We start from the raw sequence: 57,671 nt of genomic DNA on the forward strand, positions 1-57,671 counted from the left end.
GCCGTCGGCGACGCCACCGAAGTCGCCCTCTCGTAGGTTGAATTCCGCCTGCGCGAGCGATGCGACCAGGCGCTGGCGCTCGATGCCGTCCGTGCAGAGCCTGCGGCAGGTGTCCTCCACCAGGGTGCGGAACTCCTGCGCGACCTGCGGCCTCGCCCCCTTGAGGTCAAAGATCACGACCGGTTGCAGGGTGGCGTCCATGAGATAGGCGCTGAGGTCGTCACCCAGGCCGCTGTCCAGCACGGCGCGCTTGAGCGGAGCCTCGTTGGATCCCGTGAGGGCGTCCAGCAGCACGTCCACCGCGAGCACGCGCTCGCGCTCGGCGGCCGTGCCGAGCACATAGGCCAGGCCAATCGTGGCGTTGTCGGGCGAGGTGACCATCTCCACGCGTCGCAGCGCCGGTGTGACGGGTGCCTGCAGTGCCAGCGGGTTGGGTGCTCCTGCCGCCTGGGTGCGCGCACCGTCAAAGCGCGCGCCGATGAAGGCCAGCTCCCGCTCGATGTCCAGGTTGCCATAGAGGATGGTGTAGCTGTTCTCGAGGGTGTAGTGGCGCGCGTGGGTGTCCAGGAACTCCTCATAGCTCAGGCTCGGGATGACCTTGGGGTCGCCACCGGACTCGAAGCCATAGGCCGTCTGGGGGAAGAGCTGCTCGTTCAGGGCCTGCATGAGCACCTCGTCCGGATTGGAGAGGGCGCCCTGCATCTCGTTGTAGACCACGCCGTTGTAGGAGAGCACTCCCTCGTCCGTGGCCTCGAGATGCCAGCCCTCCTGCTCGAAGATGCGCAGGCGGCGATAGATGGCGGGGTGCAACACCGCGTCCAGGTAGACGTCCATGAGGTTCTCGAGGTCCCGGACGTTGGTGGAGGCCACGGGGTAGATGGTCTTGTCGGGAAAGGTCATGGCGTTCAGAAAGGTCTGCATGGACGTCTTGATGAGGTTGACGAAGGGCTCCTTGACGGGGAACCGCTCGCTCCCGCAGAGCACGGAGTGCTCCAGGATGTGGAAGACGCCGGTGCTGTTGGCGGGCGGCGTCTTGAAGGCGATGGCAAAGCTCCGGTTGTCATCATCCACATCGAGCCACATCACGCGGGCGCCGGAACGATGACGATAGATGTGCGCCGTGCCCGAGAGCTCGCTCAGGGGTTCCGTGGCGATATGGGTGAAGTCCTGGTTCATACGGATCCTCTCGTTGGGTCGCCCGATTGTAGCGGGTGCGTGGGACGTTCGTGTGATTGTGCCATACACATACGGCCGCGCGTGAGGCGTACTGCGGCATGCCGCGGGCCTTTGCGGCCCTGAGGCCGCGACAGGAACCAGGCCGCCGCGCATCCGCATGCCACGACGGCCTGGCCCCGCGTATGTCTGGCGTGGACTCCCCTACTTGATGACCAGCGTGTCGCATTTGGCGTTACGGGTGAGGTAGGTGGAGATGGAACCCAGGAGCGCATATTTGATGGACGAGAGGCCACGCGCGCCACAGATGATGAGATCCGGGTGGATGACGTCGATCATCTCCTCCTTGAGGGTCTCGCGGATGCGACCGGCCTTGACGATGACCTCCACCTTCTTGATGGCATCCTCCGACCGTGCCTTTGCCACGTCCACTGCGATGGACTCACGGAAGCTCTTCTCTAGGGCGGCGATGAGCTCGCCTGGATAGGTGCCTGCCGCCTCGAGTGCCGTGGAGTCGATCACATGGCCGATGTAGAGCTCGGCATTGTTGTTTGCCGCCACGATGGTGGCTCGGCCCAACACCTTCTGCTGCATCTCGGTGCCATCCAGCGTCACGAAGATCTTGTCGTACCCCAGGCTTTGATAGTCAGTCATGGTGAGCGCCTCCTGCCGTGATAGGGTCATGGTCCCTGTGGGTGAGTCTACCCGTCTCCCCGTCGTTCCTTCGCAGCCCGTGGGCCTGCGTGACCCGCATTCCGTGAGCGGCCCGTGGTGGGCACATGGTTGTCTTGTGGGAAGGGAGGGGCGGTGGTGCCGTTGCGTCATCATGGATGGGCATCTGAAGCTGGGGAAGGGAATGTGCTTGAACCTCATCGAGCTGTTGAAGGCCATACTGTACGGCATCGTCGAGGGCATCACGGAATGGCTGCCCATCTCGTCTACGGGCCACATGCTGCTGCTGCAGCGGGTCATGCCGCTTGCCGTGACGGCGGACTTCTGGGACATGTTCCTCGTGGTCATTCAGCTCGGCGCCATCCTGGCCGTGTGCGTGCTCTTCTTTGGGCGGCTCAATCCCTTCTCCCGCCATAAGGATGCGGCAGGGCGCCGTGGGACCTGGGCGCTCTGGGCCAAGATCGTGGTCGCCACCATCCCCGCCGCCATCATCGGCCTGCCCTTGAACGATTGGATCGATGAGCACCTGCAGTCCTCTCCCGTCATTGCCGCCGCGCTCATCGTCTATGGCGCTGCGTTCATCGTGATCGAGACGGTGCGGTCCCGGCCCCGGCATGCGGTGGGGGCGCATGCCGTCCAGACGGTCGCCGACGACGACCGTGCCCGCGTGCGGGACATGACCGAGCTGGGCTTTCCGACGGCCATCGGCATTGGCATCTTCCAGGTGCTCTCCCTGGTGCCGGGCACCTCGCGCTCCGGATCGACCATCATCGGTGGCCTGATCCTGGGCTGCTCTCGCCCCGTTGCCGCAGAGTTCACGTTCTTCCTGGCCATCCCCACCATGTTTGGTGCCAGCGCCCTCAAGCTGGTCAAATTCTGTGCTGGTGGCAATGGCTTCTCGTCCTATGAGGGGTCCATCCTCACCGCGGGATGCATCGTGGCGTTCCTCGTGTCGCTTCTGGCCATCCGCTTCCTCATGGGCTTTGTCAAGAGGCACGACTTCAGGCCCTTTGGCGTGTACCGCATCATCCTGGGCGTCGCCGTGATCGCTGCCATGCAGCTGACGTAGGCATGGAAGACCCGGTGGTTCGAGAGGGCCGTGGTCGGGGCATTCGTCCCTGTCTCCCACTGGCTATAGGCAATTCAGGGCCCTGCGTCCCACACCGATGGACTAGACTGGGCCAATGCGGGGTAAACATGAATTCGTTTGAAGGGCGAGTTTGGGCACGTGGCTGCTCGACTCCAGGTAAATGGTCCAGGGGGCTTTCCCAACCTTTGGCCGCGAAGGGACACATATGCTGAATCATGCCACTGACATCTCACGTCGCACGTTCGTTGGCACGGGCCTCGCCGCCTCTGCGGCCCTGGTTCTGACCGCCTGCTCGGGTGATGGTGCGCCATCTCCCACGGCGTCGTCGGGTGACGTCTCGACCTCCTCGGCAACCAAGATCGATACGGACGCCTTCAACGGCCTGGTCGCCTCCGGGATCGTCGCGGACGATACGACCATCGCCGCCAGCTCCTGGGCGCAGGCCATCAAGGATCGCGGTACGCTCCTGCTGGGCGGGGTGGAGACATCCACGCTGTTCTCCCAGTTGGATGACACCGACGGCAAGGACTACGGCTTCGATGCCGGTCTGGCGCAGCTCCTCACGCGCTACGTCCTAGGGGATGCGGACAGGTACACGCTCACCCAGGTGACCTCCGACACGCGCGAGTCCGTCCTGCAGAATGGGCAGGTGGACTGCGTGTTCGCAACCTATTCCATCACGGATGACCGCAAGAGGGTCATCTCCTTCGCCGGCCCCTACTACGAGTCGCGCCAGGGCATCCTGGTCGCGCAGGACAACACCGACATCAACGGCATCGAGGACCTTGCCGGCAAGAACGTCGCCGTGCAGTCGGGCTCCACCGGTCCCGACCTGCTGAGCGAGGCCGCCCCCGACGCCAAGCAGCAGCTGTTCCAGACCTCCTCGGAGGCGGAGGAGGCACTCTCGCAGGGCCGGGTCGATGCCTATGCCTTTGATCTCACGCTGCTGGAGAGCGTGGTTGCCCAGCAGCCCGAGAGCTTCAAGATCGTGGGCGAGCCCTTTGGGACCGTCGACCCCTACGGCATCGGCCTGCCCCTCGGCTCCGATGGCGTCTCCTTCGTGAACGACTTCCTCCAGAAGGTGGAGGACGATGGCACCTGGGCGAAGCTGTGGCAGATCGCCATCGGTGACCGCACCAACCAGTCCACGGCTCCCGAGCCGCCGCAGGTGGGCAAGGCATAGGCTTGGGCCCAGCACAGGGGACCGACGTGCGGGAGACCCCCATACTGGGGTCCTCCCTTTGAGAGGAGGCGGGCATGGGGCTTAGCGAGCTTGTCGCCCAGTACGGCGACAGGTATCTTGCGGCGCTGCTCACGACCTGGGGCATGACCGCCGTGTCATTCGTGTTCGTGATGGTGCTGGCCCTGGCCGTCACCATCATGCGCACCTGTCCCATTGCGCCGCTCCGCCGCTTCGGTGACCTCTATGTGCAGGTGTTCCGCAACATCCCCGGCATCTCGCTGCTGGTGATTGTCGTGTACTCGCTGCCTCGTTTGGGTATCGTGCTCGACTACCTCCCCAGCGTGATCGTGGTCGTCTCGCTGGTGGCGTCATCGTTTGGCAGCGAGAACTTCATGAGCGGCATCAACACCATTCCCGTGGGCCAGATCGAGGCGGCGCGCTCCCTCGGCCTCACCTTTGGGCAGATCATGCGCCAGGTGGTGGTTCCCCAGGCCCTGCGGGCCACCATCCTGCCCATGACCAACCTGCTCATCGCCGTCATGCTCACCACGTCCCTCGGCTCGCAGGTGCCGCTTGATCCCAATGAGCTCACAGGTGTGGTCTCGTATGTCAACACGCATACGACGGGAGGTATCGTCGCGTTCGTGCTGTCGGCCCTAGGCTATGTCCTCACCGCGGTGGCAATTGGCTGGGCGGGCAACCATGTCGACAAGAGGGCGAGGGTCCTGCGATGAGCTCTCACACCCCCTCCATGCGCGACATGCTGTACGAGGCCCCAGGTCCTCGGGCGCGTCGCCGCATCCGTGTCTGGACGGCGGTGGGCAGCGTCCTGCTGCTGGCCCTCGTCGTCTTGGTGCTGAGGCAGTTCGCGCTGAAGGGACAGTTCGCGCCCCGCTACTGGGCGTTCTTCCTGCAACCCACCACCTGGGCGTTTCTGGGCACCGGCTTTCTGGGTACGCTGTGGGCCTCGTTGGCGGCGGGCGCCCTCGCCCTGATGCTGGGTCTCGTGCTCATGCTGGGGCGTATCAACGGGCCGATGGTGGTGCGTGGCGTCTGCCGCGTGGTCACCGACTTCTTCCGTGGTGTCCCCAGCCTGCTGCTCATCTACTTCTTCTTCCTGGTGCTTCCGCAGTATGGCATCAGCATGCAGCCCTTCTGGATGATCGTGCTCCCGGCGGGCCTCGCGGCATCGGGCGTGCTGGCAGAGGTGTTCCGGGCCGGCGTGAATGCGGTCCCCACGGGGCAGGTGGAGGCGGCCCTCTCCCTGGGTATGAGCCAGCGTGCTATCACCTTCAAGATCGTGCTGCCGCAGGCGGTGCGCTTCGTGATCCCCACGCTCATCTCGCAGCTCGTGGTGGTGGTCAAGGACACGACGCTGGCCTACGTGGTGAGCTATCCCGACATGATGCAGAACGCGCGCGTGCTGGTGAACAACTACAACGCGCTCGTCTCCACCTACCTCGTGGCGGCGGTCATCTACATCCTGCTCAACTACCTCATCAACAAGGCGGCCGCGCTGGTTGCCAGCCGCACGGGCGTGACCATCATGACACGCTCGAGCGCGCGTCCAATCTAGATCGGAAGGCACCATGGCACAGGACAGGAACGACAGCCTGGACAGGGACGCGCAGCCCGTTATCGAGCTGCGCCACGTGGAGAAGCACTTTGGCGACCTCCACGTGCTGAGGGACGTGAGCCTCAAGGTGGGCAAGGGAGAGGTGCTCGTGGTCATCGGACCCTCTGGTTCGGGCAAGTCAACGCTCATCCGCACCATCAACCGCCTGGAGACCATCGATGCGGGGGACATCCTCATCGAGGGTACGCCCCTCCCCCAGGAGGGGCGGCAGCTCGCCGCCATGCGGGCGAGGATCGGCATGGTGTTCCAGAGTTTCAACCTGTTTGCCCACAAGTCGATCCTGGACAACGTGACCATGGGTCCCGTCGAGGTGCTGGGCACCCCGCGCAAGCAGGCGGAGGACGAGGCACTGGAGCTGCTCAGGCGCGTGGGCGTGGCGGAGCAGGCGCACAAGGTCCCAGCTCAGCTCTCCGGCGGCCAACAGCAGCGCGTGGCCATCGCCCGCTCGCTGGCCATGCATCCCATGGCCATGCTCTTCGACGAGCCTACGAGCGCCCTCGATCCCGAGATGATCAACGAGGTGCTCGAGGTGATGGTCGAGCTCGCGCACGAGGGCATGACCATGATGGTCGTCACGCACGAGATGAACTTCGCTCGGCGCGTGGCCCACCGTGTGGTCTTCATGGCCGATGGACAGATCCTGGAGCAGGCTGCCCCGGACCGGTTCTTCGAGCATCCGGTGGCGCAGCGTGCCCGCGACTTCCTCGACTCCATCAAGGGACACTAGGTCACGGGTCTGCATGTCCCACTAGTGGGGGTGACGGGTGACAGGGGTGTGCCGTCGCCCATAGTTGGGAAGAAAACCCAAGCGGGACACGGCGGAGTCTCTCGTGCGCCAGGCATGTCTCCGAGGGGAGCTCGGATTCGAGCGCCCGTGACGATGCCGTAGTCACGTAATGGTGGCGTGGAAGCGAAGTGGCCCCAAGTGCGTGCTCGGTCGTATGCTCATGACGCGCAGGCGGCACCCACGGATGGCAAAAGCCCAGGATCGAGACTTTTTGAGATTCGCGCAGGCGTCAGATGGCTCCCAATTTCCCAATGGATTCGCCTTGCGCCCCAATCTCAGCACGCACTTGGGGCCACTTCGTTCCCCTGGGAACATAAGAGGGTGCCCGGTCTCAGCCGGAGCACCCATAACACCCTCCTACGAAAGCAGAAGCTAGCTGTTGACGGTCAGGACGTTGTTCGCGTACGACATGGGGGAGGCTCCTGCAGGCTCTATCACTCCAGGAACGCTGGGAAGGGTCTCCACCCCTCAGTGTTCGACCCGTAGGGCCTGGCATAGGCCCACTCGCGGGCGAGCGTCCAGACAGGCGGAAACCCCCAGCCGAAGCGTTGAAGTGCGATCCCGACCCATGAATATCATGGTTGCAACGTGCGTCGGCCCAGACACGCTTGAGGTTCTCGGCCGCACGGGATGATCACAGAATGGCGGCCCCATCCTCGAACGATGTCCTGGACTGGAACCGTTTATCAGATCTGCTGCATGTTGGCTGCGACGGACGAGTACCAGAAGTTGGCGTTGGGCGGGCAGTACTTCTTGGCCATCGACATCGTGAGGGCGCTGCCATAGCCCTTGGCAAGGCCACTCACATGCGCCGTGATGGCGGTGTCCCAGTCGCCCCAGCTGGAGCTTCCCCAGCCCCAGGCATTGTGCGGCTTGAAGCACACGGCACCCTTGCTGCTCTCCACGGCCGAGATGGCCGGGGAGAGGCGTGGGTCGACCCCGGAGTCCCAGGCGGCGCTGGCGAACGTGGCGCCGTGGCCGGCGAGGGGGGAGCCTGCGAGGTACCTGTCGATGCGCCCGGACCACTGCGCCACGAAGGTGGTCTTGTCGCTGCTCCAGCTGACCTGGTCGGCGTTGCCGGGGTTGCCTTTGGTGGAGGGCGAGTCACTCGGAGTGGTGGTGTCGGTGGTGGTGTTGGAGGAGTCATTCGAGGGGGTGTCCACCGTGGCGGTGTTGCCGCTCTCGGTGGAGAAGCTGCTGTCGCTGTTGGACGCGGCGTCTGCGAGGGCTGCGGCTTCGTCGGCCTCCTCCTGCCGCTGCTGCTCCTCCATCTGCCTCTGCATGTTCTCGCGGGCGTTGACGGCGTCATCCAGGGCGGCCTTTGCCTCCTGTTGCCTCTGCTCGGCCTCGGCCTTCTGGCCGTCGAGATCGCTCTTGGTGTCCTGGAGGTCCTTGGCCATGCTGACGAGGCCCTTGATCTGCTCGGAGTTATAGTCCGAGATGGCGTTCATGTACTCGATGTTCTCGATGAGGTCGCCCAGGCTCTCGGACGAGAGCAGGAGCTCGAAGATGCCCGCGGAACCTTCCTGCAGCTTGTACTGGGCGCGCACGCTCTGCGCGGCCGCGCTCTGCGCATCGGGCAGCTGCCGCTCGAGGTCGTCGATCTTCTGCTGGTTGTCATCGATCTTCTGCTGGATCTGACTGACCTTGTCGGTGGCGTCGTTATAGGCGGTGTTGCTGTCCTCCACCTTCTGCTGGAGGTCGTCGAGCGTCTCGGCCGAGATGGGCTTGGGGGATGCGATGCCCATGCTCAGGACAAGCGCACCCGTCGCGATGAGCGTCGTCGTCCGTGTGGTCCAGCTGTGCCTCGTTGTCAAGATGCGCCTCCCGGTCGAATGCCGATGACATCATTTATCATCAACATCTTACCTCGTGCTGCCCATGCACACGCATCCTGCAAAACTCTAGGGTGGAAGTTGAGGGTTTTGCAGGACCTGTGGACGGGCCCGGCATCCGAGGTCGCGCTAGGGGGAGAGCGGCGAGACGAATCCCGTGTCGATCACGATGTCGCAGCTGGCGTCGGGGTAGCGCAGGAGCACGGCGTCGGTGATGCGCCTGCGCAGCTCATCGTCGTCGATGGGGAGCCGCTCGGGACGATAGCAGTCCAGGCTCACATGCGCCGGTCCCCCTGCGACGGGATGGGTCACCTCCACATCGTGCACCGAAAGCGAGGGATCTATGCCCGCGAGGCGCGCGGCGAGCCAGTTGCGCAGGTCTGCCAGGCCGTTTGTGGTCTCGATGGGGTCGCAGTGGAGCACGATGCGCAGCCCCTCCTCCCGGAGGAGGTCGCGCTCGATGAGGTCGAGCACCTCGTGGCTATGGCGCACGGTGGTGTCCGCCGCCATCTCCACATGGGCGCTTGCGAACTGGCGCCCGGGGCCGTAGTCATGGATGAGCAGGTCGTGGGTGCCCAACACGCTGGGATAGCCCATGATTCTGTCGTAGACGCGACGGACGAGTGCGGTGGAGGGGGTCTGTCCCAGGAGGGGGTTGACGGTGTCGCGCATGAGGCCGATGCCGCTCGCCACGATGAGGACGGCCACGCCCAGGCTCGCCCATCCATCGAGCTGAACGTCGGTGAGCTGCGAGACGATGCCTGCCGCCAGGACGACCGAGGTGGTGATGACGTCGTTGCGCGAGTCGATGGCGGTGGCCTCGAGCACCTTTGAGCCGGTGCGCCGCCCCATGCTGTGGTTGAGACGCATCATACCGAGCTTGACGAGTATGGAGGCCCCGAGCGCGAGCACGGTGGGGACGTTGAAGTCGGTGGGCGTGGGCCAGAGGATGTGCTCGATGGAGCTGCGTCCCAGCTGTGCGCCCATGACCACGATCAGCATGGCGACGGCGAGGCCGGCAAGGTACTCGAAGCGGCCATGCCCAAAGGGGTGACCCTCGTCGGCGGGACGGCTGGCAAGTCTGAAGCCGATGAGGGCCACCACGTTGCTCGAGGCGTCCGAGAGGTTGTTGATGGCGTCCGCCACAACGGAGACGGAGCCCGCGAGCACGCCCGCGGCGCCCTTGCCGATGCTGAGCAGCACGTTGAGCAGGACGCAGGTGACGCTCGAAAGGCGTCCGTAGGCGGCGCGCGTGGCGGGGTCGTCCAGGTCGGTGGGGTCGGGGACCATGTGGGCGACGATGCGCGTGGCGAGGTCGTCGGATCGCCTGGGTTGGGATGGGTGCCCCATGGGCACCTCCTCTCGGATGCGTGGCGGGCAGGACGCGCGTGGCTAGGCGCAGACGACGTTGGTGGGCTCGCAGCCCTCCACCAGCAGCTCGATGACGGCATCGAGCCCCATGCGGATGAGTGCGTCGCTTGCCTCGCGCGAGACGTAAGCGGCGTGGGGCGTGACCACGCAGCGGGGGTGGTTGATGAGCTGCTGGTTGCGATGGGCTCCCTCGTCGGCGAGCACGTCGAGTGCCGCCGCCTGGATCTGACCGGCATCGAGGGCGTCTGCCAGGGCGTCCTCGTCGATGACGGGACCGCGCGACGTATTGACGAGGAAGGCGGTGGACTTCATGACCGCAAGCTCGTGGGGGCCTATGAGCCGTTCCGTCTGGGGGATGAGCGGGCAGTGCAGGCTCACCACATCCGAGGCGGCAAGCAGCTCGTCGAGGGTCGCGGCCTGTGCACAACCGGCCTCGGCAAGCTCCCCGGCGCTCTTGGTGGGCGCCCATACCAGCACGCGCATGCCCATCGCCCGGGCGATGGGCACCACGGCGCGGGCGATGTTGCCAAAGAAGACGAGTCCCAGCGTCTGTTCCTGCGTGCGATGCATCTCGTAGCCCTGGTGCGGGTCCCATGCGCCGCCCACTACCGTGCGGTTGGAGAAGGTGACCTGGCGCTCGAGGTCGAGCATGAGCGCAATGGTGTGCAGGGCGACATCCTCCGCGCAGTAGCCGGGACAGTTGCTCGTGAGCACTCCCTGCCGTGCGAGGCCCGCCACGTCCATGTGGTTGAGGCCGATGGAGAGGCTGGCGATCAAGCGTATGCCCGCATGGGCCATCATGTCCACCGCCTCGTCGCGTACGGGCATGAGTTCACCCAGGATGGCCTCGTGGCCAGCGACCTGCTCGGCCGCCGGGACGGTCATGGGGGCGTGGGCGATGCCCGTGAGCTCGAACTCTTCCTCGAGGCCGGCATCGCGCAGGTAGCCTTGGGCATAGCTCGTCGAGCCGTCCGAGGTGTAGAGCAGTATCCTGTGCCGCGTCGCCATGCGTGCCTCCCTGGTACGTTGTATCCTCCCGAGTATATCGAAGGCGCCCGTGCCCCCTCGATACGTGAGGGATGCCGACCAAAGTGCACACGCAACGCATTTTCCATGACGTCTGCCCAGTTGGAGATTGTCAAAAACGCGTTGCGTGTGCACTTTGGAGGGGGTCACCGGCGTATAGGCCATCCTTCCGAGGCGACCAGATCCACTTTTCGTACATATGTTCTATACTTGACGCACGCGAGAGGAGCAGTGCATGCATGCGACCCGTCACACCCATCCCGCACCGTCGGTCATCCAAGTGCGTGGCGCGCGCGTCCACAACCTCAAGGACGTCGATGTGGACGTGCCGCTCGGCAGGCTCGTGGGTGTTGCGGGCGTCTCGGGCTCGGGCAAGTCGAGCCTGGCCCTGGGCGTGCTCTATGCCGAGGGGTCACGGCGCTACATGGAGGCGCTCTCGACGTACACGCGCCGGCGCCTCACGCAGTCCGCGCGCGCGGACGTGGACGCGGTGCTTCATGTGCCGGCCGCGCTCGCCCTGCGGCAGCGGCCGGGCATTCCCGATGTGCGCTCCACCTTTGGCACGCAGACGGAACTCCTCAACCACCTGAGGCTGCTGTTCTCACGCGTCGGCACCTATCGTTGTCCCAGCTGCGGGTCGGACGTCGGCCCCTCCATGAACGTCTCGCTCGAGCGCGACCTCGTGTGCCCCGCCTGCGGCCATCGCTTCAGCGGCCGTGGTGCCGAGGAGATGGCCTTCAACTCCGGCGGGGCGTGCCCCACCTGCCAGGGGATGGGCGTGCTGCGTGTGGTGGACGAGGCCACGCTCGTGCCCGACGAGACGAAGACCATCGAGGAGGGGGCGGTCAGGCCCTGGGGCAGCCTCATGTGGAGCCTCATGGTGGACATCGCGCGTGACATGGGCGTGCGTACCGATGTGCCCTTCAGCGAGCTCACGCCCCAGGAGCGCGACGTCGTCTTCCATGGCCCAGCCGAGAAGCACCACCTCCTCTACCATAACGAGAAGACCAACACGGCCGGCGAGATGGACTTCACCTACTACAACGCCGTGTACTCGGTGGAGAACGCGCTCTCCAAGGTCAAGGACGAGAAGGGCCTCAAGCGCGTCGCCAGGTTCCTCAAGGAGGAGGCCTGTCCGGAATGCGGCGGCACGCGCCTGTGCCCAGAGGCGCTCTCCATCCGCATCTGCGGCGAGAACCTGGGCCAGGCGACCGAGAGGACCCTGGACGAGCTCGCGGCCTGGCTGCCGGGCGTGGCGCCCACGCTGCCGGACGACGTGCGCCCCATGGCCGAGGCCATCATCGGCGAGATGGGCGAGCCCATCCTCCGCCTGCAGGAGCTGGGACTGGGCTACCTCTCGCTGGACCGTGCGAGCTCCACGCTCTCCACGGGCGAGCGCCAGCGCGTGCAGCTCACCCGTGCCGTGCGCAACCGCACGACGGGCGTGCTCTACGTGCTGGACGAGCCGTCCATCGGCCTGCACCCGGCCAACGTGGACGGCCTGCTGGGCGTCATGGACGACCTCGTGGCGGACGGCAACTCCGTCGTGGTCGTGGACCACGACGTCCGCGTGCTGCGCGAGGTGGACCACCTCATCGAGGTCGGGCCGTCCTCCGGCGACGATGGGGGTCGGGTCATCGCGCAGGGCACAATCGAGGAGGTGGAGCGCACGCACGGCTCGCGCATCGCGGGCTTCCTCACGGGGGAGCGCAGGGTGCGCGCCCGCGGGCGCGCACATGTCGAGGACGTGTTCGCCGCGGGCTCCATCCACCTCGAGACCGGTGCCATCCACACGGTCAGGCCGCTGGTGGTGGACGTGCCGCGAGGGCGTCTCGCCTGCGTCACGGGCGTCTCGGGCTCCGGCAAGACCACCCTGGTGCTCGAGAGCCTCGTGCCGGCGCTGCGGGCATCCCTGGTGGGCGAGCGGCTGCCTGGGCACGTGCGGCTGGTGGATGCGGGTGGCATCAGGCGCGTGACGCTCATCGACGCCACGCCCATCGGGGCAAACGTGCGCTCCACGGTGGCCACGTACTCGGGTGTGCTGGACGACCTGCGCCGCGCCTTTGCCGGCACCACCGACGCCAAGAGACGCGGTCTCAGGATGGGGGCGTTCTCCTACAACACGGGAAGCCTGCGCTGTCCCACCTGCGACGGGACGGGTCAGATCTCGCTCGACGTGCAGTTTCTGCCCGATGTCGACATACCCTGTCCCGACTGCCACGGCAGCCGCTATGCGCCGGAGGCATGGGACGTGCGCCGCCACACCACGCGCAACGCCGCCGGGGAGAAGGACGGGTATGTCTCGCTGCCCGAGCTCATGGAGATGACGGTCGACCGGGCCCTGGGAAGGGTGGGGAGCCTCAGGAAGGCAAAAAGGAAGCTTCGGACGCTCGCGGACCTGGGTCTGGGCTACCTCACGCTTGGCGAGGCGACGCCGGCCCTCTCGGGTGGCGAGGCGCAGCGCCTCAAGCTCGCGAGCGAGATGGGCCGCAGGCAGGATGACGCGCTCTTCGTGTTCGACGAGCCCACGATCGGCCTGCACCCGCTCGATGTGGAGATGCTCGTGCGCGTGCTGCAGCGCCTGGTCGACGCGGGGGCCACGGTCGTCGTCATCGAGCACGACCTCGACATGATCGCCAATGCGGACTGGGTGATCGACATGGGTCCTGGCGGTGGCGAGGAGGGCGGTCGCATCGTGTGCGCGGACACGCCCGAGGGCCTTGCCGCCTGCGCGGCGTCCATCACGGGCCGCTATCTTGCCCCGGAGTTGGGTGAGGCCCCGGCATAGCCTGTGCATCGTCTGGAGCCGTCGCCGTTGGGGCATGTGCTGTCGCATGAAGCGACTACACTGCTCGGGTACAACCAGATTCCAGGGGGACGTATGCCCAGCTTCGACGAATTCCAGCAGAGCCTGTTCGCGACCGGGCGGGCAGCCTCGGCACCAGCATCGACGCCTGTCCCTAGTCCGGTCGTGCCGCGACCCGTGGCCTCGCGCCCCACGGCGCACCAGGCGACGGCATCCCCTGCCGTTGACCTTGCGGGCCTCAACCCCGCCCAGCGCCAGGCGGCCGAGACCACGCATGGCCCGCTGTTGGTGCTCGCGGGGGCTGGCTCGGGCAAGACGCGAGTGCTCACCTACCGCATCGCGCACATGATTGCCGACGAGGGCGTGCGACCCTGGCAGGTGCTGGCCATCACGTTTACCAACAAGGCGGCCGCCGAGATGCGCGAGCGCCTGAACGCGTTGCTCCCCGCCGGCACGCGTGGCATGTGGGTGTGCACCTTCCATGCCATGTGCGTGCGCATGTTGCGCGAGGACGCAGGGCTGCTCGGCTACACGCCAACCTTCACCATCTACGATGACGATGACTCGAAGCGCCTGGTCAAGTCCATCATGAGCGATCTTGACATAGATCCCCGACAGTTCCCGCTGCCCGCCATCCGCTCCCTGATCAGCCAGGCCAAGAACGCCCTGGTGCTGCCGGACGACCTCGACGCCCAGGCCAACACGCCCCCCACGCGCGCCGCCGCCCGCGTCTACCATGTGCTGCAGCGCCGCCTGGAGAAGGCCAACGCCATGGACTTCGACGACCTGCTCATCAAGGCGTTCGAGCTGCTCTCCAGGCATTCCGAGGTGCTCGAGCGCTACCAGGAGCGCTTTCGCCAGGTCAGTGTGGACGAGTATCAGGACACCAATGCCGTGCAGTATGCGATCACCAACCTCTTGGCCGGCAAGTACCGGAACCTCATGGTGGTGGGCGATGACGACCAGTCCATCTACAGCTGGCGTGGTGCGGACATCACCAACATCCTCAACTTCAAGCGCGACTATCCCGAGGCCGTGGTGGTCAAGCTCGAGCAGAACTACCGCTCCTTCGGTCATATCCTCAATGCCGCCAACGCCGTGGTGCGCCACAACGCATGCCGCGAGGAGAAGCGCCTGTTCACCGACCGCGGTGACGGCGAGAGGGTCCAGGTGTTCCAGGCGGCCGACGAGCGGGACGAGGGGCGCTGGATCGGTGCGGAGATCGAGAGGCTCCACGACGCAGGCACCAGCTACGATGATGTGGCCGTGTTCTATCGCACCAACGCGCAGTCGCGCATCCTCGAGGACATGTTCCTGCGCGCAGGGGTGCCCTACAAGATCGTGGGCGGCACGCGCTTCTTCGACCGCGCGGAGATACGCGACGTGATGGCCTACCTCAAGCTGGTCGTCAATCCCAACGACGACGTCAGCGCCCTGCGTGTGGTCAACACGCCGCGCCGCGGCATCGGCACCACGTCCATCCGCAAGGTGCAGGCCTATGCTGCCGAGATGGGCCTCTCCCTCTTCGAGGCGGCGGAGGCGTGCATCGCGGAGCCGGGCATCGTGGGTGCCAAGGTGCAGACTGGCCTGGCCGAGTTCACGGGCACCATCGAGGCGGCACGTCACTATGCGGGCGAGCTCGCCCGTGTGGTGGAGCTGATCGTGGACAAGGCCGGCCTCGTCCGCGCCTTGGAGGCCGAGCAGAGCGTGGAGGCCGACGGCCGCATCGAGAACATCCGCGAGTTCTTCTCGGTGGCACAAGAGTTCGACGAGTCTCATGATGACGCTGCCGCAACGCTCGAGTCGCTGCAGCAGCTGCGCGAGGCGGGCGCCCTCGATGGGGCTGGGACAGCGCCTGCCGCATCCGTGGCGGTGGAGCCAGAGGTCCCGCCCGTGGCCGCCGAGAAGCTTCCCGCCTTCATGGAGTGGCTGGCCCTTCGCTCCGACCTCGACTCCCTCTCGGGTGAGTCGAGCGCCATCACGATGATGACGGTGCACTCCGCCAAGGGCCTGGAGTTTCCCGTGGTCTTCGTCGCGGGCATGGAGGAGGGTATCTTCCCACACCGCGGCAAGGAGGATGACCCCGCTAGCGTCGAGGAGGAGCGCCGGTTGGCCTATGTGGCCATCACGCGTGCGGAGGAGCGCCTCTACCTCACCTATGCCTCCACGCGCCACGTGTTTGGCTCCGTGCAGACCAACCCGCGCAGCCGCTTTCTCAACGAGATCCCCGAGGCGGACGTCACGGCCATCGGCGTGGGTTCCTCGGGCCTCACGGGCGTGGGTTGGGCCAAGCGGGGCGACCGCCACGGAACCTATGGCTCGGGCAGGGGCTCGGAGGTCTATGGCGGCAACGTCTTTGGCTCGCGCACGCGCTCCACGGGTGGTGGGCCCACCGTACAGCGTTCCGTCCCCATCCGCAAGGACGCTGCCAAGGCGGCCGAGAGCTTCGCTCCCGGTGACAAGGTCTCGCACAAGACCTTCGGCCCCGGTGTGGTGAGGGCGGCCTCGGGTGACACCATCGAGGTCTACTTCTCGCGCACGGGCAAGACCAAGAAGCTCATGAGGGGCTTTGCCCCCATCGTCAGGATCGAGGGGTAGAGGCTCTGGTCTTGGACCCTCCCATCGGTGATGTGACCTCGTGTCTGAGGATGCGTCTGCCGAAACAGGCGAAACGTATGGTCTTGGGCTAGTTACCATGAAAGGACATCGAGTCTCGCGAGGGGGGAGCTGCCCTTTATGGGTGTGGTTGCGAGCAATGAGGGAGAGGCCGGGACTCTAGATGCGGTGGATGAGGCCTTCTAAACGGCAGGTAGCATAGGGAGTGTATCAGGCGCGTTGCGGTTGCAGGGTTCGTGGTCGCATGGGGACGAGGAATGAGACGCTGCCGGTGGGTACGAGGATGAGGGGTAGCCGCCTAGGGCGTGTCGCCTGAGGCATTTCCGCGCTCTCTTGTCGCGTCCTTGTCCCCTATCCGCCCCGCACGCCTGAGCGCATCGCGCAGGATCCACTCCACCTGGGCGTTCGCGCTGCGCATGTCATCCTTGGCCCAGAGCTCTATGGCATCCCAGACCGCAGGGTCTATGCGCAGCGGGTATTGCTTGCGTGCCGGCATGGCACCCTGCGCCTACTGGTAGAGCGAGCCGGTGTTGACAACGGGCTGGGCCTCGGACTCGCCACAGAGGACCACCATGAGGTTGGATGCCATGACGGCCTTGCGGTCGTCGTCGAAGTCCACGATGCCCTCGTCCGAGAGCTGCGAGAGGGCCATGTCCACCATGCTCACGGCGCCCTCGACGATCTTCTTGCGCGCGGCGATGATGGCATCGGCCTGCTGGCGGCGGAGCATCGCCTGGGCGATCTCGGGTGCATAGGCCAGGTGGGTGAGGTGTGCGTCGTCCACGGCGATGCCGGCGATGCCGAGCTTGCGGGAGAGCTCGCGCCTCAGGGAGTCCGACACCTCCTCGATGTTGGAGCGCAGGGTGATGGTCGTGGCCCTATCGTCGTCCTCCATGTGGTCGTAGGCGTAGATGCTCGCCACATGGCGTAGGGCCGTCTCCACCTGCATAGAGACGTAGCTCTCATAGTCGTCCACGTTGAAGATGGCCTTGGCGGTGTCGGCCACGTGCCATACCACGACGGTCGCTATCTCGATGGGATTGCCCATCCTGTCGTTGACCTTGATGCGCTCGCCCTCGTGCGTGCGGGCGCGCAGCGACACCTTGGAGCCGTGCATGTGGCCCTTCGCGGCGGGGATGCCCTTGACGAATGGGGAGGGTGCGTCGTTGTCGCTCGTGCGCCCCAGGCTGCGCGAGAAGAACGGGTTGGCCCAGTGCAGGCCCTCGTCACGGACGGTTCCCACGTACCTGCCAAAGAGCACGCAGACCCGCGCCTGTCCGGGCTGTATGGTGAAGAATCCGTTGCACATGACGAGCAGGAGGGCGGTCAGCACAAGAAAGCCCAGGAGCTGTGCCACGCCCACGGACGGCAGGGGGGCGTCCTCGTAGGGGAGGCTCGCCACCGTCATGATGAAGCCGACCAGGGTGGCGATCGCCAGCGCGAGGGTGACGAGGGCTACCAGCAGCATGGCCCACCCGGAGGGAGCCTTGAGCTTGCGCTCGACGTTGTCCGTCTCGGTGGGGGTGCTCTCGATGGTGCTCATGGCGTGTCCTTTCCTCGTGGGGCCACCTGTCCTTGGAGGCGCGCCGCCCCCCTGGTGCGGCGGGTCCGCGCCGTCTCGTATGTGAGGCCATTATGATATCAGATTGGTTTGTGTGCAAGGGGATGAGGGGATTGGCAGCGCTTCTGGCCCATATCGTCGGCTGTCCCTTCGCGAGGATGTCATGGGGAGAGTGTGGGCGGTACCCAACGGGGGTGTGCCAGTCCTACACTGGTGCGCGTGACCTATGAGGCAACCTGAGGAGCGAGATGGCATCTTCCACCAAGGCACGGCAAGGGAGCGGTGTGAGCAGGCCGCTGGTAGTGGTGGCTCTCTCCATCGTGTGGTCCGTGGTCATGGGCACACTGGGCAAGGGCGACCCCATCATGGCCGTCGTGGGCACCCAGAACGCCCTCCTGCTCAAGGTGGCGGCAGGCGCGTTCTGGATCTGTGCCCTCTGTGTCCTGTCCTTTGCCGCCTCCTCGCGCACGAGGCTTCTGCCGCGGGGTGCGAGGGGCATCGTCCTGCTGGTCGTCCTTGGCGTGGTGCTGGGCCTCGAGCCGGGCACGGAGCTCTCGCGCCTCGGCCCTCGGCTTATGGGCGTGGACGTCTCCATGGTCATTCCCGGATTGGCGCTGCAGGCGGTGGGCTGGTTCCTCACGCCCTTCCTGACCATGCTCGTGCTCTGGATGGTGACGGAGGCTCTGGGCGATGGCGAGGTCGATGCCCGGAGCTTCGCATGGCCACGCGCCGTGGGCGTGAGCGTCCTTGCGGGCATCCTTGCCTTCGTACTCGTGCAGGGCGCCAACGCCGCCTTGGGCACGACTGACCCGGAGATCCGGACGATGCTGATCAACCGACTCGTATACATGGAGGACATCCCCGATCGCCTGCCCCTGTGGAAGGACATGGCACTGCAGCTCGCCTCCATCGCAGGGCTCGCGCCCGCATTGCTCGTCTCCGCTCGGCGCGAGGGCTAGGGACGCGCATGGATGGGCTGACTCATATGACCATCTTGGGCATGACGGCCACCGACCTGCTCAGCCGCATCATCTATCTGGGTGTCGTGGTCATCATCGCCTTGGTTGTGCAGAAGGCGCTTGTGCGGGGCATGCACAGGGCGTTCGACCGTTCCAATCTGCCATCGGCCACCATCTTCATCAACATCATGCGTGGGATCCTCTGGGCCATTGCGCTGCTCGTGGTCATGCAGCCAGTCTTTGGTGTGAGTCCCACCGGCTTTGTCGCCGCCCTGGGCGTTGGCTCCGTGGTCATCTCGTTCGGCCTGCAGGCGACGGTCTCCAACATCGTGTCTGGTCTGGGACTCATGCTGGGCAAGGTCGTGCAGCCGGGCGACGAGGTCACCATTGGCACGTTCACGGGCACCGTGACGGACGTCACCTGGCGTCATACCATCGTGAGCATGCGCAATGGGACCGAGCAGGTCATTCCCAACTCCGTGCTCAATACGTCGGCCCTGACGCGCCGTACCGCCTGGGATGCCGGGGACTGCGCGCTGACCCTCTACGTCCGCCGTGACGCCCAGCTGGACGCCGTCGAGGCGGATGTCATCGAGGCGGGCAAGCGCGTGCTTGCCGACACGCTCGACCCCGCCCTTGCCACAAGCGTGATCTTTGATCAGATCCGTCCGGACTGTCTGGTGGCCACCGCGCACTTCCACCTGAAGAACGAGCAGATCGTTGCCATTGCACGCGACCTGATGGTGCGCGAGCTCGCCAACCGCAGCTGGATGGTCCTCGAGGCCTTCCAGCCCGCTGCGGACCTGCAAAGCAAGGGAGGCTAGAACATGGAGAAGATCGCCAGCTTTACCATTGACCACCTGCGCCTGGAACCCGGTGTGTACGTGAGCCGCGTCGACTCGTGGCAAGGAGTGGATGTGACGACCTTCGACCTGCGCCTGACGGCACCCAACCGCGAGCCGGTCATGGACACGGCCGCCGTCCATGCCATCGAGCATCTGGGCGCCACCTTCCTGCGCAACGATGCCGAATGGTCCGAGCGCGTGGTCTACTTTGGCCCCATGGGCTGTCGCACGGGCTTCTATCTGCTTCTCTTTGGTGATGTGGCGCCCCAGGACGTGACGTCGCTCGTCACGCGCCTCTTTGAGTTCGTTGCGTCCTTCGAGGGCGAGGTGCCGGGCGCCCGTCCACGGGAGTGTGGCAACTGGCACGACAGTGACCTCATGCAGGCCCAATGGTGGGCGCGTCGCTATCTGTACCATACCCTGCAGGGCATTGACGAGGCGCACATGACCTATCCCACGCGCTGACGGCGCGCCGTCGAGGAGGACATACATGAAGATTGGCATCATTGGCGCAATGGACGTCGAGGTTTCCTATCTCAAGCGGCAGCTCACGGACACCTCCGTCACCACGCATGGTGGCATGGAGTTCTGCGAGGGCAGGCTTGAGGGAGTCCCTGCCGTGGTGGTCAAGTGCGGTGTGGGCAAGGTGAACGCAGCCCTCTGCGTGCAGGTGCTCACCGACCTCTTTGGGATCACCTGCGTCATCAACACGGGCGTGGCTGGTTCGCTGGACTCTGCCATCGGCATCGGAGACATCGTGGTCTCCACCGACGCCGTCGAGCATGACTACGACGTCTCGCCCCTGGGATACGCCCCAGGTCAGGTTCCTGGCTTTGACGTGCTGGCCTTTCCTGCGGATGGCACGCTGCGCGAGACGGCCATACGGGCGGTCGCGCAGGCGGCGCCCGACGTGCGCGCGTTCGAGGGGCGCGTGGCCTCGGGGGACCAGTTCATCGCGGGGGGAGACCAACGCGAGCGCATCACCGCAGTCTTCCGGGCGCGCTGTGCCGAGATGGAGGGTGCCGCCATCGCGCATGCCGCCTACGTGAACGGACTGCCCTTCGTGGTGATTCGTGCCATCAGCGACAGGGCGGACGGCACCTCCACCATGGACTATGCTGCCTTCGAGAGGGTGGCGGCCCGCCACTGCGCCCAGATCGTGGGATGCATGGTCTCGCTGCTCAAGGCCTAGGACGCCCCTAGAGGCCCTGAACGCCCATGCCCACCAGGTCCGGTCCCGTGTGCACGATGAGGTCGGGCTTGAGGTCGTGATAGAGGAGGCAGTCGATGTGGGCGTTGACCGCCTTGCGGATGTGCCTCTCGAGCTCCTCGCGCATATGGCGCGTGACCTCGGTGCAACAGATGGCGAGACGTACGTGGGTGAAGCGATTGGCCTTGAGCGCGACGGACCTCACGAGCGTGCCCAGCGCGCGGTCCCAACCGTGCGCCTTCTTGGCGATCACGTAGGCGCCGTTCTCGTCGCAGGTGAGCACGGGCTTGATGTTGAGCACGCTTCCCACGCGATAGATGGCGGCGCTGATGCGTCCGCCCTTGTACAGATAGTCGAGGGACTTCACGGCGAAGAAGATGCTGGTCCGCCGGGCATCCTCCCGCAGGCGGTCCTCGAGCCCCTCGAAGGGGACGCCCCCCTCCACGTATTCCACGGCGCGCATGACCACCATGCCGGCCACCATGCCGATGTTCCTGGTGTCGAACACCAGGCAGGGGAAGTCATCCATCTGCTCCGCCATCAGCTGCGCCGTCTGATTGGTTGCGGAGAGGGCGCTGGCGATGGTGATGATGACGGCGCGCTCGTAGCCGTCACGCTTGGCCTGTCGCAACGTCTCCAGGATCTCGTCCGGCGAGGGGAGGGATGTGGTGGGAACCTCCTCGCCAAAGCGCCTGATGACCTCATGGCTATCGATGTCGACGCCACTTCTGTAGGTGTCACCATTGGAGTAGTTGATGCGCAGGGGCAGCACGCGCACATCATGCTTGCGGCAGAACGTGGCTCCCGTGTCCGTGCCGGAGTCGGTGATGATCGCAATGCGCTGCTCGTTCATGGTTCCTCCAGGGACGTCCACGCCTGTCTGACCCATCATGGCACAGTTGGTCGCAAATGTGATCGGGCCGTATGCGTGTGCCGTGCGACTGGCGCCGCGCAGGTCAGGCGTCAGGAGACCGCTGGAACGGAGGGTGCGTGTCACGCAGCAGGGTGCGGGCGAACAGGTGGCCGAGTCTGGGGCCGGCGCTATTCCACCGTGCCGTACGCGTAGGCCCAGCCATGTGCGGTGATGATGGAGTTCATCTGGTCGCAGAGGCGACGGCGCTCGAAGCGTCCGCCTGGCATGAGGTCGATGACCTCGCGGAGGTCATCCGAGAGGTCATCGATGTCCGCGCGCATGAGCAGGTCGAGCTTGGACACGGTCCTGGCCCCCCTGGGTCCCTCGGCGGCCTCGAACACCTCCTCGATAAGGCGCTGGAGGTCACCATGCTCGGGGGCCGGCACGTAGGGGGAGGGTGAGGCGCCCATCGATGGCCTGCGCGTGTGATCGTCTTCGTGTCTCATGTGGTCGATGGTACCCCAGACCCTTCGGCTCGCCTTCCTCGTCGTCGAACCTTTCGGTGGAAAGGGGCGGGTCATCCACGGGAGCCATGATGTGCCGATGCGTCACTGCGCACGGGCTGATGGTAGGATGGTTCCGCATCTCCGTTGATAGGACTCCCATGAAGCGTATCCATGCCCTGTGCGCCCTTGTCACGTCGGTCATCGTCCTCGGCACGCTGCTGGCCCTTGCTCCCGTGGGTACAGGGTCGACGCATACGATGATGCCGTCGCCCACGATGGCGCTTGCCTCTGCCGGTGGCGGCGGTGCCTCCGGTGGTGGAGGAGGTGGCGGCGGAAGCTCGAGCGGCTTGAGTGGCACAGGCACCTCGTCCTACGGTGGCTCGTCGGGCCATCCCGTCGCCGACCTCCTCTCCACGCTGGCGCTTCCCTTCGTGCTTGCGGGAGGGGTCATCGTCTTCACGGCCAAGCTCCATGCGAGGAGGCGGGAGACGCTGCAGGACATACGCCAGGCGGGCAAGGCGGATGCCTCGTGGAGCTACAAGGAGCTCAAGGGGCGCGTGGAGGAGACGTTCTATGCCCTCCAGGACGGCTGGACCAAAGGCGACCTGAGCGGTTTGGAGCGCTATCTCTCCGATCGCCTGCTCGAGGAGTGGCAGACGCGTCTGGAGTGGATGAGGGTGCGCCATGAGCACGACGTCCTCAAGCAGATTCGCCTTGACTCCGTCGTGCCCGTCGAGATGCGTGACGAGGTGGGCCAGGACAGGGACTGCGTCTGGTTCTACATGAAGTCCCACATGGTCGACTACATCGAGGACACCGAGACGGGTGACTTCGTGAGGGGCATCACCAGACCGGCCAAGCTCGTCGAATGGTGGCGCTTCACGCGCAAGGACGACGCGTGGGTCCTTGACAGGATCCTCTCCGAGAAGGATGGTCGCCAGCTGCTGGACGGGAGGCTGATCTGAGGCCAGGGGGTCTTGTCTTGCCCTTTCGTGACAAAGGCCGTCTCCGTATGGACTGCCTGCGAGCGGGCAGTATACTTCCTACACGAGAAGGTGGCGGGCCGCCGCACGATGCGACGGCAGGGGTCAAGCGAGGGGAAGCACATGGGCATCACCGAGCGGAACGCGTATGAGGCACTGTCCGATGACGAGCTTGCGCAAAGCATCGCCGACCTTCAGGCGCGGGCGGACGCCATCAAGGCGCAGGGTCTGGCGCTCGACATGGCGCGGGGCAAGCCCAGCCCCGAGCAGACGGCCCTCTCCCGACCCATGCTCGACGTCCTGAGCTCCTCCTCTCCACTCCACGATGGCGATGCCATCGTGGACAACTATGGCACGCCGGAGGGGCTGCCCTCCGCTCGTGCCCTGGCGGGAGAGATGCTGGGCGTGGACGCCAAGAACGTGGTGGTCTCCGGCTCGTCGAGCCTCAACCTCATGCATGACCTCGTGGCACACGCCTTCACCAACGGCGTGGCGGGGGGGCGACCCTTCTGGCAGCAGGGCGAGGTCACGTGGCTGTGTCCGGCCCCGGGTTACGACCGGCACTTCCGGGTGACGGAGGACCTGGGCATCACGAACGTGAGCGTGCCCATGCGTGAGGATGGTCCCGACATGGACGTGGTGCAGGAGCTTGTCGAGGGCGATCCCACCGTCAAGGGCATCTGGTGCGTGCCCAAGTACGCCAATCCCACGGGCATCACCTACTCCGACGAGGTCGTGCGGCGCTTTGCCGCCCTGCGCCCAGCCGCGCCCGACTTCCGCGTCTACTGGGACAATGCCTATGTAGTGCACTGCTTTGGCGACCAGGACGATCGGCTGCTCAACGTCTTCGATGCGCTCAGGGATGCCGGCACGCACCGCCTCGTCTATGAGTTTGGCTCGACGGCCAAGGTGACCTTTCCCAGCTCGGGCATCGCCTTCGTTGCCGCGGACGACGAGGACATCCGGGACATCCGTGCGGCCTTTGCCGTCGAGCGCGTGAGTTCCGAGAAGTTCTCCCAGTTGGCACACGTGCGCTTTCTCAAGGACCTTGCTGGCGTGAGGGCGCACATGGCCAAGCATGCCGCCATTGTGGGGCCACGCTTCGCCCTCGTCGAGCAGAGGCTCTCCGAGGGCCTGGGGGAGCTGGGCGTTGCGAGCTGGACGCATCCGCATGGCGGCTACTTCGTGTCGTTCGAAGGACCGGCGGGATCGGCCAGGCGCATCGTCTCCCTCATGGGCGAGCTGGGTGTCAAGCTCACGCCGGCCGGCGCCACCTGGCCCTCTGGCAACGATCCCACAGACTCCAACATCCGTATTGCGCCAACCTACCCCTCTCTCGAGGATCTTGGGGCCGCGCTCGATGTCTTCGTCGTTGCCGTCAAGCTGGTGGCGGCCCAACTCATATGGGAGGCACGCCTCTAGCTGGATGAGTCGATTCTCCTCATTCTGAACGCACGCTGATGGCGACTGGCACACCCGCGTTCTTTCTGTAGAATAGATGGGTTACTGCGCAGAGGGCCTTGGCATGCCTAGGCTTTTGCATACCTCCTCCTGGTGGCGCGAGGGGTGGATATGGCGCGCCGAGAGCGTGAGAAAGGGTGGTGAGGATGGGAAAGAGGAAGCGCCCCAAGGCAGGGAACGCCGCGCCCCGCACACGAGGCAGTGCTTCGAGGAAGGGTGCCACGCATGCCAAAGGTACCAACAAACGGGGCCAGAAGGTCTTCAGGCCCACGCTCACCGATCGCATGGGTGGGAAGAAGCGGATGCGTGAGATCGTCATCATCCTCTTCGCCGTCCTCATGGGCGTCTCGATGATGACGCCGTCCCTGGCAGGCATCTTTGGCAATCGCAACGCCCAGCAGCAGGATCAGCAGGACCAGGACCAGCAGTCCGCTGCCGCCGGCACGGACACGGGCACCGCTTCGGGCATCGCCGCCGTGGACGACAGATACCAGCCTCTCGTGAGCGACCTCGAGTCCAAGCTGCGTGATGACCCCACTAATCTGGCGACCCTGCTGGGGCTGGGCAACGACTACATGCAGTGGGGCTATGAGGCAAGCACCGTCGCAACCACTGACCAGGACAAGCAGCACAGCCAGGACCTGCTGACCACGGCACAGGACTACTACAACCAGTACCTCGCCCTCAATGATTCCGATGTGGTGCGCGTGCACATCGCCCTCTGCAAGCTCTATGGTGGTGACGCCTCGGGTGCCCAGGCCGACCTCGAGGCGCTCACCCAGAGCAACCCCGACTTCGGGCTTGCCTGGGCGAACCTCGGCCTCGTGTACGAGCGGGAAGGTGATGCCACCAAGGCCACCGATGCCTACAACAAGGCGAAGGCGGCGGACCCCGATGACGAGTATGGCGCCAAGAGCTTTGCGGAACAGCGTCTGAAGGCCATCAACGCGCAGAACACCAACGGTGGCACCGGTGGCTCCCCGTCCGTCACGGGTGGCTCGGGCAAGGGGCTCATGGGCACCTTGACGTCTGGCTCGGGTACCAACGTGGGGTTCTAGACGTAGCATGCGACTGAATGGAGCAGTCATGAGCATATCGATATCCAGTACGCCCAAGGACGATGGCATCCTCGTTGCCGTTTCGGGTGAGGTTGACGTCTCCAATGCATCTGATCTTCGCGACGAGCTGAACAGGGTGCTTGAGGGTCCCTCCGCATCCATCGAGGTCGAACTCTCGCAGGTCAGCTACATCGACTCCACGGGCATTGGCGTGCTCGTGGGTGCCGCCCATCGTGCGGGCGAGCTCTCGCGCACGTTCAACGTGCTGCATCCCCAGCCCAACGTGTCCCGCGTCTTGGGGCTCTTGGGGGTCTCCAAGGAACTTGGCGTCATCGAGTAGCGACGGGTTCTCATTGCCAGGAGGTACCACTTGTTTGGAATAGGCGAGACCGAGTTCGCGATCATCGTGCTCTTTGCGTTCCTGATCTTTGGGCCCGACAAGCTGCCCGGCATGGGCAGGACCATTGGGCGCGCGCTCAGACAGTTCCGAGACGCTCAGGAGGGCTTCTCCGAGGTCGTCCAGAACCAGGTCATGGACCCCCTGAACGATGCCATGGCCGATCCCAAGGCCCAGGAGAAGGGCAGGCGCCGTGCGGCGGCCCTGGAGGAGGACGCGGACCTCGAGAACGAGTCGGTGCCCACAAGGCGTGCGAACGAGACGTTCGCCGAACGCAAGGCACGTCTCGAGGCCGAGCGCACGGCCAAGGAGGAGGCTGAGGGGACGGCTGGTGCCGCTCCTACCGCGCCCGAGCCGCCCGCCGTCGCACAGGCCCCTGAGGACACCCCTGCGTCGGCCACCCCACATGAGGCGCCCGCGGAGGCGTCGCCGCACGAGGCCATGCCCGATACGAGCGCCGCCGCCCTCTATGCGCTCAAGCCCGAGAGAGCCGAACCCGTCGCGTCGGACGGCATGGGCTTAGACGACGGCAGCCCTGCCGGGGCGACCGAGGGGGAGGAGTAGCCCATGCCCATCGGACCAGCCCGCATGCCCCTCATGGATCACCTGGGGGAGCTGAGGCGCCGTCTCACCATCATCGTGGTGTCGCTCGCCATCACGGCCGTGGTGGTCTATGCCGCCACGCCCACGCTCATCGACATGCTCATGGATCCCGTGCGCGACGAGCTTGCGGGGGCCAACCTCACCGTGTTCAGCGTCCTGGGCGGCTTCACCATCCGCTTCAAGGTGGCGCTGTTCTTCGGCATGATCATCTGTACGCCCATCATCATCTGGGAGGTCATGGGGTTCTTCCTGCCTGCGCTCAAGACCAACGAGCGCAAGTGGGTGGTGCCGACGGTGGCCGCCATGGTCTTCCTGTTCTTCTTTGGCATGCTGTTCTGCTACTTCGTCATCCAGCGCGCGGCCATCGGATGGATGGTGCAGCAATCGTTGGAGTTTGCGGCCATCATGCCCAATGCCGAGGACTTCCTCAACATCATGATGCTGCTGGAGATTGGCTTTGGCTTTGCGTTCCAGCTGCCGCTCATCATCTTCTACCTGTCCATCCTGCACATCGTGCCCTACAAGACGTTCCGCGGGCAGTGGCGCTACATCTACGTGGCGCTGCTCGTCATCTCCAGCATCGTCACGCCCGACGCCTCGCCCGTCACCATGATCCTCATGTTCGCGGCCCTCGTCGCCCTCTACGAGCTTGCCCTGTTCGTGGCTCGCTACGTGCTCGTCGCGCGTGACGGCAAGGAGTCTCTCAAGTGGAGTCGCGAGGAGTACCAGGAGCACAGGTACGAGGAGGGGACGGAGTAACCTCGGTGTGCCGTGGGACATCTTTGGTGTCTGGGTCCTGCCGTGCCGGCGCGCCCCACGGCTGCGCTGTCATCTCTGCTATAGTCACGTCCCTGCAACACACGCACGAAGGAGCTGATCTTGAAGCTCGTTGTCACCGAGAAGAACGATGCCGCACAGCAGATCGCACGGCTGCTCTCGACCTCTGGCAAGCCCACGGCCGACAAGGTGTACGACACGCCAGTCTACCGCTTCACGCATGAGGGGGAGGAGTGGGTCACCATCGGCCTGAGGGGCCACATCATGGCTCCCGACTTCCCCCATGAGCTGCACTACTCAAAGAAGGAGGGGTGGTTTGCCGTCACGGCGGAGGGCGAGGTGATGCCAGCCGCCGTGCCGGAGACGTTGGCCCGGCCACCGTACGATACCAAGCGCAAGCCCTTCCTCAAGGACGGCATCGACATCAAGGGCTGGAAGGTGCCGAGCCTGCCCTATCTGGTATGGGCTCCCGTGGAGAAGCTCCCCGCCGAGAAGGGCATCATCCGCGCCCTCAAGAACCTTGCCAGGAAGGCGGACTCCATCGTCATCGGCACGGACTTCGACCGCGAGGGCGAGCTCATCGGCTCGGACGCCCTGCGCCAGATGTGCGAGGTGGCGCCCGGCACCCCCGTCTCGCGCGCCCGCTACTCCGCCTTCACCAAGGCCGAGATCGACCATGCCTTCTCCCACCTGGTGGAGCTCGACCAGGACCTCGCCGATGCGGGCGAGAGCCGCCAGTGCATCGACCTCATCTGGGGCGCCGTGCTCACGCGCTACCTCACCATGGCGCGCTTCGGCGGCTTTGGCAACGTGCGCTCGGCCGGCCGCGTGCAGACGCCCACGCTGGCCCTCGTGGTGGAGAAGGAGCGCGAGCGCGAGGCCTTCGTGCCGGAGGACTACTGGGTGCTCTCGGGCCTGCTGGCACCCCAGGGCCAGCGCGGCGAGGACGTGGTGTTCAAGGCCACGCACACCACGGCGCGCTTCAAGGACAAGGCCGCCGCGGACGTCGCCTATGCGCATGTCAGGGGCGCGACGACTGCCACGGTGACGGGCGTGGAGAGGAAGCGCCGCACCACGCGGCCGCCCGCGCCCTTCAACACCACCTCGCTGCAGGCCGCGGCCGCCTCCATCGGCATCTCGCCCGCACGCACGATGCGGCTGGCCGAGTCACTCTATATGGACGGCCTCATCAGCTACCCGCGCGTGGACAACACCGTGTATCCCCGCTCGCTCGACCTCAAGGGCTGCGTGCGCACGCTCTCGGCCGTCCCGCAGTACCGGCCCTGCTGCACGGAGCTGCTCGGGAAGGGCAGGCTCACGGCCACCCGCGGCAAGCAGGAGACCACCGACCACCCGCCCATCTACCCCACGGGCGCGGCGGACCCCGACCGTCTCGACGGTGCGGCCTGGCGCCTCTACAACCTCATCGCCCGCCGCTTCCTGGCCACGCTCTCCGAGCCGTCGGTCAGCGAGTCCACCAAGCTCTCGCTTGACATCGCCAATGAGCCCTTCACCTCCTCGGGCACCGTCATCGTGAAGGAGGGCTTCCGCGGCATCTACCCCTTCGGCCAGCGCAAGGACGAGGTGCTGCCGGCGCTCGCCCAAGGTGACGTGGTGGACGTGGTCTCCCTGGGCCTTGAGGCCAAGCAGACGGAGCCGCCCGCGCGCTACAGCCAGGGTCGTCTCATCCAGGAGATGGAGCGCCGCGGCCTGGGCACCAAGTCCACGCGCGCCAACATCATCCAGCGCCTCCTGGACGTGAAGTACATCAAGAACGATCCGGTGGAACCCAGCCAGCTGGGCATGGCCGTCATCGAGGCGCTGCATGCCTATGCCCCGCACATCACCACGCCCGACATGACGGCGGAGCTCGAGGCCGACATGACCAAGGTCGCCGAGGGAGCCGACACCCAGGAGCAGGTCGTCACGCACTCGCGCGCGCTGCTTGCGGGCATGGTGGACGCGCTCATCGAGCACAAGGAGGATCTCGGCGAGGCCATCGCGGATGCCGTGACGGCCGACGCCAAGGTGGGCGTATGTCCCAAGTGCGGCAGGGACCTCGTGATGAAGCGCTCCGCCAAGACGCGCGGCAGCTTCATCGGCTGCATGGGTTGGCCCGACTGCGACGTCACCTATCCCGTGCCCTCCAACGTGAGGGTGGAGCCCCTCGAGGGCGAGGCGGGCGTGTGCCCCGTGTGCGGCGCGCCGCGCATCAAGTGCAAGCCGTTCCGCTCCAAGGCCTTCGAGATGTGCGTCAACCCCGCCTGCGAGACCAACCGCGAGCCCGATGTGGTGGTGGGGGAGTGTGTCGCCTGCAAGGAGGCGGGGCGCCACGGGGACCTCGTGGCCCACAAGAGCGAGAAGACGGGCAAGCGCTTCATCCGCTGCACCAACTACGACGAGTGCGGAGTGAGCTATCCGCTGCCCCAGCGGGGTGAGCTGCACGCCACGGGGGAGACCTGTCCCCACTGCGGCGCCCCCATCGTGGAGGTCACGACGGCGCGGGGCCCCTGGCGCATCTGCGTGAACATGGACTGTCCGGGCAAGGAGAAGAGGCCGGCCCGCGGTCGTGGAAGCAAGCGGGGGACCTCTGCCAAAGGGGGCACGTCACGCGCGGGTTCAAGAAAAGGTAGCGCATCATGAGCGGTGAGCGTGGCATCTTCCTAACGTTCGAGGGTGTCGATGGCTCTGGTAAGACTACTCAGGCGCATCGTCTGGCGCATGTGCTTGAGGCTGCCGGCATGGAGGTCATCCTCTTGCGCGAGCCTGGTGGTACGCCCATTGGCGAGCGGATACGGGCCATCCTGCTCGACCCCCGTAGCGACGAGATGGCAGACGAGTGCGAGCTCCTGCTCATGAACGCGTCCAGGGCCCAGCTCGTGCGACAGGTAATCCAGCCCTCGCTGGAGCGGGGGGCCATCGTCGTGAGCGACCGCTTCTTTGATTCCACGTTTGCCTACCAGTATGGCGGACGAGGGGTGGACAGGGACGTCACGCTGTCCTGCAATCTCTTGGGGAGCTGTGGCCTTGTGCCGGACCTCACGTTCCTTCTTGACCTTGACCCCCAGCTCGCGTTGCGTCGTGCTACCAAGGGCGGCGTAGACAGGCTTGAGGCCGAAGGGGCCCAGTTTCAGGAGCGGGTCCGCGATGCATATCTTGAGCTTGCGGGGATGGAGCCTGGTCGCGTGATGGTGGTGGATGCCGACGCCTCGGAGGATGAGGTCTCCCTGCATGTCGCGTCCCTTGTCCGTCATACGTTTCCGCAGCTTGACTTCCACCCGTTGTGACATGTTGGCAGGAGGAGACTGACATAGGTGCGTGGGTATCCCTGTATCTCAGGGCCCTTTGCTTGTTTGGGAATCAAAGATGAAAGATGCTGCAGCGTTGGCTGGCATGTGTCTCATATCGCGCGATCAAGATAGGACGTACATCTGTTCTCACATGATCTCAGTGTCTGTTGAGACCTAAGAGGATGTTCATGAAGAAAAGGATGACAGCGTTTCTGCAATCTGTCAGAGGTCGCATGGAAGACCACCACATTGGGCGCCCGCTGTTTGTTGGTGGACTGGTGTTTGTCGCCTTCTGGGCTACGGTGCCACAGCAAGCAGGCGATGCAAAGGCATGCCAGTCCTTGCTTGCCCTCCTGACGGTGATGGGGTTTCTTGCTCATAGGCGTTTTCCCCGTGCGAGCATTGCGCTCACGATAACGTTTACCTTTGCCGCTTGGGTAATGGGACTAACGTACGATCCTCTGCTCTTGGCCAGCATCACGGTTTTTTCCTTTGCCGAAGGCCACGGAGTGGGGATGCACAAACGTTTCATGCTGTGCGCTCTCACGCTGCTTGTTCTGGCGCTTCTGGTATGTACGAGTCCGGTTGCCGAGGCACGGATTCGCTGGATTATTCTAAGCTGTACCGCCTTGTCAGGAGCTTGGATACTTGGGATTCGCACAAGGCAGCGACGTGAAGAGTCGGTCATTCGAGCTCAGGTGGACGAAAGGCTGCGTCTCGCGCAAGAAATACACGACCTGCTCTCGTATTCGCTGGGAACCATAGGGGTTCGGGCTGGCGTGGCAGCGCGTGTTGATGTTGACGATCCGCAGAAGCTTTGCGCAACTTTGCACGAGATAGAGCATGTTTCGCAATCGGGCGTCCAACAGCTTAGGGAGTTACTTGACCAAGAGAAGGATGCAGGGGGAGCCACGCGTGAGACCAAGGGGGCGGTAAAGAAGAAATGGTCGCTTGAGGACGAGCTCCATAGCGTGAAGACCCTCTGTGAAAAGTCGGGATTACTTGTCCGCATACATATTGATAGCAGGGTAGATCTGCTTCCAGACGCAATACGTACGACTTTGCTCCGTGCGGCCAAAGAGCTTACAGTGAACGTCCTGACTCATGCTCACGCTCACGAGATGCATATGTCAGTGGTAGTTGAGCCCACGAATGTGCGCATGGTGGTTGCTGACAATGGAGAAGGGTCCGTGGCGTCCTTAAAGCCTGGGCATGGCATTACTGCCATTCGAGAGCGTGTGGCCCTTTTGGACGGGCATTTAGTTCTTTCGGATGCCCCTGATGGCGGACTCCAAGCGAGTCTGACCATTCCATGTGATGCACATGGCATATAGAAAGCGGTGAACAACGTGATCAATGTCTTGGTTGCAGATGACGATCATCATCTATGCAGCGCCCTGCGACAGCTCATCGATCATGAGGATGACATGCGTACCGTAGGGGTTGCCCATGATGGTGACGAAGCGGTGGAGCTCGCGCTTGGCATGCAACCAGACGTGATGCTCCTTGATGTGCAAATGCCCCGGCTTTCGGGTCTTGAGGTCTTGAAGATGCTTTTGCGGCAGTCCAACCCCTCTCGCATCATCATGCTTACCATGTTTGATTTGGACGAGTACGTTTATGAAGCCCTGAGAAATGGTGCTACGGGTTTTCTGCTCAAGAACTCTGCTCCGCGATCGATAGTGGATGCCATACGATCGAGCTTGGATGGCACCTCTCTACTGTCATCCGAGGTCACCAATAGGCTCATCTCGCATCTTGCGCCGATCCGCAAGGATGCCCTCATTGAGCACTTGACGGCAAGGGAGCTCGAGACACTGGTATATATTGGGCGGGGCCTGTCAAATGATGAGATTGCTCGGCTTCTTTTTGTGACGCCGACGACGATTCGAACGTACGTGAGTCGTATTATGAGCAAGCTTTGCGTTTCCCATAGGGCCCAGCTCGTCGTGGCCGCATACGAAAATGGACTCATTTCTCCAGGTGACGTCTCTCACTGAAATCAGGGGCATGCGCGATATTGTCTGCAATTGCAGACTGACACCTCAAGCCTCAAGAAGTACACCTTATCTAGCTCCGATGCGAGAGATGTTCTCTCGTGGGGGGTAGAGGTCAGGGGTGCCACTCTACATATCCCTAGCCTTAACTGTTTAGTTGTTTGAGAACCAGCTGGGTTCTTCTGAGTGCATGGAGGGAGGAGGAATAATGGCAAAGGCAGACTATGTCGTAACTCTTGATCAGCGCCCTTATAGGAGGCATCAGGGCCATAGGCGAACGGGCATGGTACGGGCCGTGAGAAGCGAGTTGAAAAAAGTCCTTAGCCTTTCAGCACCTATTGCAGCTGTAATCCTTACCGTGACTCTTACGATTACCCTTTCTGGATTTTTGACCTTTACGACAAAGCACGCATTTGAACAGGGTCATCCTGAGCAGATGGCTGGCCTGGAGCCGGCTTCGGCCTTTTTGGCAATTCTGTATTATGAGCAGGTTGGATCGCTGTTTATAGGTAGTTGGCTGGTCATTGAGGAACAAGGGCATGGGAATCTCCGTACCACATATCTTGCCATGCCACAGCGCCAACGGGTGTATGTGGCAAAAGCCATAGTCGTGGCTCTTGTGACCACGCTTACGGGCCTCCTCAGTGTCTTTGGGTCATATGCCGTGCGTACCGCATTTGTTGGGGAGGTGTTGATAGGCGATGCCTCCATACCTAACGCGCGTGTTCTCTGGGGTTATGTTCTATACGGGGTTCTCATCTCGCTCGTTACGTATGGACTCTCTTCGCTTTTGCGCAATGGCATTGGTGGTCTTTGTACGATGCTGTGCGCGATACTCATCGCGTCCCCGTTACTGCTCTCTAAGACGCAGCTTGCACGCTTCCTTGCCGACCAGGCTGGTGCCCAGATATATATGTCAACCTTGCCAACTGGCGCTGACCTTGGTCCGACGTGTGGATTTGTCGTGATGCTTGCCTGGGTCATGTTGCTCAACATTGCTGGCTGCATTTCCCAGCGTGTCGCATCGGTGCGCGGCTAGTGGTACATCTTCATATGTATCTGTCGGTAGGGAGGATTCCTTGATTAGCGTACACCAACTTACGAAAAGGTATGGGGGACAGACGGTTCTCTCGGATGTAACATTCGAGGCGCTGCCTGGACGAGTGACAGGATTCCTAGGACCAAATGGCGCCGGGAAGTCAACGACCATCCGTCTGATGTTGGGATTGGATAGACCCACCAAAGGATATTCACTCGTGGAGGGGATGCCATATCAATCGCTGACACGGCCTCTTACCAGAGTTGGTGCCCAGTTTGATGGTTCTGGCGCCCATGAGGGCAGAACGGCACGCGATCACCTTCTATGGGTCTCGCTCTCCAATGGAATATCGCGCCGCCGCATTGATGACGTGCTTGACATGGTAGGACTGACCGATGCCGCTCGTAAGCGCGTCGGGACCTTCTCCCTTGGCATGAAACAACGATTGGGCATTGCCACTGCCCTTTTGGGCGATCCCGCATGTCTTATCTTTGACGAACCAACGAATGGCCTGGATGCGAGTGGGATTTTGTGGCTCAGGGGACTGTTGAGAGATCTGGCGGCTCACGAAAGGACGGTTTTGGTGTCCTCTCATCTCATGAGCGAGGTTCAATTGGTTGCCGATGACGTGGTGGTGATTGCTCATGGAAAAATTGTCAAACAGGGTGTCTTAACAGACTTGCTTGAGGGGCAACCAAACTTGGAAGAGGCCTATTTCCAATGGGTTGGGAGGGAGTGAAAGTGTCTCGCCTTGTCTTGACTGGCTTACATGGCCCTTCTTGCCTTGGTAAGAATGGTGGGATGAGGGCTTTTGCACGTGCGATCTCATCAGAATTCAAGAAGTTGCTCACTCTGCGTTTTATTCGGTATGTAGTTGCGGCAACAACCGTGCTTCTGCCACTCTATGCGCTGCTGACAACGCCCTCCGTGAGAGACGCGATCAGTACCGGTGACCCCACACTTGCTCCGGGCATAACACCGGAGTCCGTTGGGTTTGACGGCATAGAGCTGGGCCAGGTTTTTCTCATACTTCTGGGAAGCATATCTGTCAGTAGTGAGTATCAATTTGACCAGCTCAAGGTGTCGTTACTTGCGGTTCCGAATCGTCTGCGTCTCCTTGGGGCCAAGGCGCTTGCCGTTGGCGTTGTTTCGCTGCTCTTGGGAATGGTCGTCGTTCCCCTTGTTGCGTTCATAAGCCAACTGCAGCTTGGGGAGGTTGGCATCCTGCATGGTGGAATTACTGTTTCCTACCTGTTGAGCTTGGGTGGGGCGATAGTCAGCTGGGCCGCCATAGCGCTGCTAAGCTTTGCGCTTACGATAATCTGTCGTCAGGCTCTGACGCCTCTCCTGATCCTGATCGTTACATCACAGTTCACGCTGGTCTTGGTGCATCTCATGCCTGGAGCGCAGTACTTGCCCTTTTCTGCGGGAGTGCAGTTGTATGACCCCTCTTCTATTGTGGCAGAGACCCCCTCTGCCGGCCTTGGGCCTGGTGTCGCACTCCTTGTCCTCACGATATGGGTCGTGGCTTTCATGGCGTTGGCCGGCTTTCTCTTTCAGAGGAGGGGGGTGCAGACGTGAATGCACCCAATGGGTTTGACAGGAGAGCCGCCCTGGGAGAGCTGTTCTATGGGGTGCTCAAACAAACAAAGCTGCTAGTAGCAATTGTCATACTTGGCCTATTAAATCGAGGAGCAGTGTGATAACGTCTGGCAAACGGGGTTCAAGGTGGCAAAAAACGTTGCATTGGTGTCACCTCTCTCTTAGAGGCGCTTGCAATAGTGGGATCCTCGGGTGCCGGGAAGAGTACCGTGCTCGATCTTATCTCGCGACTCTATGATCCTGTGGGCGGAACGATCTTTTTCAAAGGGGCTGACGTCGCTAGCCTCGATCGTCGCATCGTGCGCAACCATATCGCTTATGTGGAGCAGGATGCCCCCATTCTGTCAGGAACCATCAGAGACAATTTGACCCTTGGAATCTCACAGGTGAATGATGCCAAGCTCATGTGCATGCTTCAGGCATGTAACCTCATTGACGTGTGCAATGGATCACACGATGGATTGGATGCCGACGTTGGTGAGCATGGAGTGCTGCTTTCTGGTGGGGAGCGCCAGAGGCTTGCGTTGCTGAGGGCCCTACTGAGGGAACCCGAACTGCTCCTGCTCGATGAGTCAACATCCAATCTTGATGGGGCAAACGAGGAGCTTGCCCAAAACCTGATCGATTGCTACGCACCACACAGCGCTCGCAGTATTGTGGCGCACCGTCTTTCGACAGTTGTGGATGCGGACGACATACTGGTACTTGATGGTGGGAGGGTGGTCGACGAGGGGACGCACACACAGCTATTGCAGACATCGCCACTCTATCGCAACCTCGCTCATACGCAGCTGCTCTCTCAACCTGCGTAGAGTTCTGGTCGTGTCATTAGAAGGGGCGAGGTGGGCTCATTGTCGGTACAACTATAAAAGTGTCCAGCGTCTTTGCCGCGCTCCAATGCCTCGCTCCTCTAAGTCTAGGTAGAGGCGCAGTCTAGAGCAGGTGGTGAGTGTGATGTACTGTCCCCTTGTCAATGGGCTATCTGAGCTAAAGTATCTCGGTGAGCGTTGCAATCTGCCCCTTTTGGGATGGGTGTGTGACGTTGACGGCCTGTTGACGTACCTGTGGGTGTCAGCCTACGATCCTCGGAGTACTTGCAGTCTGACTTGGCACTTTGATGTGCTCTCATTACAATTCAAGAGACTGTCATGCCAAAAACGTGCTTTTCTCTGATAAGGACTTCTATGCTCGGTTTGCAAGGTCAGGTTGCCCCGCAAAGGTCATTTGCTGTCACCTCGCGGCCTGATGCGAGCGACCTGGCAGGGGGCAACTGACATGGATGCGCAGGCATTGCCATATCCCCAGGCCCTCTCCGTCCTCGACCAGCAGCCCCGCGTGCGCGACTTCCTCACGCGCGCCCTTGCGGAGGACCGGTTGAGCCAGGCCTATCTCTTCCTGGGCGCCCCCGGCGCGGGCATGGTGGAGGGTGCCTTTGCCCTGGCGACGTGCATCATCTGTCCCCGCGGCGGCGACGCGAGCTGCGACGAGTGCATACGTGTGGCCCACCGCACCCATCCCGACGTGCGCTACCTCAAGCCCGAGAGCGCCACGGGGTACCTCGTGGGCCAGGTGCGCGAGCTCATTGACGACGTCCCTTTGGCACCCGTGCGCGCCCAGGCCAAGGTCTATATCCTAGACGAGGCGGGGCTGCTCCGCGGTGCGGCTGCCAATGCCCTGCTCAAGACCATTGAGGAGCCGCCCGAGGGCACGTACTTCGTGCTCATCGCCCGCTCTGCGGCGTCGGTGCTGCCCACGCTCGTCTCGCGCTGCCAGCAGGTCCCCTTCCGCATCGTGGCACCGGATGCCGCGGCGCGCGCCGTGGAGCGGGCGAGCGGCATCACGGGATACGAGGCGCGCGTGGCGCTCTCCATCACGGGAGCGCCCGGACGTGCGGCCGAGTTTCTCGCCTCGACCAGTCGTCGCGAGGTGCGCCGCAAGGTGGTGCGTACCTTGGGGGAGCTGGCTCGCGATGATGCGTGGGACGTGCTGTGCGCTGCGCGCGACATCGTCGATGCAGTGCACGCGACGCTCGACCAGGTGAGGTCCCGCCAGGAGGCGTCACGTGACGAGAGTGCCGACTATCTGAGCCCCGCAGCACTCAAGCGCGTGGAGGCCGCCAACAAGCGCGAGATAAGTGCCCGCGAGCGTTCGGGTATGATGGAGGCGTTGGCTGCCGCCGACTCACTCCTGCGCGACGTGCTCGTGCGTATCGAGGAAATCGGCGAGCCGGTGGTGAACGAGGACGTGAACGACCCCATCGACCGCATCGCGCGCTCCGCATCCTCGGAGGGCTGTCTCCGCGCGCTCGAGGCGCTTGCGCAGGCACGGGACGACCTCGCCCACAACGTAACACCTCAGCTGGTCATCGAGACCATGCTCCTCTCTGTCAAGGAGGCACTCGCATGCCCACCGTCGTACCGGTAAGGTTTCACTATGTAACGCACGACCTGTGGTTCGATCCCAAGGAGACGGGCGCCCAGGAGGGTGACCACGTCATATGCTCCACGGAGCGTGGCCAGGAGATTGGCTTGGTGACCATGGATGCCCGGGAGGTCGATGCGGACACCCTCAGGGACACCGTGGGCGATGCCCCCCTGCGTGCGGTGGTGCGCATCGCCTCGCCCGATGACCTCGAGCATGCCGAGCGGCTTGCGGAGCGTGGCGAGGACGCCCTGCCCACCTTCCGTCGCCTGGTGCATGGCCTTGACCTGGACATGAAGCCCGTGGGGGTGGAATACCTCTTTGGGGGTGGCCGCGTGGTGTGCTACTTCTCTGCGGAGGAGCGCGTGGACTTCCGCCAGCTCGTGCGCGAGCTCTCACGCGAGCTGCACGAGCGCGTGGACATGCGCCAGATCGGCGTGCGTGAGGAGGCGGCGCTTGCCGGTGGCTATGCCCACTGCGGCCAGGAGCTCTGCTGCGCCCGCCTGGGCCGCGAGTTCGAGCCCGTCTCCATCCGCATGGCCAAGGAGCAGGACCTGCCCCTCAACACGTCAAAGATCTCGGGCGCCTGCGGCCGTCTCATGTGCTGCCTGCGCTACGAGTTCGACGCCTACCGCGACTTCAAGCGTCGTGCCCCCAAGCGCAATGCCGTCATCGAGACGCCGCTGGGCAAGGCCAAGATCGTGGAGTATGACACGCCCAAGGAGCAGCTTGCGCTGCGTCTCGAGAGCGGCAAGCAGATCCGTGTCCCCCTGGTCGACATGGACACGTCGGAGGCGGCCGTCAGGAAGAGCGAGGAGCTCTCGTGCCCCTGCCGTCCCGACACGGTGTCGCGCGAGGCGTTGGAGCGCCTGCAGTCACCCGAGGTGCAGATGGCCCTTGCCGAGCTTGACCGTGCAAACGGCGTGATCCCCCAGGAGACGTTCAACGAGTCCGACATCTTTGTGGAGAGCCGATCCCGCCGTCGCCGTCATGGGGGGAAGGGACAGGGCGCGCCCGAGGCGCGCGGCGAGGGTGGGGGGGCCTCGGAGGGATCCAGGCGACAGCGCCACCGCCGCAAGAAGGTGCATGCAAACGACGTCGCCCCGCAGGCGGCGCACCACGAACAGGGCGGCGCACAGCATGCCACGCGCCATCGCCGCCGTCATCATGAGGGCACGGAGGCGCAGGGCGATATGCAAGCCAAGCGGGCAGGGGGCAAGGCCCAGGGCCGAGGACGTTCGGAGCGCCGCCGGCCCGGTGACCGTGGTGGACAGCAGGCCAAGCAGCACCATCGCCCGCAGGAGGGCGATGGTGCCTCCGCCCGGACGGCGGGAGAGCGCAAGCCGCGCCGGCGGCGCCATCGCGGCGGTCGCGGTCGTGGTGGCGCGGTGGGTGGCCCCTCTGTCGGCACGACCCCCTCGGGTGAGTAGGTCATCATGTACGAGCTCTCGACCGAGTACTGGTTTGACAGCGCCCACTTCCTGACGGGCTATCATGGTGCGTGCGAGAACCTGCACGGCCATCAGTGGCGCGTGACGGCCTACGTCACCGCCGAGTCCCTCGGGGAGGCCGGCACGCAGCGGGGCATGGTGGTTGACTTTGGGGTCCTCAAGCGCATCGTGCGCGAGGAATGCGACAAGCTCGACCATACCCTTCTCGTGGAGGAGGGCTCCCTCAAGTCGCAGACCATCGCGGCCCTCGAGGACGAGGGATTTACGCTCACGATGCTACCCTTCCGCACGACGGCGGAGAACCTGGCGCGCTACCTGGCCGAGCGTCTCCGCGACCGCGGACTGCCCATCAGCAGGGTCGACTGCAACGAGACGCCCAACAACCGCGCGAGCTACGTCGTCTAGCTGAGTCTCCAAGCCCCTTACAGCATGAGGCTCTCCTGGATGATGGCGTGGGACGGGGCAGACGCCTTGCGCACAGGGTGGAACGGGTGTGATGCCGGAGGGCACAGGGGCGGATGGGTGCCCTCCGGCATGTTGCGGTGCTACTTGTGCGGATAGAATCCGGACGGCGCCTCGCTGAGGTTGATCATGATGTTCTTTGCCTGCGTGTAGTGATCGAGGATGACCTTGTGCGTCTCGCGGCCGATGCCGGAGCTCTTGTAGCCACCGAACGGTGCGCCGGCTGGAATCTGGTTGTAGGTGTTGACCCACATGCGGCCGGTCTCGATGCTGCGGGCCACGCGTAGGGCGCGGTTGAGGTTCTGCGTCCACACGGCACCGCCCAGGCCGTAGTCCGACTCGTTGGCCATTGCGACGACCTCGTCCTCGGTCTTGAACTTGATGACCACGGCAACGGGGCCGAAGATCTCCTCGCGGGAGCAGGTGGCCTTGTTGTCTATGTCGGTGATGAGCGTGGGCTTGAAGAAGGTGCCGTTGGCACAGGCGCCCTCGGTGCAGGGCTCACCGCCGCAGGCGATAGTGGCGCCCTCCTTGCGGGCGATGTCGATGTAGCGCATGACCTTCTTGGCCTGTGCCTCGTTGACCTGGGCCCCCAGCTGGGTCTCGGGGTCGAGCGGATCGCCGATTCTCACCTTGTTGAACTGCTCGACGGCCGCCGCCACGAACTTGTCGTAGATGCCCTCCTGGACGAAGACGCGGCTGCCGGCGCAGCACACCTGGCCCTGGTTGAAGAGGATGCCCAGCTGCAGGCCATCGATGGCCTGCTCGAAGCTGCAGTCGTCGAAGAAGATGTTGGCGCTCTTGCCGCCCAGTTCGAGCGTGGCGGGGATGAGCCTCTCCGCGGCAGCCTTCGCAACCGAGAGGCCCACTTCGGTGGAACCGGTGAAGGCGAGCTTGCGGAAGCCGGGATGCTCGAGCATCCACTGGCCTGACCTCGAGCCCCTGCCGGTGATCACGTTGATGACGCCGGCGGGGACGACGTCGCCGATGAGCTGCATGAGGACGAGCAGCGACAGGGGCGTCGACGAGGACGATTTGATGACGGTGCAGTCTCCGGCGGCCAGCACCGGGGCGAGCTTCCAGGCGCCCATGAGGAACGGGAAGTTCCAGGGGACGATCTGACCGACGACACCGATGGGCTCGCGCAGGATGAGGCTCAGGAAGCCGCCGTCGAGCACGCTGGCGGAGCCCTCCTCGGTGCGGATGGCTCCGGCGAAGTAGCGGAAGTGGTCGGCGGCCAAGGGGATGTCGACGGCCTTGGTCTCGCGGATGGGCTTGCCGTTGTCGAGGGTCTCGACCTCGGCGAGCAGGTTGGCGTTGGCATCGATGATGTCGGCTATCCTGAGGAGGACGGCGGCGCGCTTGGCGGGCTCGACCTCCTTCCAGGAGGGGAAGGCCCTCCAGGCTGCGTCGACTGCCGCATCGAGGTCCTCTCTGGTGGCCTCGGCGCATTCGGCCAGCTTCTCGCCGGTGGCGGGGTTGGTTGTGGGGAAGGTCGCACCATCGGAGGCAGGTACGAACCTTCCATCGATATAGAGCCCGTAGGTCTTGTCCAGCTTTACGTTCATGGGTCTCTCTCCTCTCTGGGGGAACCGTCGTCCCGGTTGCCTGCCGACTGTCGGTATCCCGTAATCATACCCCATGACCATTCGTGGGTGGCCTATGGAAGAACATATCGATATCGGCAGGGGAAAGGTAGCTCCAATCGTCGATTCAGCTGAAAGGCCTGTGCCAGAGTTGCCGCGGCACGGGGCATGTAGGCGGCGTCTATTCCCGTGTAGTTGACGACCGCCTGGTGGATCGAGGAGGCCGAGGGTCGGGTGCAGTAGTCGGTGGGCATGGCAACGTTCATCCCAAGCTCGGCTGCATTGCGTTTGACCTGGGCGTCGGGCGGGGCGATGTCCAAGGGGAAGAGATTGGCCGGCGAGACATGCATGACGTTCGCGCCTCCACTCTTCCGCAGCAACAAATCCTGAATAGAGCGCAGGACACCTACTCCAAGCAGCCCGGATGGGCTTTACTTTTTTGTCAAGTTTATAGAATGTTATGCGCGTTGTATTGTGTTGTATGTGCTAATATATGGGGTGGCCTTCGAGAGCGGAGGGGCGGAAGATGTTTCTGAAGAGGACCCCACAGAGGAACGGACGGGTGAAGCTCTCTGTATGTGAGAGCTACCGGGTCGGCAAGAAGACCAAGCAGCGCCAAGTGAGGTCTTTGGGCTATATCGACGAGCTCGAGGAGGAGCATCAAGACCCCATCGAGTGGGGACGGGCCCAGGCCCTTGAGATGACTCGCGAGAAGAAAGAGGGCGAGCAGGCTCTTCCCCTCGAGATCCACCCCCTGGAGAAGATCGACAGGAGGGGGACCAACAGGAAGAACCTGGGGTGCGCGATCGCGCTTGCCGTCTACAGCGCCCTGGGGATCGAGCAAGTGCTGCGCAACTACCTGCGCGGCAGGAGCGTGGCATACGACCTCAACAGCGTAACGAGGCTGCTCGTGACAGAGCGGATCCTAGGGCCAGGGTCCAAGCGCGCAGCCTGGCAGAACAGGGAGAGGTACTTCTTCAAGAGCGACTTCACGGACGATGATCTCTACAGGGCCTTAGACGAGCTCGCGAGGGCCAAGGACAAGGTCGTCTCCTCCATGAACAGGCGGATAGCGGCCGCGGGCATGAGGGACATGTCCTGCGTCTACTACGACGTCACCAACTACTACTTCGAAAGCGACGCCCAGGACGAGCTGAGGAAGCGCGGGGTCTCCAAGGAGAACAGGAGGAGCCCGATCGTGCAGATGGGGCTCCTGCAGGACGAGAGGGGCATCCCCATCTGCTACAGGAAGTTTTCGGGCAACACCCCAGACGCCCAGACCATGATCCCCGTGCTCTCCGACCTCAAGCGCGACTACGGGATGGACAGGCTCATAGCCGTCGCCGACAAGGGCCTCAACTCGTCGGACAACATAGCGGCGGCCGTGGCCAGGGGGGACGGCTTCGTCTTCTCCCAGTCGGCACGCGGCACCAAGTCGGACGCCGCCCTGAAGAGGTGGCTCACGGACGACCAGGGCTACCGCCACATGGGAGACGACTTCAAGATCAAGAGCAAGCAGGGCTTCAAGGCCTGCCACATCAAGGCAGGGGATACGAAGGGCGGAAAGCCCAAGGACATAAGGATTCCCGTGAAGTACGTCGGCTTCTGGTCAAGGAAGTACCAGGAGCGTGCCCGCCACGACAGGGCCAAGGTGATCGAGAGGGCACGCACGCTCATTAAAAGCCCCGCCGCCTTCAGCGCCCATGAGGCCCATGGGGCGGCAAAGTACGTGAGGGGCCTCACCTTCGACAGGGACACGGGCACTATTGCCGATGCCCGCAAGCTCTCCCTGGATGAGGATGCCATCAGGGAGGCAGAGGACTTGGACGGCTACTACCTCGTCGTCACAAGCGAGACAGACTGGCAGGACGAGAAGATACTCGATGCCTACCGGGAGCTCTGGCGGATAGAGGAGTCCTTCAAACTCACCAAGTCAGAGCTCAGGACCAGGCCCGTCTACGTCTGGACGGACGCCCATATAGAGGCCCACTTCCTCACGTGCTTCGTGGCCCTCACGATCCTTCGGATCCTGCAGTGCCAGACGGGTGTCCCCGCGGCCCACATAAGACGTGAGATCAAGGCCATGTCAGCCACGAACTTCGATTCCAACTGGTGGGTGTTCGACCACAGGACGGACGAGTCTGACGCCCTGGCCGCCTCCTGTGGCCTCGAGGAGCTCAAGCTCAAGTTCCTCACAACCAAGCAGGCCAAACAGGTCTTAGCTAAGGCAAATAGGCTAACGCTCCAACACAGAGGATAGTCAGCCACCCATCAACAGAACCGCAGCTAACCAGTACTGTCTTTGCTATCTAGCTGCGGAAAATGGGATACCCCATGACCATTCGTGGGTGGCCTATGGAAGAACATATCGATATCGGCAGGGGAAAGGTAGCTCCAATCGTCGATTCAGCTGAAAGGCCTGTGCCAGAGTTGCCGCGGCACGGGGCATGTAGGCGGCGTCTATTCCCGTGTAGTTGACGACCGCCTGGTGGATCGAGGAGGCCGAGGGTCGGGTGCAGTAGTCGGTGGGCATGGCAACGTTCATCCCAAGCTCGGCTGCATTGCGTTTGACCTGGGCGTCGGGCGGGGCGATGTCCAAGGGGAAGAGATTGGCCGGCGAGACATGCATGACGTTCGCGCCTTGCTCAGCTCGTGAGTCCCGTTGAAGGGGACGATCTCGTCAATCGCTGGTTCCTGTGGAAGCGGATTCTGGTGTCGACCGGAGCGGTTATACTCGTTGGGAGGGAGGCACGGGAACGGAGGGAAGTGTCATGGCAGGACGGGCCTTGCATGGAGTCAACCTTACCGGCTGGCTGACGCTGGAGCCATGGGTCACGCCGTCCCTCTTTGCCGATTCTGGCGCCTTGGACGAGGACTCCCTGGTGATTGCGATGGGGCAGGAGCCCTATCGGCAGATGGTCGAGAAGCATCGCAGGGGCTTTCTCTCGCAGGTGGACTTCAGGGGCATTGCCGCGCGTGGCTTCAACGCCGTGCGCCTGGAGGTGCCATGGTACGTGTTTGGGGACGCCGGCCCAGAGACCGGTCCCTATGTGGGATGCATAGACCACGTCGACCAGGCCTTCGTCTGGGCAGAGGACATCGACCTCAAGATCGTGCTGGCCCTCGCCATCACGCCCGGCGAGCGTAGCTCTAGCGCCATCCTCGTGCGCAATCATGATGAGTTCTCCCGGTACCGCAACGATATGCTGGTGGTTCTGGGAACCCTCGCCAAGCGCTACTGCTCACGTGCCGCGCTCGCAGGCATCGAGGTTGCAGACGAGGTGGTGCCGCAGGTGCGCCATGGCTTCACACTCACGGATGGCGTGCCCCTCCATCAGTTGCGAAACTACTACCGTGCGGCATACGACACCGTCCGCAAGAACGCGCCGGACGCCACGGTCATCCTGCCCGATGCGGGCCAGCCGGGTGCCTGGGGCCACTTCATGGCACCGCGACGCTACCAGAACGTATGGCTTGACAGCCACCTCTACCACTATCTCGACCGTGTCGATGGGCCTGGCCCCACGGGCATCCGCGAGCTCTCGCAGCGTTCGCATAGGATGCTTGAGACGGCACGCAGGTGCGGCCTGCCGGTGATGGCGGGAAAGTGGTCCGCCTCGCTACCCTTCGCGGACTCCTCTACCACACCCGAGGGCCGCATCGCCCTGGAGCGCGTGTTCGTCTCCGAACAGCTTGCCGTGTTCAGGAAGTGCCCCGCGTGGTTCTTCCAGACGTGGAAGACCGAAGGTCGCCTGTCTGGTTGGGACGCACGGGTGGCGCTCGCCACGTTCGAGCGGGCGATGCTCGCGTGAGCACGTCTGGCGTCCCGCACGGCGGCGTGCTCTCGATGGTGGGCACGCCCATCGGCAACCTGGGCGATGCGTCCCCGCGCGTGCTGGACACGCTGCGCCAGGCGGACGTGTTACTCTGCGAGGACACGCGCGTGACCTCAAGGCTGCTGTCCCACTTTGGCGTTCGCGTGTCGCTGCAGCGTGCGGACGAGAACACCCTGGCCTCCCGCATCGCGCCCACGCTCGGGCGCATCGCGGCCGGGGAGCGCGTGGCCTTCGTGTCCGACGCGGGCATGCCGGGCGTCTCCGATCCGGGACAGCGCCTGGTGGATGCCACGCTCGATGCGGGCCTGCGCGTGGAGGTCATCCCCGGTCCGAGTGCCGTCACCTGTGCGCTCGTGGCCTCGGGGCTTCCCATGGAGCACTTCTTCTTCGAGGGGTTCCTCCCGCGCAGGCACAAGGCCCAGCTGGAGCGCCTGCGCGCGCTGGCGTCCGTGCCGGGTGCCCTTGTGGTGTACGAGAGCCCTCATCGCGTGGCCGCGACGCTGGCCACCATCGCCGAGGCGTTTCCCATGAGACAGGTTGCCCTCGTGCGCGAGCTCACCAAGCTGCATGAGGAGGTCGTGCGGGGGGTGGCCCCCCATGTGGCGGCAGAGCTTGCGGCATGCGGGGAGGTTCGGGGCGAGTGCGTCGTGATCATCGGCGCACCGGAGGAGGACGAGGCCACGTCTGTGCCCGTGCGGCCACTCGAGGATGCCATCGCTGCCGGCCTTGCGGCCGACGAGCCCCCCAGCGCGCTTGCCAAGCGCCTTGCCAGGGAGTATGGCCTTCCCAAGCCGCAGGTGTACGACCGGGTGGTGAAGGCGTCCCGCGCACGTTGACCGCCGACTCCCCCTCGATCGTGCTGACTTCCCCACGGGTTGTGCTTGGCTTTTCCGCTGAAGACGTCTCGCGTGTGGACTTGAGTCCGCACGCGAGACAAAATCGGTCGAAAAACCTCGCACAATGGGGGAGGGGCTGAAGGCTAATGGCTCTTAGCGGCAGTTCTGGTAGTAGAACACCGCCAGCTGCGTGCGGTTCCTGAGCCCCAGCTTCGTCAGCACCGCCGAGATGTGATTGCGTACGGTGCCCTCGCTGAGGCAGAGCGCACCGGCGATCTCCTTGTTGTCGAGGCCATCGGCCACGGCACGCACCACATCGCGCTCGCGTGTGGTGAGGGGCGACAAGGCGGACTCGTCCGGCTGCACTGGCGCCGAGGCGGCGCCCAAGGCCGTGGCTCGTTCCAGCACCTCGTCCCCCAGCACGGACTGCCCGGCCATGACGGCGCGCAGCGCCGGGGCGATGGTGTCTATGTCCTGCTTGATGAGGTAACCACGGGCACCAAGGCGCAGCGCACCCGTGATGTACTCGTCATCCGAGAAGGTCGTGAGGAAGACGATGCGTGCGGTGGGGTGCGCGCCAAGGATCTCGCGTGAGGCCGTGAGGCCGTCGCCGTCGGGCATCTGGATGTCCATGAGGAGCACCTCGGGAAGCTCGTCCTCAAAGAGGCGCACCGCATCGGGGCCGCTGGTGCCTAGACCGACGACATCGATGTCCTTCTCGGCAGACAGGATGAGGCGGAGCGATTTCGCGACGATGGCGTCGTCATCCACCACGATGACCCTCATGTGCCCACCTTTCTGGGAATCGATGCGAAGACCTGGAAGCGTTGCGCATCGAAGTCTGTGTGAAACGTGCCCCCCAGGGATTCCACGCGCTCACGCATGGCACGCAGCCCCAGTCCCCGTTCCGAGAGCTCGCCCGCTTCCATGCTGCCCGTGGGCATGTCGCCATCGTTCTCTATGGTCAGCTGCCACAGGCCGGGGAACTCGCGCGCATGGATGGTGGCCGCACGTGCGTGCGCATGGCGCTCGGCATTGGTGAGCGCCTCGCGTGCGACGGCGACAAGGCAGCGCGTCGTCGCGGCGCTGGGCGTGTCCCTCAGGCCGTACTCCACGCTCACCCGTGCATGGGGACTGCGCACCGCAAGCCTATCCAGCTCGACGCGGAGGTCCATCGCATGGTCATCCAGGGCATGCACGCTCGCACGCATGGCATCCATCGTCTCGTCGAGTCCGGACCGGAGCTCGTCCAGCTCACCCGTGACACATACGTCGTCGTGATGGACGAGCCTGAGCGCGGCGACCTGGTAGATGAGGCGCGTCAGGCTATGACCCACGCCGTCGTGCACCTCACGGGCCATGCGCGTACGCTCGGCAAGGGTGGCAGCCTGCGACGCCTCACCACGTGCGTCCTCAAGCTCGCGGTTTTGCGCGCGCAGCGCAAGCAGGCGGTCCGAGAGCTCATCCTCGGTCTCGTACAGACGCCCGCGTGCCTCGGCAAGGCGCACCTCCCTTGTGGCAAGCAGCGCACAGACCGTAGCCGCAGCCAACGTGACCGCAGCTATGGTGGGGTCGCCTGCGGCATGTCCGGCGGCGAAGGCGCACAGCCATGCGACGTGCAGCCGCCAGGGCACGTGGAGCGCGAGCTCGAAGGTTGCGAGGGGAAGCGCTGCCGTGGCGCCTGGTGCAAGGGCCATGACGCATGCGGTGACGATCGCCACCGCTCGCGCCACCTCCCCGCCTCGCGTTCGCATGAGGCTTGCGAGTGACGTGAGGGTGATGGCGGCGACGAGCCACGCCACGCCCACGGCATCGGTGCGTCCACCGAGCACGGAGAGGCAGGCACAGAGCACGAGCACGAAGGTCTTGTCCACAGCACGTTCCATGGTGTCATTGTACGGGAGTGATGGCGTGTCCTGCCATCGACCTTCCACCATGACAGGTGTCATGGGTCGGATGGGGTGGCCTTATGACGTTCCGCACTTCCCATCTCGTGGCCTTCCCACGAGAATGACAGGTGTACGCGATGGGTGCAAAAGCCAGGTGCCCACACGTGGCATCGCCACGTGTCGCGCCGCCCCCATCGACGGGAGCATCGAGAAGTGCCGAGGGAGCGGGACATGCCAACACAGACTGTCGTGCACGTGGATAACCTCGTCAAACGCTATGGGGGCCTCTGTGCCGTCAACCACCTGAGCCTGGACATCGCGCAGGGTGAGATCTTCGGCCTGCTCGGTCCCAACGGCTCGGGCAAGACCACGACCATCAACTGCATCCTGCAGCTGCTGCGCTACGACCACGGTACCATCGAGCTCTTTGGCACACCCATGGCGCCTACGGCCTACGATCTCAAGCGGCGCATCGGCATCGTCCCGCAGGCGGTTGCGGTCTACGACGAGCTCACGGTGCGTGAGAACATCGACAGCTTCTGTGCGCTCTACGTGAGCGACCATGCCCGCCGTCGCCAGCTCGTGAACGAGGCCGTCGCCTTCGTGGGGCTCGAGAAGTTCCAGGGCTTCCGACCCAAGAGGCTCTCGGGGGGCCTGTTGCGCCGCCTCAACATTGCCTGTGGCATCGCGCACAGGCCCGAGCTCATCATCCTCGACGAGCCCACGGTGGCAGTGGACCCTCAGAGCAGGAACGCCATCCTCGACGGCATCCGTCGCCTCAACGAGGCGGGTTCCACCGTCATCTACACTTCGCACTACATGGAGGAGGTCGAGGAGCTTTGCAGTCGCATCATGATCATGGACCACGGCCGCTCGGTGGCCGCCGGCACGGTGGACGAGCTCAAGGCCATGGTCTCGGTGGGGGAGCGCGTCACGGTGGAGCTTGCGGACGTTTCCGAGCAGGTGGTTGATCAGGTGCGTCGCCTCCCTCACGTGCGCTGCGTCACCGTCGACGGCATGCTACTGCGCATCGGGTGCACGGCGGGCGGCCACAACCTGGCCGACGTCCTCGGCGTGCTCACGGATGCCGGCGTTGCGTACGGGCGCGTGCTCTCCGAGCCACCGACCCTAAATGACGTGTTCCTCGATATCACGGGTCGCGCCCTGCGCGACGAGGCATAGGGGGCTTCCATGCGCTGCAGCCTCAAGACCTGCGTCATCGCCCTCGTGCGCGAGAAGACGCTCCTGTGGTGGGCCTTCCTGTTTCCCGTCGTGATGTGCCTGCTCTTCATGGGGATGTTCTCCCACCTCGATGCCGGCTATGCCGAAGCCACCACCAGGCTTGCCGTGGTGGAGGATGCCAACTACCAGGGAGCCTACGGGCTGCCGGAGACCATCGAAGCCATCAGCTCGCCCGATGCCAGTCCCAAGGTCGCCGACGTCACGGCCTATGACACCGAGGACGCTGCCCTGGCGGCCACCAACGCCGGTGACGTTGACGCCTACCTCATGGTGGATGGGGATGGCATGCCCCAGCTCCATGTGGCGGCTCGCCTGAATGGCGAGCTGCAGCCTGCCGTGCTCGAGGCCGTGCTCGACAGCTACCTGCACACGAGGAACGGGATTGCGACACTCCTCGAGCGGGACCCACAGGCACTCGAGGATGCCTCCACCGTTGCGGCCTTCCGCTCGGATGCCGTGCGGACGGTGCGCCTTCAGGCCACGAAGGCGGCTCCCGATGGCAAGGTGCGCTACTACTTCGCCCTTCTGGGCATGGTCGCGGGCATGGGCATGATGCTTTCCTCCCAGGCGCTGCGCCGCGTGCTTCCGCGGTGCAGCGAGGTCGGGGCTCGCGTGGCGGTGGCTGGCACGCCTCGCTGGCGCATCCTAGCGGCCACGATCCTGGGCTCATGGCTCTGCGAGTTCGCGGTCATGCTTGCGGTGGTCGCCTTCATGCGCCTCGTCTGTGGCGTGGACTTTGGGAGCAACGCCCCGCTCGTGACGCTCGCGGTGCTCATGTCGACCCTTACGGCCTGTGCGCTGGGCAGCCTCATCGGCACCTTCGCGGGTCTCACGGGAGGCGGGACGCCTCTGGTGTCTGCTGTCAGCTGTGGCCTCTCGTTCTTCACAGGGCTCTATGGCGCCGCCTCCCAACAGGTGAGCGATGGCCTTGAGGCGGGCATGCCCCTGCTTGCCCACGCGAACCCACTCTGGCAGATGACGCACTGCTTCTTCTCGTTGCTGTACTACGACACCCTGGCGCCGTTCTGGTGGAGCTGCCTCATGCTGGTGACAATGGCGCTCGCGTTCTTCTGCCTGGCGGCACTCAACATGAGGAGGGCGTCCCATGTCTAGCTTCAAGACCTGCCTCAGGATCCTGTGGGGTCACAAGGTGGTGCTCCTCGTCTACATCGTGCTGCTCTCCCTGCTGGGGCTTCTGATGGGACTGGGGTCCGGGCATGACGACACGACCTCCTACGAGCGGGCCGTGCCCAACGTCGCCGTGATAGACCGCGATGGGTCCGCCCTCTCGCAGGCGCTCAGGGCCCATGTGGAACGGGGCAGCAACACGGAGACGATCGCGGACGACCCGCTTGCCATCCAGGATGCCATCGCCAAGGGGAGCGTCTCGTATATTCTCGTGATTCCCGCGGGGTGGGGCCAGGGTCTCATGGATGCCGCGGCGGCGGGCACGAGCGCACCCGACCTCGAGACCTATGTCTCATACCAGTCGGCCGAGGGCTCGCTCGTGGACGTCGAGACCGTGGGCTATGCGCAGGGGCTCTATGGCAGCGCGGCCACGATGGGTGGCGACCAGGAGGAGGTGGCGTCCCTCACGGACGGCGCCATGGAGGAGCGCACGGCAACGAGCATCGCCCGACAGGACGCGACGCCCCTTTCCGATGCCTTCGAGTTGGCATGCAAGTTCTCCACCTATCCGATGCTCGCCGGCATCTCCGTCTGCATTGCCATCCTCATGGAGAGCCTCAACGCCGAGGCCGTGCTCGACCGGAGGTTGGTGGCGCCCACGACAGCACGTCGGCGCAACGGCGGCCTGCTTGCGGTCTGCATCCTGCTCGGCGTCGGTGTGTGGGCATGGATATTTGGCCTCGACGTCCTCCTCTTCGTCCGCGGGGAACTTGCCACCTCCCCGGCTCAGGTGGCGCTTGTGGGTGGCTCCCTCGCTGCCTACGCGTTCTTCTCCGTCGCAAGTGGCTTTCTGCTTGGACAGCTGCGTCTCTCGGCGAACGCGGCGAACGCCTTCGCCAACATTGCGGGCATGGCGATGTCCTTCCTCGGTGGTGCCTGGGTGGGACTGAGCCTCCTGCCGGACGCGTTGGTCACCCTTGCGCACTTCACACCTGCGTACTGGTGCTGTGAGGTGGTGACATCTGCCGTGAGCATGGTTGACGTGAGTCAGCAGACAGTGCTGCCGCTCGTGGGCCAGATAGGCATCGTGGCGCTCTTTGGTTGCGCCGTGCTCACCGTGGCGCTGCTGGTGGGTCGCAACCGTGGCCGCGACGAGCTGGCCTAGGTTGCCCCATCGTGCCTAGACGGCATGGCGATGACGAGTCGTATGCAAAATCTCGGTCCTCTCGGGCGGCAGCATCTGGATGCCTCATCCCTATACCTGCGCTGATGGAACGGAAGGCACCTGCGTGATTGCATACGACTCGGAAGGTGCCCCGCACGGTCGTGGATGCTAGGCCACGGTCCCCTTGGGTAGAAGAAGGATGACGCGACACCACAAGGGGTCAATCCCATGGCCCAGATGGGAGACGATCATGATCGATGAGAGGGCACTTTGGAACATCAGTGCTGGTGTCTATCTCTTTACCTGCACGGATGCGGATGGCAAGCGGCCCATCGGCCGCACGATCGATGCGGTCTCGCAGGCGAACGCCAAACCTGCCATCATCACCGTCTCGCTGCACAAGGGAGGCCACAGCTCCCATGTGGTCAAGCCGTTTGGCCACTTCAGCCTCACCGTGCTTGCCAAGGACGCACCGATGGATCTCATCAAGGGGTTTGGCCTGCGCTCGAGCAAGGACAACGACAAGTTTGCGGGCCTTGAGGTCAGGCACGACGAGCAGGGCGTCCCATGGGTTGCGGACGGCGCGCTCTCCCAGATATCCTGCGATGTCAAGGCGATCCTGGATGAGGGCGACCACCTGCTCATCCTGGGCGAGGTCACGGGGTCCCAGGTTCTCGCGCAGGGAGAACCAATGACCTACGGCTACTATCGTTCCCTCAAGTAGGTGGGGGCGGCGGGGATGGGCTGACGGCCCGGGCCATCCGTGTGCCAGCGGCCCGGGCGTGCCCATGGGGATGGTCGTCGCCCTCGAGCCCCTCTTCATCATGTACCTGGAAACCTTTGCCACCACCTCCAGCGCACCTCACGGGTGTTCGGCATGGGCAGCGACGAGCTGGCCCGCGATTCCGTGTGCGCGCTCTTCAAGAACCAGGGCGTCTATACAGCTGCCTGCCGTAGGCCACCTTTCGCCGTGGGATGTGGCCTGCGTCGCCCTCGGGCCAGGGTCTTGGCACGGGTGTCCGTCGGTCTACCGCAGACGGCCCATCTGAACTGCAACTATGCACGTTCCTGTACTTTATGCTGGTAAACGGCATCATAGGGACCGTACGCCATGCGCCTTTTGTCCATGGGTGCCCACGGGCGGGCGCCCATGACGGATGGTCGCGGGCCATGGCACGCCCCAGCCTGGAGTCTTCGAGGTGGCCGGGATACCGCGTGGTGACGCGCGGCACCACTCACTACAATGCAAAAGGTTGATCGCACAGAGCACTGAGCTCGTTTCCGAGGGGACCTTCATGCCAAGCCTGCAGGACCAGATTGCATCACGTCGCACCTTCGCCATCATCAGTCACCCCGATGCGGGCAAGACGACCCTCACCGAGAAGCTGCTGCTCTACACCGGCAGCATCCAGACGGCAGGCTCGGTCAAGGGCAAGGCGAGTGCCCGGCATGCCGTCTCGGACTGGATGGACATCGAGAGGGAGCGCGGCATCTCCGTGACGTCCTCCGTCCTGCAGTTCACCTATGGCGACTACTGCATCAACATCCTCGACACCCCCGGTCACCAGGACTTCTCCGAGGACACCTACCGCACGCTCATGGCTGCCGACGCCGCCGTCATGGTCATCGACGGCGCCAAGGGCGTGGAGGCGCAGACCAAGAAGCTCTTCCGTGTGTGCACGCTGCGTCATATCCCCATCTTCACCTTCGTGAACAAGCTCGATCACGATGCGCGTGACCCCTTCGATCTCATGGAGGAGATAGAGACGGTCCTGGGCATCGGCACCTACCCCATGAACTGGCCCATCGGCAGTGGTCGCAGCTTCAGGGGCGTGTTCGACCGCTCCTCGCGGCGCGTGCTCGCCTTCGAGGGGGATGGCCACGCCAACGTCACCAAGAGGGTCGCCGAGGTCGAGGCGGAGCTGGGCGATTCCACGCTCGACGGGCTCATCGGGCAGGAGAACCACCAGGAGCTGACCGACGACATCGAGCTTCTTGACGGTGCGGACCACGAGTTCGACCTCGACGCCGTCCGCACGGGCCGGCTCACCCCGGTGTTCTTTGGCTCGGCCCTCACCAACTTTGGCGTGGAACCCTTCCTCAAGGACTTCCTGCGCCTGGCCCCAGCGCCCCTGCCCTACACGGACGAGCTCACGGGCGAGCAGGTTGCTCCCACGTGCGACGACTTCTCGGGCTTCGTGTTCAAGATCCAGGCCAACATGGACAAGAACCACCGCGACCGCATCGCCTTCGTGCGCATCTGCTCGGGAAGGTTCGAGCGCGGCATGGACGCCTATCACGTGCAGGGTGACCGCCGCCTCAAGCTGGCCACGGGCACCTCGATGATGGCCGATGACCGCGCCATCGTGGACGAGGCCTTTGCGGGCGACGTCGTGGGCCTCTTCGACCCGGGCGTCTTTTCCATCGGCGACACCGTGTGCACGGGTAGGCAGCACGTGCGCTACCCCGGCATCCCCACGTTCGCGCCGGAGCACTTCGCTCGCGTCACGCAGGTGGACACGCTCAAGCGCAAGCAGTTCGTCAAGGGCGTGGAGGAGCTCGCGCAGGAGGGTGCCATCCAGATCTTCCGCGAGCTGGGCTCAGGCATGGAGAGCGTCATCGTGGGTGTGGTGGGCGTGCTGCAGCTGGACGTGCTGGAGCGGCGCCTCAGGAGCGAGTATCACGTGGCCGTGAGCCGCAGCCCGCTGCCGTACACGCAGATCCGCTGGGTGCAGAACGGACCCGACGAGCTGGACGTGCGCGCGCTCGACCTCTCGCGCGACACGGCGCGCGTGGAGGACATGCGCGGCGCGCGCCTGCTGCTCTTCACCAACGAGTGGAACGTCGACTGGGCCATCGAGCGCAACCCCAAGCTCAGGCTCTCCGAGTTCGGCAACGTCTCGGTGTGAGGCCACGTCCGCCCTGCGCTCAAGGGAAGATGACGGTGCGCTTATGCGAGTGCGGGATGTCATGATGTTTATGTATCAAAATAAGGCTCTCTTCCTGTCATGCTCTGCAATGAGGGTAAGGTGGACCCTGCACTGAGGACACGCAGCGCGTCGTACGTTTGAAGATCATCTGGTGGAGCTGGGCATGGTGAGGGTGCCTCGACTCCATCCTTCCATCCGGTACGTGCCACCTGATTCGAAGGGACGCTCATGACCGCCCGTACCTCCAAGCCGTTTGAGAAGACCGCTCAGTTCTATTGGGTGTTCGTCGTGCTTGCCGCCACCTTGTATCTGATCACGTCTTTTCCTGGCATACTGGGCACCCTCTTCACACTGGCGCTCCTCGCGGTGATGGCCGCTGTCATTCGGTCAGTGGAGGGCGGGTCTGATGCGCGTGAGCGCGACGGGTCTGACGGCGCTCCCCTCGGAGGGGCGACCGAGGTGGTCACGCTCGGCTCTTCCATCAAGGGCCGCCTTGGTGGAAGGCGGCCTGTGCGCATGCCACGAAGACCCAAGAGGTTCCAGAGCATCTTCATGGCGCTCTATGTGGTGGACTCTGTCGTCTTCGCACTTGTGGTCGTTGTGCGTATGCTCGCGTCTGGCAAGGGATACCCATCGTTTGCCCTGCTTGATGTCATGTCGCCCGATGATTCATATATCCTTGACCTCATTCTGATCTGCGCGGCGCAGGGAGCCTTTACGCAGGGGATCTTTCGCTTCCTGGCATTTGGTGCGAGGTATGCTGGCCCCGCGCAGGAAAACGACCAGCAGCATGGCCAGCATGAGGACAAGGACGTCCTCGTGAAGGACGATGCGCAGGACAGGGACCGATAGGCCAGCTCACGACGGAATCGGTGGTGCCTGGCCTGCCATGATGGCGGACCAGGCACTGTGACGTGCAGGCCCGCCTCACGCGTTACGCCAGGCGCGCCTCGAGGGCCCCGATGATCCTGTCGCCCATGGCAGTGGTACCCAGCACGCGATCGGCAGGCGAGGCCCCATCGGCGATGTCCGCGGTGCGCCAGCCGGCGTCGAGCACGTCGTCCACGGCACCGGCCAGGGCATCCGCCGCCTCGTCCATCTGGAAGCTGTAGCGCAGCATGAGCTCCACGGAGAGTATCTGCGCAAGCGGGTTGGCGATGCCCTTGCCCGCGAGGTCGGGCGCGGAGCCATGGCTGGGCTCGTAGAGGGCCGTGCCATCGCCCAGCGAGGCGCTGGCGAGCATGCCGAGCGATCCGGTGAGCATGGAGGCCTCGTCGGAGAGGATGTCACCGAAGGTGTTCTCGGTCACGAGCACGTCGAACTGCGCCGGGTTGGCCACGAGCTGCATGGCACAGTTGTCCACGAGCATGTCCTCGCCCTCGACGTCCTCGAACTCCTCGTTGAGGCGGTGGTTGACCTCGCGCCACAGACGGGAGGTCTCGAGCACGTTGGCCTTGTCCACCGAGGTCACGACCTGGCTGCGGCGTGCGGCCGCCTCGTAGGCCCAACGCACCACGCGCTCGATCTCGTACTCGGCATACTCCATGGAGTCGGTGGCGACCTCGCCGCTCGTGCCGTCCACACCGGCACCGTCGACGTCGTGCACGCGTTCGTGTGTGCCAAAGTAGAGGCCGCCCGTGAGCTCGCGCACGATGAGCAGGTCCACGCCATCCAACCGCTCCGGGCGCAGGGGGGAGGCGTCACGCAGTGCCGTGTAGATGCGCACGGGCCGCAGGTTGAGGTAGAGGCCGAGGCTCTTGCGGATGGCAAGCAGGCCCTGTTCGGGGCGCACGCTCGCGGAGGGGTCATCCCACGCGGGACCGCCGACGGCGGCAAGGAGCACGGCGTCCGCCGCCTTGGCCGCCTCGAGCGTCGCGGGGGGGAGTGCCGTGACCTCCTCGCCCGCGGTACGCGTGGCATCGATGGCAGCGCCGCCGATGAGCTGGTCCTCGCAGACGAAGTCCACGTCCGTGGCCGTGCCGATGACGGCGAGCACGCGCTTGGCCTCGGCAAGGATCTCCGGGCCAATGCCATCGCCGGGCAGGGTGACGATCTTGTAGGTGGTGTGGGCCATGCTATGCCTCCTTGTGGGCGAGCAGCTTCCTGGTGCGGGCGACCAAGCCGCCCTCGTTGATGATCTCCTGGATGAACGGTGGGAAGGGCTGGGCGTCGAAGCTCTGGCCGTAGGTCTCGTCGCGCACCGTGCCCGTGTCGGCGTCCACGCTTACCACGTCGCCGTCCTGGATGGCATCCACGGCCTCGGGGCACTCCAGGATGGGCAGGCCGATGTTGATGGCGTTGCGGTAGAAGATGCGCGCGAAGCTCTTGGCGATGACCACCGAGACGCCCGCGGCCTTGATGGCCACCGGTGCATGCTCGCGCGAGGAGCCACAGCCGAAGTTCTCGTCGGCCACGATGATGTCACCGGGCCGCACACGGCTGGTGAACGTGGCATCCAGGTCCTCGAGGCAGTGGCGGGCCAGCTCGGCGGGATCGCTCGTGTTGAGGTAGCGCGCCGGGATGATCACGTCGGTGTCGATGTCGCGCCCGTAGCAAAATGCGGTGCCCTTGAACTTCATGCTGTGTCCCTTCTGGTCTTGGGGGGAGGCGTGCCCTCCGTACTACTCAGACGGTGCCTCGCGAACTCGTACGGAGCGTACGTCCCCCTCGCTCATGTCAAGACGTGTCAGACCCGTGCAGCCCCGGGCTGCTCCCTCTCGGCCATCGCGCCGCGTCATCGTTCCGGTGCAGGCTACGGGTGGGGGCTGTGGCGCGCTCGGGTCCCCTCCCGCGGCCCTAGCTCAGGTCCTGCGGCAGGGCGATGTGTCCCGCGACGGCCGAGGCGGCGGCGACGGCCGGCGAGGCCAGATAGACCTCGGAGGTGGGGTCACCCATGCGTCCGACGAAGTTGCGGTTGGTGGAGCTCACGCAGCGCTCGCCGGCTGCCAGGATGCCCATGTAGCCGCCCAGACAGGGTCCGCAGGTGGGGGTGGAGACCACACAGTGGGCGTCGATGAAGACGTCCATGAGGCCCTCGTGCACGCACTGGAGCCACACGCCCTGGGTGGCGGGGATCACGATGCAGCGAACGGAGGGGTCGACGGTGCGTCCGCGCAGGACGTCTGCCGCGGCCCGCATGTCTTCGATGCGACCGTTCGTGCAGGAGCCGATGACCGCCTGGTCGATGGCGATGTGGCGGCTCTCAAAGACGGGGTGGGTGTTGGAGGGGAGGTGGGGCCAGGAGACGGTGGGGATGACGTCCGCCGCGTCGATGTGGATGACCTGCCGGTAGGAGGCGTCCTCGTCGGGGTGGTACGCGCGCAGGGCATGCTCGGCGCGCCGCTCGACGTACGCGCGACACCTGTCATCCACCTCGAAGAGGCCCGCCT

Annotated in this window: 52 protein-coding genes (2 of these 52 only partly in view); 37 read left to right on the top strand and 15 right to left on the bottom strand. The window is 64.2% G+C overall.

Annotated features, from left to right (window positions below):
- Positions 1-1,176, bottom strand: partial view of an insulinase family protein gene (locus J2S71_RS06885; protein ID WP_307390106.1) — the beginning only. The gene continues 1,677 nt to the left of window position 1, outside the view; only the first 1,176 of its 2,853 coding nucleotides appear in the window; it begins with the start codon at positions 1,174-1,176; the stop codon falls past the left edge of the window.
- 201 nt (positions 1,177-1,377) lie between these two features.
- A complete protein-coding gene (locus J2S71_RS06890; protein WP_021725294.1) occupies positions 1,378-1,827 on the bottom strand; it encodes a universal stress protein in 450 nt (149 codons plus the stop codon).
- Between the two features lie 208 nt (positions 1,828-2,035).
- On the opposite strand from J2S71_RS06890, the gene J2S71_RS06895 reads away from it, so the two are divergent.
- From J2S71_RS06895 to J2S71_RS06915, 5 genes are all read left to right on the top strand, one after another.
- A complete protein-coding gene (locus tag J2S71_RS06895; RefSeq protein ID WP_021725328.1) occupies positions 2,036-2,914 on the top strand; it encodes an undecaprenyl-diphosphate phosphatase in 879 nt (292 codons plus the stop codon).
- Positions 2,915-3,140: 226 nt separating this feature from the next.
- On the top strand, positions 3,141-4,118 hold the full coding sequence (locus J2S71_RS06900; protein ID WP_307390110.1) for a glutamate ABC transporter substrate-binding protein: 978 nt from the start codon (positions 3,141-3,143) through the stop codon (positions 4,116-4,118).
- Positions 4,119-4,192: 74 nt separating this feature from the next.
- On the top strand, positions 4,193-4,852 hold the full coding sequence (locus J2S71_RS06905) for an amino acid ABC transporter permease (protein WP_021725285.1): 660 nt from the start codon (positions 4,193-4,195) through the stop codon (positions 4,850-4,852).
- Positions 4,849-5,694, top strand: a complete 846-nt coding sequence (locus J2S71_RS06910; RefSeq protein WP_307390114.1) for an amino acid ABC transporter permease — start codon at positions 4,849-4,851, stop codon at positions 5,692-5,694. Before J2S71_RS06905 ends, J2S71_RS06910 begins: the two co-directional genes overlap by 4 nt.
- A 13-nt stretch (positions 5,695-5,707) precedes the next feature.
- Complete coding sequence (locus J2S71_RS06915) at positions 5,708-6,481, top strand: amino acid ABC transporter ATP-binding protein (RefSeq protein WP_307390117.1); 774 nt, start codon at positions 5,708-5,710, stop codon at positions 6,479-6,481.
- A 746-nt stretch (positions 6,482-7,227) separates the two neighbouring features.
- Here J2S71_RS06915 and J2S71_RS06920 read toward each other — a convergent pair.
- The 3 genes from J2S71_RS06920 to J2S71_RS06930 all read right to left on the bottom strand — a co-directional run bounded on the left by J2S71_RS06920 (position 7,228) and on the right by J2S71_RS06930 (position 10,755).
- Positions 7,228-8,358 (bottom strand): coiled-coil domain-containing protein, encoded by a 1,131-nt coding sequence (locus J2S71_RS06920; protein ID WP_307390120.1) that lies wholly within the window; start codon positions 8,356-8,358, stop codon positions 7,228-7,230.
- Positions 8,359-8,505: 147 nt separating this feature from the next.
- Positions 8,506-9,726, bottom strand: a complete 1,221-nt coding sequence (locus J2S71_RS06925) for a cation diffusion facilitator family transporter (protein WP_307390123.1) — start codon at positions 9,724-9,726, stop codon at positions 8,506-8,508.
- Between the two features lie 42 nt (positions 9,727-9,768).
- On the bottom strand, positions 9,769-10,755 hold the full coding sequence (locus J2S71_RS06930) for an NAD(P)-dependent oxidoreductase (RefSeq protein ID WP_307390126.1): 987 nt from the start codon (positions 10,753-10,755) through the stop codon (positions 9,769-9,771).
- Between the two features lie 253 nt (positions 10,756-11,008).
- On the opposite strand from J2S71_RS06930, the gene J2S71_RS06935 reads away from it, so the two are divergent.
- Both J2S71_RS06935 and J2S71_RS06940 read left to right on the top strand, forming a co-directional pair.
- Positions 11,009-13,561 carry an excinuclease ABC subunit UvrA gene (locus J2S71_RS06935; RefSeq protein ID WP_307390129.1) on the top strand — a complete coding sequence of 851 codons (2,553 nt, stop codon included), beginning with the start codon at positions 11,009-11,011 and terminating at the stop codon, positions 13,559-13,561.
- Positions 13,562-13,654: 93 nt separating this feature from the next.
- Complete coding sequence (locus J2S71_RS06940) at positions 13,655-16,177, top strand: ATP-dependent helicase (protein ID WP_307390133.1); 2,523 nt, start codon at positions 13,655-13,657, stop codon at positions 16,175-16,177.
- A 316-nt stretch (positions 16,178-16,493) separates the two neighbouring features.
- On the opposite strand, the gene J2S71_RS06945 is transcribed toward J2S71_RS06940, so the two are convergent.
- Together J2S71_RS06945 and J2S71_RS06950 are read right to left on the bottom strand one after the other, a co-directional pair.
- Positions 16,494-16,691, bottom strand: coding sequence for a type II toxin-antitoxin system antitoxin (locus tag J2S71_RS06945; protein WP_021725279.1), 198 nt, complete (start codon positions 16,689-16,691; stop codon positions 16,494-16,496).
- 12 nt (positions 16,692-16,703) lie between these two features.
- Entirely contained in the window at positions 16,704-17,738 is a 1,035-nt protein-coding gene (locus tag J2S71_RS06950; protein ID WP_021725300.1) for an SPFH domain-containing protein, read from the bottom strand.
- Between the two features lie 266 nt (positions 17,739-18,004).
- Here J2S71_RS06950 and J2S71_RS06955 point away from each other — a divergent pair, with 266 nt between their 5' ends.
- From J2S71_RS06955 to J2S71_RS06970, 4 genes are read left to right on the top strand one after another with little or no spacing between them, the layout of a single operon-like run.
- Positions 18,005-18,715, top strand: coding sequence for a hypothetical protein (locus J2S71_RS06955; protein ID WP_307390137.1), 711 nt, complete (start codon positions 18,005-18,007; stop codon positions 18,713-18,715).
- An 8-nt stretch (positions 18,716-18,723) separates the two neighbouring features.
- Positions 18,724-19,539 (top strand): mechanosensitive ion channel family protein, encoded by an 816-nt coding sequence (locus J2S71_RS06960; RefSeq protein WP_084620809.1) that lies wholly within the window; start codon positions 18,724-18,726, stop codon positions 19,537-19,539.
- A 3-nt stretch (positions 19,540-19,542) separates the two neighbouring features.
- Complete coding sequence (locus J2S71_RS06965) at positions 19,543-20,025, top strand: S-ribosylhomocysteine lyase (RefSeq protein WP_307390142.1); 483 nt, start codon at positions 19,543-19,545, stop codon at positions 20,023-20,025.
- Positions 20,026-20,050: 25 nt separating this feature from the next.
- A complete protein-coding gene (locus J2S71_RS06970; RefSeq protein ID WP_021725303.1) occupies positions 20,051-20,752 on the top strand; it encodes a 5'-methylthioadenosine/adenosylhomocysteine nucleosidase in 702 nt (233 codons plus the stop codon).
- A gap of 7 nt (positions 20,753-20,759) precedes the next feature.
- Here the strand turns inward: J2S71_RS06970 and J2S71_RS06975 are convergent, their stop codons facing one another.
- Both J2S71_RS06975 and J2S71_RS06980 read right to left on the bottom strand, forming a co-directional pair.
- A complete protein-coding gene (locus J2S71_RS06975) occupies positions 20,760-21,623 on the bottom strand; it encodes a DegV family protein (protein ID WP_307390146.1) in 864 nt (287 codons plus the stop codon).
- A gap of 188 nt (positions 21,624-21,811) precedes the next feature.
- Positions 21,812-22,093: a hypothetical protein gene (locus J2S71_RS06980; protein ID WP_021725352.1), complete on the bottom strand. Its 282-nt coding sequence runs from the start codon at positions 22,091-22,093 to the stop codon at positions 21,812-21,814.
- A gap of 194 nt (positions 22,094-22,287) precedes the next feature.
- Here J2S71_RS06980 and J2S71_RS06985 point away from each other — a divergent pair, with 194 nt between their 5' ends.
- The 17 genes from J2S71_RS06985 (at position 22,288) to J2S71_RS07065 (ending at position 39,613) form a co-directional block, all read left to right on the top strand.
- Positions 22,288-23,094 (top strand): Tim44 domain-containing protein, encoded by an 807-nt coding sequence (locus J2S71_RS06985; RefSeq protein ID WP_307390149.1) that lies wholly within the window; start codon positions 22,288-22,290, stop codon positions 23,092-23,094.
- A gap of 141 nt (positions 23,095-23,235) precedes the next feature.
- On the top strand, positions 23,236-24,534 hold the full coding sequence (locus J2S71_RS06990) for an aspartate aminotransferase type Ic (RefSeq protein ID WP_307390152.1): 1,299 nt from the start codon (positions 23,236-23,238) through the stop codon (positions 24,532-24,534).
- A 185-nt stretch (positions 24,535-24,719) separates the two neighbouring features.
- A complete protein-coding gene (locus J2S71_RS06995; protein WP_021725332.1) occupies positions 24,720-25,631 on the top strand; it encodes a tetratricopeptide repeat protein in 912 nt (303 codons plus the stop codon).
- A gap of 28 nt (positions 25,632-25,659) precedes the next feature.
- Positions 25,660-25,971, top strand: coding sequence for an STAS domain-containing protein (locus J2S71_RS07000; RefSeq protein WP_021725267.1), 312 nt, complete (start codon positions 25,660-25,662; stop codon positions 25,969-25,971).
- Positions 25,972-26,001: 30 nt separating this feature from the next.
- Positions 26,002-26,592, top strand: a complete 591-nt coding sequence (locus J2S71_RS07005) for a twin-arginine translocase TatA/TatE family subunit (RefSeq protein ID WP_021725277.1) — start codon at positions 26,002-26,004, stop codon at positions 26,590-26,592.
- Between the two features lie 3 nt (positions 26,593-26,595).
- Positions 26,596-27,390, top strand: a complete 795-nt coding sequence (gene tatC, locus J2S71_RS07010; RefSeq protein WP_307390157.1) for a twin-arginine translocase subunit TatC — start codon at positions 26,596-26,598, stop codon at positions 27,388-27,390.
- A 120-nt stretch (positions 27,391-27,510) separates the two neighbouring features.
- Entirely contained in the window at positions 27,511-30,051 is a 2,541-nt protein-coding gene (locus tag J2S71_RS07015) for a DNA topoisomerase I (RefSeq protein WP_307390159.1), read from the top strand.
- Positions 30,048-30,695 (top strand): dTMP kinase, encoded by a 648-nt coding sequence (gene tmk, locus J2S71_RS07020; protein WP_307390162.1) that lies wholly within the window; start codon positions 30,048-30,050, stop codon positions 30,693-30,695. The genes J2S71_RS07015 and tmk overlap by 4 nt, the downstream gene beginning before the upstream one ends.
- Positions 30,696-30,931: 236 nt before the next feature.
- Positions 30,932-32,032, top strand: a complete 1,101-nt coding sequence (locus J2S71_RS07025; RefSeq protein WP_307390165.1) for a sensor histidine kinase — start codon at positions 30,932-30,934, stop codon at positions 32,030-32,032.
- 6 nt (positions 32,033-32,038) lie between these two features.
- Complete coding sequence (locus J2S71_RS07030) at positions 32,039-32,698, top strand: response regulator (protein WP_307390168.1); 660 nt, start codon at positions 32,039-32,041, stop codon at positions 32,696-32,698.
- Positions 32,699-32,903: 205 nt separating this feature from the next.
- Positions 32,904-33,734: an ABC-2 family transporter permease gene (locus J2S71_RS07035; protein WP_307390171.1), complete on the top strand. Its 831-nt coding sequence runs from the start codon at positions 32,904-32,906 to the stop codon at positions 33,732-33,734.
- On the top strand, positions 33,712-34,473 hold the full coding sequence (locus J2S71_RS07040; protein ID WP_307390174.1) for an ABC transporter ATP-binding protein: 762 nt from the start codon (positions 33,712-33,714) through the stop codon (positions 34,471-34,473). Before J2S71_RS07035 ends, J2S71_RS07040 begins: the two co-directional genes overlap by 23 nt.
- 62 nt (positions 34,474-34,535) lie before the next feature.
- A complete protein-coding gene (locus tag J2S71_RS07045; RefSeq protein ID WP_307390178.1) occupies positions 34,536-35,315 on the top strand; it encodes an ABC transporter permease in 780 nt (259 codons plus the stop codon).
- Between the two features lie 197 nt (positions 35,316-35,512).
- Positions 35,513-36,148 carry an ATP-binding cassette domain-containing protein gene (locus J2S71_RS07050; protein ID WP_307392445.1) on the top strand — a complete coding sequence of 212 codons (636 nt, stop codon included), beginning with the start codon at positions 35,513-35,515 and terminating at the stop codon, positions 36,146-36,148.
- Positions 36,149-36,611: 463 nt separating this feature from the next.
- A complete protein-coding gene (locus J2S71_RS07055; RefSeq protein ID WP_307390181.1) occupies positions 36,612-37,760 on the top strand; it encodes a DNA polymerase III subunit in 1,149 nt (382 codons plus the stop codon).
- Positions 37,739-39,187 (top strand): PSP1 domain-containing protein, encoded by a 1,449-nt coding sequence (locus tag J2S71_RS07060; RefSeq protein WP_307390184.1) that lies wholly within the window; start codon positions 37,739-37,741, stop codon positions 39,185-39,187. Before J2S71_RS07055 ends, J2S71_RS07060 begins: the two co-directional genes overlap by 22 nt.
- A 6-nt stretch (positions 39,188-39,193) precedes the next feature.
- Positions 39,194-39,613, top strand: coding sequence for a 6-pyruvoyl trahydropterin synthase family protein (locus J2S71_RS07065; protein ID WP_307390187.1), 420 nt, complete (start codon positions 39,194-39,196; stop codon positions 39,611-39,613).
- Positions 39,614-39,753: 140 nt separating this feature from the next.
- Here J2S71_RS07065 and J2S71_RS07070 read toward each other — a convergent pair whose 3' ends face one another.
- Complete coding sequence (locus tag J2S71_RS07070) at positions 39,754-41,238, bottom strand: aldehyde dehydrogenase family protein (protein WP_307390190.1); 1,485 nt, start codon at positions 41,236-41,238, stop codon at positions 39,754-39,756.
- 544 nt (positions 41,239-41,782) lie between these two features.
- On the opposite strand from J2S71_RS07070, the gene J2S71_RS07075 reads away from it, so the two are divergent.
- The 3 genes from J2S71_RS07075 to rsmI all read left to right on the top strand — a co-directional run bounded on the left by J2S71_RS07075 (position 41,783) and on the right by rsmI (position 45,928).
- Positions 41,783-43,516 carry an IS1634 family transposase gene (locus J2S71_RS07075; RefSeq protein WP_307387966.1) on the top strand — a complete coding sequence of 578 codons (1,734 nt, stop codon included), beginning with the start codon at positions 41,783-41,785 and terminating at the stop codon, positions 43,514-43,516.
- Positions 43,517-44,027: 511 nt separating this feature from the next.
- Positions 44,028-45,068: a glycoside hydrolase family 5 protein gene (locus tag J2S71_RS07080; protein WP_307390193.1), complete on the top strand. Its 1,041-nt coding sequence runs from the start codon at positions 44,028-44,030 to the stop codon at positions 45,066-45,068.
- Between the two features lie 35 nt (positions 45,069-45,103).
- Positions 45,104-45,928: a 16S rRNA (cytidine(1402)-2'-O)-methyltransferase gene (gene rsmI, locus J2S71_RS07085; RefSeq protein ID WP_307392447.1), complete on the top strand. Its 825-nt coding sequence runs from the start codon at positions 45,104-45,106 to the stop codon at positions 45,926-45,928.
- A 153-nt stretch (positions 45,929-46,081) separates the two neighbouring features.
- Here rsmI and J2S71_RS07090 read toward each other — a convergent pair whose 3' ends face one another.
- Together J2S71_RS07090 and J2S71_RS07095 are read right to left on the bottom strand one after the other, a co-directional pair.
- Positions 46,082-46,714: a response regulator gene (locus J2S71_RS07090; RefSeq protein ID WP_021725325.1), complete on the bottom strand. Its 633-nt coding sequence runs from the start codon at positions 46,712-46,714 to the stop codon at positions 46,082-46,084.
- A complete protein-coding gene (locus J2S71_RS07095) occupies positions 46,711-47,814 on the bottom strand; it encodes a sensor histidine kinase (protein WP_040650946.1) in 1,104 nt (367 codons plus the stop codon). The genes J2S71_RS07090 and J2S71_RS07095 overlap by 4 nt, the downstream gene beginning before the upstream one ends.
- Positions 47,815-48,048: 234 nt before the next feature.
- Between J2S71_RS07095 and J2S71_RS07100 the strand changes: the two genes are divergently transcribed.
- The 6 genes from J2S71_RS07100 (at position 48,049) to J2S71_RS07125 (ending at position 55,134) form a co-directional block, all read left to right on the top strand.
- Complete coding sequence (locus J2S71_RS07100; RefSeq protein ID WP_307390197.1) at positions 48,049-48,999, top strand: ABC transporter ATP-binding protein; 951 nt, start codon at positions 48,049-48,051, stop codon at positions 48,997-48,999.
- A 9-nt stretch (positions 49,000-49,008) separates the two neighbouring features.
- The gene (locus J2S71_RS07105) at positions 49,009-50,172 is read left to right on the top strand and encodes an ABC transporter permease (protein WP_307390200.1); all 1,164 of its coding nucleotides are present in this window, start codon (positions 49,009-49,011) and stop codon (positions 50,170-50,172) included.
- The gene (locus tag J2S71_RS07110; RefSeq protein ID WP_307390203.1) at positions 50,165-51,352 is read left to right on the top strand and encodes an ABC transporter permease; all 1,188 of its coding nucleotides are present in this window, start codon (positions 50,165-50,167) and stop codon (positions 51,350-51,352) included. The genes J2S71_RS07105 and J2S71_RS07110 overlap by 8 nt, the downstream gene beginning before the upstream one ends.
- Before the next feature lie 250 nt (positions 51,353-51,602).
- Positions 51,603-52,076, top strand: coding sequence for a flavin reductase family protein (locus J2S71_RS07115; RefSeq protein WP_021725330.1), 474 nt, complete (start codon positions 51,603-51,605; stop codon positions 52,074-52,076).
- A 571-nt stretch (positions 52,077-52,647) separates the two neighbouring features.
- Positions 52,648-54,261: a peptide chain release factor 3 gene (locus tag J2S71_RS07120; protein ID WP_307390207.1), complete on the top strand. Its 1,614-nt coding sequence runs from the start codon at positions 52,648-52,650 to the stop codon at positions 54,259-54,261.
- Between the two features lie 249 nt (positions 54,262-54,510).
- Complete coding sequence (locus J2S71_RS07125) at positions 54,511-55,134, top strand: hypothetical protein (RefSeq protein ID WP_021725348.1); 624 nt, start codon at positions 54,511-54,513, stop codon at positions 55,132-55,134.
- 82 nt (positions 55,135-55,216) lie between these two features.
- Here the strand turns inward: J2S71_RS07125 and leuB are convergent, their stop codons facing one another.
- From leuB to leuC, 3 genes are all read right to left on the bottom strand, one after another.
- Positions 55,217-56,356, bottom strand: coding sequence for a 3-isopropylmalate dehydrogenase (gene leuB / locus J2S71_RS07130; RefSeq protein WP_307390212.1), 1,140 nt, complete (start codon positions 56,354-56,356; stop codon positions 55,217-55,219).
- 1 nt (position 56,357) lies between these two features.
- Entirely contained in the window at positions 56,358-56,861 is a 504-nt protein-coding gene (locus J2S71_RS07135; protein ID WP_021725307.1) for a 3-isopropylmalate dehydratase small subunit, read from the bottom strand.
- A 217-nt stretch (positions 56,862-57,078) separates the two neighbouring features.
- Positions 57,079-57,671 carry the 3' portion of a 3-isopropylmalate dehydratase large subunit gene (leuC, locus tag J2S71_RS07140; protein WP_307390216.1) on the bottom strand. The gene runs 673 nt beyond the window's last position, so 593 of the gene's 1,266 nt are visible here — the last part of the coding sequence; its start codon lies off the right edge, out of view — the gene reads right to left on this strand; the stop codon is at positions 57,079-57,081.

The organism is Olsenella profusa DSM 13989, from assembly GCF_030811115.1.
Lineage (GTDB): Bacteria > Actinomycetota > Coriobacteriia > Coriobacteriales > Atopobiaceae > Olsenella_F > Olsenella_F profusa.

Coding starts and splice junctions, on each gene's coding strand:
- tatC (WP_307390157.1), top strand. CDS start 26,596: ATGCCCATCGGACCAGCCCGCATGCCCCTCATGGATCACCTGGGGGAG.
- J2S71_RS06960 (WP_084620809.1), top strand. CDS start 18,724: ATGGATGGGCTGACTCATATGACCATCTTGGGCATGACGGCCACCGAC.
- J2S71_RS06985 (WP_307390149.1), top strand. CDS start 22,288: ATGAAGCGTATCCATGCCCTGTGCGCCCTTGTCACGTCGGTCATCGTC.
- J2S71_RS06925 (WP_307390123.1), bottom strand. CDS start 9,726: ATGGGGCACCCATCCCAACCCAGGCGATCCGACGACCTCGCCACGCGC.
- J2S71_RS06990 (WP_307390152.1), top strand. CDS start 23,236: ATGGGCATCACCGAGCGGAACGCGTATGAGGCACTGTCCGATGACGAG.
- J2S71_RS07100 (WP_307390197.1), top strand. CDS start 48,049: ATGCCAACACAGACTGTCGTGCACGTGGATAACCTCGTCAAACGCTAT.
- J2S71_RS07105 (WP_307390200.1), top strand. CDS start 49,009: ATGCGCTGCAGCCTCAAGACCTGCGTCATCGCCCTCGTGCGCGAGAAG.
- J2S71_RS06910 (WP_307390114.1), top strand. CDS start 4,849: ATGAGCTCTCACACCCCCTCCATGCGCGACATGCTGTACGAGGCCCCA.
- J2S71_RS07025 (WP_307390165.1), top strand. CDS start 30,932: ATGGAAGACCACCACATTGGGCGCCCGCTGTTTGTTGGTGGACTGGTG.
- J2S71_RS07075 (WP_307387966.1), top strand. CDS start 41,783: ATGTTTCTGAAGAGGACCCCACAGAGGAACGGACGGGTGAAGCTCTCT.
- J2S71_RS07120 (WP_307390207.1), top strand. CDS start 52,648: ATGCCAAGCCTGCAGGACCAGATTGCATCACGTCGCACCTTCGCCATC.
- J2S71_RS07135 (WP_021725307.1), bottom strand. CDS start 56,861: ATGAAGTTCAAGGGCACCGCATTTTGCTACGGGCGCGACATCGACACC.
- J2S71_RS07110 (WP_307390203.1), top strand. CDS start 50,165: ATGTCTAGCTTCAAGACCTGCCTCAGGATCCTGTGGGGTCACAAGGTG.
- leuB (WP_307390212.1), bottom strand. CDS start 56,356: ATGGCCCACACCACCTACAAGATCGTCACCCTGCCCGGCGATGGCATT.
- J2S71_RS06930 (WP_307390126.1), bottom strand. CDS start 10,755: ATGGCGACGCGGCACAGGATACTGCTCTACACCTCGGACGGCTCGACG.
- J2S71_RS06940 (WP_307390133.1), top strand. CDS start 13,655: ATGCCCAGCTTCGACGAATTCCAGCAGAGCCTGTTCGCGACCGGGCGG.
- J2S71_RS07095 (WP_040650946.1), bottom strand. CDS start 47,814: ATGGAACGTGCTGTGGACAAGACCTTCGTGCTCGTGCTCTGTGCCTGC.
- J2S71_RS06900 (WP_307390110.1), top strand. CDS start 3,141: ATGCTGAATCATGCCACTGACATCTCACGTCGCACGTTCGTTGGCACG.
- J2S71_RS06980 (WP_021725352.1), bottom strand. CDS start 22,093: ATGGGCGCCTCACCCTCCCCCTACGTGCCGGCCCCCGAGCATGGTGAC.
- J2S71_RS06965 (WP_307390142.1), top strand. CDS start 19,543: ATGGAGAAGATCGCCAGCTTTACCATTGACCACCTGCGCCTGGAACCC.
- J2S71_RS06890 (WP_021725294.1), bottom strand. CDS start 1,827: ATGACTGACTATCAAAGCCTGGGGTACGACAAGATCTTCGTGACGCTG.
- J2S71_RS07125 (WP_021725348.1), top strand. CDS start 54,511: ATGACCGCCCGTACCTCCAAGCCGTTTGAGAAGACCGCTCAGTTCTAT.
- J2S71_RS07115 (WP_021725330.1), top strand. CDS start 51,603: ATGATCGATGAGAGGGCACTTTGGAACATCAGTGCTGGTGTCTATCTC.
- J2S71_RS07045 (WP_307390178.1), top strand. CDS start 34,536: ATGAGGGCTTTTGCACGTGCGATCTCATCAGAATTCAAGAAGTTGCTC.
- J2S71_RS07055 (WP_307390181.1), top strand. CDS start 36,612: ATGGATGCGCAGGCATTGCCATATCCCCAGGCCCTCTCCGTCCTCGAC.
- J2S71_RS07000 (WP_021725267.1), top strand. CDS start 25,660: ATGAGCATATCGATATCCAGTACGCCCAAGGACGATGGCATCCTCGTT.
- J2S71_RS06950 (WP_021725300.1), bottom strand. CDS start 17,738: ATGAGCACCATCGAGAGCACCCCCACCGAGACGGACAACGTCGAGCGC.
- J2S71_RS07080 (WP_307390193.1), top strand. CDS start 44,028: ATGGCAGGACGGGCCTTGCATGGAGTCAACCTTACCGGCTGGCTGACG.
- J2S71_RS07035 (WP_307390171.1), top strand. CDS start 32,904: ATGGCAAAGGCAGACTATGTCGTAACTCTTGATCAGCGCCCTTATAGG.
- J2S71_RS06975 (WP_307390146.1), bottom strand. CDS start 21,623: ATGAACGAGCAGCGCATTGCGATCATCACCGACTCCGGCACGGACACG.
- J2S71_RS07090 (WP_021725325.1), bottom strand. CDS start 46,714: ATGAGGGTCATCGTGGTGGATGACGACGCCATCGTCGCGAAATCGCTC.
- J2S71_RS06935 (WP_307390129.1), top strand. CDS start 11,009: ATGCATGCGACCCGTCACACCCATCCCGCACCGTCGGTCATCCAAGTG.
- J2S71_RS07065 (WP_307390187.1), top strand. CDS start 39,194: ATGTACGAGCTCTCGACCGAGTACTGGTTTGACAGCGCCCACTTCCTG.
- J2S71_RS06945 (WP_021725279.1), bottom strand. CDS start 16,691: ATGCCGGCACGCAAGCAATACCCGCTGCGCATAGACCCTGCGGTCTGG.
- J2S71_RS06995 (WP_021725332.1), top strand. CDS start 24,720: ATGGGAAAGAGGAAGCGCCCCAAGGCAGGGAACGCCGCGCCCCGCACA.
- J2S71_RS06970 (WP_021725303.1), top strand. CDS start 20,051: ATGAAGATTGGCATCATTGGCGCAATGGACGTCGAGGTTTCCTATCTC.
- J2S71_RS06905 (WP_021725285.1), top strand. CDS start 4,193: ATGGGGCTTAGCGAGCTTGTCGCCCAGTACGGCGACAGGTATCTTGCG.
- tmk (WP_307390162.1), top strand. CDS start 30,048: ATGAGCGGTGAGCGTGGCATCTTCCTAACGTTCGAGGGTGTCGATGGC.
- rsmI (WP_307392447.1), top strand. CDS start 45,104: ATGGTGGGCACGCCCATCGGCAACCTGGGCGATGCGTCCCCGCGCGTG.
- J2S71_RS06915 (WP_307390117.1), top strand. CDS start 5,708: ATGGCACAGGACAGGAACGACAGCCTGGACAGGGACGCGCAGCCCGTT.
- J2S71_RS07060 (WP_307390184.1), top strand. CDS start 37,739: ATGCCCACCGTCGTACCGGTAAGGTTTCACTATGTAACGCACGACCTG.
- J2S71_RS07070 (WP_307390190.1), bottom strand. CDS start 41,238: ATGAACGTAAAGCTGGACAAGACCTACGGGCTCTATATCGATGGAAGG.
- J2S71_RS06955 (WP_307390137.1), top strand. CDS start 18,005: ATGGCATCTTCCACCAAGGCACGGCAAGGGAGCGGTGTGAGCAGGCCG.